Raw genomic sequence first — 55,947 nt, forward strand, 5'->3', positions numbered from 1 at the left:
TCAAATCAACTGTTCATCGCCGCCCAGACACGCGCGGGCGTCACGGGCATGTCGATGTGACCCACATCCTTGCCGCCCGACCGCATCGCATCCAGCACTGCATTGACCACCGCAGGCGGCGACCCGATCGCGCCCGCCTCGCCGCAGCCTTTCACGCCCAGGGGGTTGTGCGTGCAAGGGGTCTGGCAGGAATGATCCACCGTATAGAACGGCACGTCACTGGCGCGTGGCATCGCGTAATCCATGTAGGATGCGCTTAGCAGCTGGCCGTCGCTGTCATAGGTACAGTTTTCCATCAACGCCTGACCGATCCCCTGCGCAAGCCCGCCATGGACCTGACCGGTGACGATCATCGGGTTGACGATATTGCCAAAATCATCTGCCGCTGAAAACCGTTCGATGGTGACCTGACCGGTTTCCGGGTCCAGCTCGACTTCGCAGGCATAGGCACCGGATGGATAGGTAAAGTTGGACGGATCATAGAATGCCGTCTCTTCCAGACCCGGTTCGATGTCTTCCAGCGGATAGTTATGCGGCACATAAGCCGCCAGGGTCACATCCCCCCAGGCCACGGATTTATCCGTGCCCGCAACGCTGAACGCACCGTCCTTTAGTTCGATATCGCCCTCGGACGCTTCGAGCAGGTGGGACGCGATCTTCTTGGCCTTGGCAATGATCTTTTCGGTCGCCCGCACCATGGCCGATCCGCCTACGGCAAGCGAACGCGACCCGTAAGTGCCCATCCCCATCGGCGTATTGGCCGTGTCGCCATGCACGATCTCGATCATGTCCTCCGGGATGCCGATCATCTCGGCGATCACCTGCGGGAATGCCGTCTCATGACCCTGACCGTGGCTGTGCGAACCTGTCATGACCACCAGACCACCGGTTGCATTCACCCGCACCGTGGCGGATTCGTAGAGACCGGCGCGCGCTCCCAGTTGACCAACAAGGTTCGACGGCGCGATGCCGCAGGCCTCGATATAGCAGTTCACGCCGAAACCGCGCAGCTTGCCTTTGGCCTCGGATTCCTTGCGGCGCGCAGCAAAGCCCGCGATGTCGGAAATTTCTTCCAGCTTGTCCATCGTCGCCACGTAATCGCCGGTGTCATATTCCACCGCCACAGGGGTGGCGTAAGGGAATTCGGTGATAAAGTTCTGGCGGCGCAGGGCAATCGGATCAACGCCCAGTTCATGCGCGCATTTATCGACCAGCCGTTCCAGCTGATAGGTCGCTTCGGGGCGGCCCGCGCCACGGTAGGCATCGACGGGCACAGTGTTGGTGAACACGGCCTTTACGTTCACATAGATCAGCGGCGTCTTGTAGTTGCCCGCCATCAAGGTGCCGTGCAGCCATGTGGGAACCGATGGTGCAAAGGTCGATAGGTAGGCACCCATGTTCGCATAGGTGTCCGTGCGCAAAGCTGTAAAGTTGTTGTCCTTGTCCAGCGCCATCTGGATTTTGGTCACGTGGTCGCGGCCATGGGCATCCGACATGAAGGCTTCCGACCGGCTGGAGGTCCATTTGACCGGACGGTTGCAAGCCTTGGCAGCGAATGTGCAGAACGCTTCTTCCTGGTAGTGAAAGATTTTCGTGCCAAAACCGCCGCCCACATCGGGGGCGACAACGCGCAGTTTGTGTTCCGGAATGCCCAACACGAATGCCCCCATCAGCAGACGGATGACGTGCGGGTTTTGCGAGGTGGTATAAAGCGTGTGATCGCCGGTGCCACGGGCATAGTCGCCGACAGCCACGCGCGGCTCCATCGGGTTGGCAACCAGACGGTTGTTGACCAGTTCCAGCGTGGTGACATGGGCCGCTTCTTCGAATGCCTTATCGACAGCGCCCTTGTTTTCCTCGACGAAGCCCCAGTCATAGCACAGGTTCGATGTCAGATCGTCATGCAGCTTGGGTGCGCCTTCCTTGACGGCTTCCTTCATGTCGATGACGGCAGGCAGATCGGTGATATCCACTACGATCGCCTCGGCGGCGTCGTGCGCTTCCGAAAGCGATTCAGCCACGACCGCCGCAATCGGTTCGCCGACATGGCGCACCTTGCCGTGGGCCAGAACGGGGTGGCGCGGTTCTTGCATGACTTCGCCATGCTTGTCCGTGACCTGCCAGCCGCAAGGGATCGACCCCACCGCTTCGAAATCCGCGCCGGTGAAAATCTTGACGACGCCGGGCATGGCTTCGGCCGCCGAGGTATCAACCGAATTCAGGACCCCATGCGCGATATCCGAGCGCAGAAAGAACACATAGGCCTGCCCGTTCAGATTGATATCGTCGGTATAATTACCTTCACCGGTCAAAAACCGGATGTCTTCGCGCCGCTTGCTGCTGGCACCAATTCCGCCATCCTTTGGCATAGTATTTCCTCCCTATGGGGTGCGGCTTTGTCGCGCACCGTCGCATTTTCTGGTTTTATTCTGTTGGTGTGGCGCCACCCAGAACCGCAGGGATACGCCTTTTCGTCTTTTCGTCGCGGGGTCCCTGCGTCCGCCCGTGCCTCCTCGCACGGGCGGACGCACCCCTAGTTTTATTCAGCCGCCAGCGCGCTGACGTCCTGACCGGACGCTGCAAGGATCGCCTTGACGATGTTGTGGTAGCCGGTGCAGCGGCAGATGTTGCCGTCCAGATAATGACGCACTTCGGCCTCTGTCGGCTTGGGGTTTTCCTTGAGCAACGCGGATGCGGACATCACCATGCCGGGGGTGCAAAACCCGCATTGCAAGCCGTGGTGGTCCTGAAACGCTTGCTGGATTACATTCAGCGACCCGTCGGCATTGGCCACGGATTCGATCGTCATGACCTCGGCACCGTCAGCCTCGACCGCCAGCATCGTACAGGATTTAACCGCTTCGCCGTTCACATGCACCACGCATGCACCACATTGGCTGGTGTCACAGCCGATATGTGTGCCGGTCAATTTCAGATTGTCGCGCAGAAACGACGCCAGAAGCGTGCGGCCCTCGACGTCGCCAGACGCGGATTTGCCGTTCACGGTCATTTTGACCTGTGTCATAGAGTTCCTCCCTTAGGTATTCTTGATCTCGTTGAGAGGAGTTAAGCACGGCATCTGCCGCGTGAGAACCGAAATTTTGCGTGAACTCCGCAATTTGCATAATATTGCTTGAAAATTTACGCGCTGCCGCGCCCCGAAACTATCCCCGTCGGGGCTGCGGCCGTGTCGCGATTTCCTTGAGCAATCCGCCGACGCCCATGCCCGCGATATCACCGGGCGTGACCGCAATTCCGCAGACGATCCGCGACAACACCCAGTCCGCGCCGTTCAACGCAGGCGACCGCGCGCACCCCGGCAGGCCAATGACCTGTCGCGCGCCGAGGGTGCCCAGAAACAGCAGGTTGCCCGGGTCCACCGGCATGCCAAAGCGCGCCACCTGCCCCCCCGCTGCGCGCAATGCGGACGGGGCCACATCGTCGATATCCGACGTCGCCGAACCGGTCAGGATCAGGATCAAGGACGTGTCCGCCGCTGCGATCGCCTGACTTAGCGCCGACACGTCATGGCCCACCATCACCACATCTTTCAGGGTGACCCGCAGGGCGGCCAGCCTGTCTGCGATCGCCTTGCGGCCCTTGTCCCCTGCGCCGCCATCAATTTCGGTGATGATCAACGTGGCGTCCGGCAGCTGGGGGTCGGCCAGACGGATGCCCCCCCGGCCCGCGTCGCAGGCACGGATCAGGTCGCCCTCGTCCACCCCATACGAGATGATCTTGATCGTGGCGACCATACCGCCTGCGCGCATTTGTTGGAACGGCGGCACGGTGGCCAGCGTGATCATCGGATGCACCGCATTCACGGCCTCGAGCGCCGCCACATCCAGCACGGCGACCCCCGGCCCATCGGCCAGCAAATTAACCCGCCCCGTAAAGGCTTTGGTCTGGCTTAGATGCGGGTGATCCGCCAGTAGGGCCTGGGCCAACCGCGCAGCGGCGGTGTTTTCATCCACGTCCGTAGCGGCCAGACGCGCCACCGTCACCGCATCAATGCCAGCCGCGCGCAGTTGCGCCAGATGGTCGGCGTCCAGCACAACGCCCTTGCGCAGCCGCCCCTGTGGCAGGGCGACGGAATGCGCCAGCAGCGCGCCAAGCGCATCTGCCGTGGGAACCTTGCCGAATTTCACGGTTTCCTCAGGCTTTGAATCATTTGCGCCAAGATGGAAACCGCGATTTCGGGCGGACCCGCGGCCCCGATGTCCAACCCCACAGGGCCCGCGATACGGTCAATATCCGCATCCGTGAAGCCCGCTTCTTGCAACCGCGTCACCCGCGATGCGTGCGTGCGTTTCGACCCCAGGGCACCGATGTAGAACGCCTTTGATTTCAACGCGATGTGCAGCGCGGGGTCGTCCAGCTTGGGGTCATGGGTCAGCAGCACGACGGCGGTCCGGGTATCGACACCGAGCTGTTCCAGCGCGGCATCGGGCCAATCGTTGATCACGCGCGCGTCCGGAAACCGCGCCTGCGATCCGAAGGCTTCGCGCGGATCGATGACGACGACGTCAAACCCTGCCACCTGCGCCATCGGGACCAAGGCCTGCGCAATATGGACGGCCCCGACAATCACCAGACGCAACGGCGGATTGTGGATCGCGACGAAGGTATCGCCGTCTTCTTCGAAGCCGGAGCGGTCCATGCGAAAGCGGTTGTCATAGCCGTCCGTCACCAGACGTGCACCGCCGCCCGTCAGGCGGACTTGATAGCCCACAGGCTGGCGTGCCGCGCGGGCAGCGACCAGATCGCGCAGGATATCAAACGGCATGCCTTGATCGCCGACGGGTTCCACCAACACGCGGATCTTGCCACCACAGGCCAGCCCGACCGCAAAGGCGTCCCCGTCGCTGACCCCGTATTCAAGCAACCGCGATGTGCCCTCTTCGATCGCTTCAAGCGCCTCGACGACCACGGCCCCTTCGACGCAACCGCCCGAAACCGATCCCTGCATCTCACCGTCGCCCGAAATGGCCAGCTGTGCGCCCACACGGCGCGGGGCCGACCCCCATGTTTCCACTACGGTCGCAAGCGCCGCACCACGCCCCGCTTGCGCCCACGCATAGGCCCGTTCCGGAGCGTCTTCGAAAATATCCATGCCCAAAGCCTCCCAAACCTCTGTTGCCTTAATTTGTAATGCGTGGCACGCAAACGCTCAACGTGCAATCGCGTGACGACTTGTGATGACTTATCTTGCACGCGGACACACGGACCACTACATCTTGCTGGAATACACCCAAGACGGAGCCCGCCCCATGCCGATGCAAGCCCCCGATATCGAAGCGCTTTTGCGCGAAACCTTCCCGAACGCCACCATCGAAGTCCAAGGCAATGACGGCGTCCACATGGCTGCGATGGTCATTGACGAAAGCTTTCGGGGCAAAAACCGCGTTCAGCAACAGCGTGCCGTCTATGCCGCGCTCAAGGGCAAGATGGACGGACCCAGCGGCGAATTGCACGCGCTGGCGCTGACGACGAAAGCACCGGACTGACGCGATGGACCTGACGCTGGTGGCAATCCTAAGCGTGTTGGTGTTGATCGTGGCGGTGCTGCGCGGCCTTCAGGCCTTGCGACACACCCGCGGCACCGAACGCGGATCGCCCCCCGGCAAAGGCTATCACGAGATCGAGACAACCTATCACTCTGGCGGTGGCGGGGGCGGACACCAGACCACCTACCGCATTCCCCGCGACCCGCAAGAATACGCTAAACGCTTTATACCGAAGGACAAATCAAAATGACCGACGTTGCAACACAGATCAAAGAGACCATCACCACGAATGACGTGGTCCTGTTCATGAAAGGCACCAAGGCGATGCCGCAATGCGGGTTCTCGTCCCGCGTGGCAGGGGTGCTGAACTATATGGAAGTCGAATTCGCCGATGTGAACGTGCTCGCTGACGAAGCTCTGCGCCAGGGGATCAAGGATTTCTCCGACTGGCCCACCGTGCCACAGCTTTATGTCAAAGGCGAATTCGTCGGCGGCTGTGACATCATCACGGAAATGACCCTGTCGGGCGAACTGGATGCGCTGTTTGCCGAAAGCGGCGTGGCCTATGACAAAGACGCCGCTGACAAGATCCGCGAAGCCAACGGCTAAAGTCCGATTTAAGGCTGGCAGACCAAAGCGGCGTTCCTTTCAGGAGCGCCGTTTTTTCATGCGGAGGCTTTAGCGCGCGCCAGATCCGTCGCGCCCCTGTTCAGTGCACGAAATCGAGGGGCAAGGCATCGCGGCGAACGGGTCGCTTCAACGCCGATGCCTCTGTCAGAAGGCGGGACCGTTCAGGGTCGGAGCATGCACCATAGGCGACATAGGCCCTCAGCTCAGCCGCCATCGGCTCAAGCGGGGTTTCGAAGACCAGATAAACCTCGTTTTCGGCAGGATCGAAAAACGTGGCAGACGGGGTCAGTGTGCCGGTTCTTGTACTGATGACCGAAAACTGGCTGCCCCCTTTCAAGGGCATGATTTCAATCGGGCGGTCCACCGTTGTCCCGTTCATCGCCCATTTCCTTACGCCAGCGAGGTGAAAGATGAAAATGTTTTCAGAGGCTTCGACATGGCTGACAATCGGGTGGTCATTCGGTTCGTTCAGGCACGCAGCTGCGATCGCATGACCTGACGATGCACCAATCACCCGAAACCCCGCATTATCGGGATGCACTGCGTCGACGAGATCGACGTGATATTGCTCTGCCCCTTCAAAGGCAAAATCCAGCGCGGCGACGACCCGCCGCTGTGCCTGAAGTACGCTTTGCGTCGTATGGTCATTGCCCCCGATCCGCCGACCGATGAAATTGCAGATGACGAAGCAGCGGTAGGTTTGCCGCAGATAGTTAAAGAACTCTCTCAGCGATCTCTCATAGGTTTCGATATCAAGCGCGGCATCCTCGGCATCACGTTCGCCTTGTGACCAGAGGACGATGTCCGCCTCCGGGTGAAGGAACGTGGTCTGTTAAAGCTGGCGACCCGGCTGATGGGCGGCTTCGTCCCACCATGACCTGCGGCTTCGGTACCGCCGCAGCAATGACGTGGACGACGCAGAGGCTTGCAACACCTCGACGGGTACTTGAGTGCGGGCTTCGAAATGCCGGGTCAGTTGGTCAATACCGTCGGCTGTCGCCCCATTGTAGGAACAAGAGGACCGCTGCCCAAGCTTTGGCCCATGACGACGCCTTTTATGGGCGTTATTTTTTTCGACACCTGAACCGCCATTCTGTGACAAGATCAATGAAATCGTATTCATAGCGCAGATGAAGGTGCCACCCACTTTGAATGACCAAAATGTGCATGCAAACGCACAGAGCAAGCAAGCGCCGACTACAATAACGAAATCAAGGCATTTGAGCGGGACCCAAGCATCAAGTTTTATCACCAGCGTCAGATTTCGGGCGCACCTATCGTGTCATCGCGATTGGCCACAGCCCTGCGGAGACGACCAACCGACCTAAACATCTAACCTGCGGCTTTTTCCTCGACTTCTGCGGCAAGCGCTTCGGCGCGGGCAGCGATCTCGGCCATGCCATCCTGCACCGACGCAGGGATCACAGGAACTTCGACGCGGGTCGGTTCGACCACCACATTGCGCAGCCCGGCCAACTCCGCTTCACGCTCTGCCAGTTCGGCGCGCACTTCGGCGACTTGGTCTTCGACGCTGGCGGTCTTGTCAGCCAGCAGCAGACCGGCCATCAGCAGCATGCGCGCTTCGGGCATCCGGCCGACCTGGTCCGACAGGATCTGCGCCTCGTCGTCCAGCATCTTGGCGGCGGCATGCAGATAGCTTTCCTCGCCCTCCTGGCAAGCGACCTCGAACTGGCGACCGCCGATGGAAATGATAACTTCGGGCATCAGGCGTTCTCCTGCGCGGCTTCGACAAGGGGGGTGAGGGTCGCCAGGATCGCGGCCGTTTCGGCCCGCTCGACACTGCGGGCGGCGCGCAAGGCGGCAAGTTCGGCCTGCATCGCGGCATTGATCAAATCCGCATCGCCCACGCCTTCGGCATTGGCGGCCCGCAAGGCAGCGCAAGCGTCGGACAGCTGCGAATTGTGCTGGCGAACCCGTTGCAATTCAACATCCAGCGCAGAGATCCTTTCGTGGGTCGCGGCGGCTTGGCCGGCATGGCCATCAGCCTCGGCCAGTTTGGCCTGCGCCTGCGCCAATTCCGCCTTTGTCTGCTCCAGTTGTGCCTGCGTGTCGGCGGTCAGCGTTTCAATCTGGGACTTCAAGGCTTTGACACGCTCTTCCAACTGGGCGTTGGCCAGGCGTTCTTCTTCAAGCTCCTGGGACAGGTCGGGCACATCTTCCTTGGCGGCGGCCAGTTTTTCCAGACCGCGCGACGCGCGTTCCATCGCAGCCATGATGCGGCCTTGTACTTCTTCTATGTCACTCATCCACGGATCCTCGTTGAAACGTCTTTTCTCTACTGTGCCAACCATCGAATCGGTGGTCAACGTGGTTTGGGACAATCCTACCCAAACGGGAAGCGAATTACTGCCCCTTTAAGAACAACGCTTTGGCGGGGGCTTTTGATGTGGTCCGCGCCCCTGCCCCCGTTGCCCTTGATCTTTGCGGGGTGGCTGGTATTGATCGCGCGAACTCTTGCCCTGATATAAGGAAGCAGCCCCCGTGGATTTGAACGCCCTTGCGAAAGCCCACCCTGAGCATTGGTCCAAAGCGACCGCCATTCGCGCCCTGACGCTGGACGCCGTCGCCGCTGCCAATTCTGGCCATTCGGGCATGCCGATGGGCATGGCGGATGTGGCGACAGTTCTGTTTGAAAAGCACCTCAAGTTCGACGCGGCCAATCCCCTGTGGCCGGACCGCGACCGGTTCATCCTGTCGGCGGGCCACGGGTCGATGCTGATCTATTCGCTGCTGCATCTTGTGGGCGATGCGCAATTCCCTCTCGAAGAGATCAAGAACTTCCGCCAGATGGGCGCGCGCACTGCGGGTCATCCGGAAAACTTCCTTGCCGATGCGATTGAAACGACCACTGGCCCGCTGGGTCAGGGCATCGCCAATTCTGTCGGCTTTGCCATGGCCGAAGAAATCCAGCGCGCGCAATACGGCAAGAAGATCGTCGACCACTTCACCTATGTGATCGCCGGTGACGGCTGCCTGATGGAAGGCGTCAGCCAAGAGGCGATCGCCTTGGCCGGACGTCACAAGCTGGGCAAGCTGATTGTGATGTGGGACAACAACAACATCACCATCGACGGTCCGGTCAGCCTGTCCGACACCGTCGATCAGGTGGCGCGTTTCAAGGCCGCCGATTGGCATGTGATTGAAATCGACGGTCACAACCCCGATGAAATCGACGCGGCCCTGACCGAGGCACGCAAAAGCGACCTGCCCTCGATGATCGCGTGCAAGACCCACATCGCTCTGGGTCACGCGGCGCAGGACACGTCAAAGGGCCACGGTGCCTTGACCGACGCCGATCAGATGGCGGCGGCAAAAGCCGCCTATGGCTGGACGACCGGCCCATTCGAAGTCCCCGCAGATGTGAAATCCGCATGGGAAGCCATCGGATCGCGCGGCGCAGCAGACCGTAAGGCGTGGGAAGAGCGTTTCGATACCATGTCGCGCGCCAAACGCGAAGAATTCAACCGCGCGCTTGCCGGTGACGCGCCCAAAAAGCTGAGCGCGACCATCAAAGCCTTCAAAAAGCAGATGTCCGAAGCGGCACCAAAGCTTGCCACCCGCGCGAGCAGCGAAAAGACGCTTGAGGTGTTGAACCCGCTTTATGTGGAAACCGTGGGCGGGTCGGCAGACCTGACCGGGTCGAACAACACCAAGACGGCTGATCTGGGTGTGTTCGACATCGACAACCGCGGTGGGCGCTATGTCTATTGGGGCATCCGCGAACACGGCATGGCATCGGCGATGAACGGCATGGCGCTGCACGGCGGCATCCGTCCCTACGGCGGCACGTTCATGTGTTTTACCGACTACGCCCGCCCCGCAATGCGTCTGGCCGCGTTGATGCAGATCCCCACGGTCTTTGTCATGACCCATGACAGCATCGGTCTGGGCGAAGATGGCCCGACACACCAGCCTGTGGAGCACCTTGCCATTTCGCGCGCGACGCCGAACACCTATGTATTCCGCCCCGCCGATACGGTCGAAACCGCCGAAGCCTGGGAAATCGCGCTGACGTCCAAGAACACGCCATCGGTGCTGTCGCTGACCCGTCAGGGCCTGCCAACCGTGCGGCTTGAGCACAAGAACAAGAACCTTACCGAACAGGGTGCCTATGTGCTGGCCGACGCCGAAGGCAAACGTCAGGTGATCCTGATCGCTACGGGTTCCGAGGTCGAGATTGCCTTGAAAGCGCGTGATATCTTGCAAGAGCAAGGTATCGGCACCCGCGTCGTGTCCATGCCCTGCATGGAATTGTTCGCTGAACAGGACGAAGCCTATCGCCGCCGCGTGCTGCCCGCCGGCCCCGTGCGTGTCGGTGTCGAAGCAGCCGTGCGCCAAGGCTGGGACCGGTGGCTGACAGGGGAACGCGGCAAATGGAACAAAGCCGACTTCGTCGGTATGGACCGCTTCGGAGCCTCTGCCCCTGCGGAAGAGCTGTTTGAAAAGTTCGGCATTACGGCGCAGAACGTCGCCGACAAGGCCAAGGCGCTTTTGTAACAAAATTTGAGGGGGGCCCTGTGCCCCCCCCTTCTTATTCAGTCCGGATTTAACCCTTTAGTTGGAGTTAAGTAATTTTCTTGCCCAGAAAACAAAATCCTTGAAACTTTATTCAAATTGCTGAATGTTACCCTTTAACAGCCCTGAGTTGAGCCGTGAGAGCTCTGGAGGGGTCCTATCGGGCATGACGTTGAACGGGGATTGGCAGAACATGGGTGCAGCATATATTCTATACGGCATCGTGTGCGGAAGCCTTGGCGGCCTCACCTGTTTTGGCGCAGGCTACGGCATCCTTGCCGTGTTCATGGCCTATGCCGTTACCGGACAACTCGCGATGCTGCTTCTTGCGGCGATCTATGTGCGCAGCCAGACGCGCGGAACAACAACCATCCGCAACATCTGACCTTTTCACCTCGCCCCCGATCAGGCGGCGGTTTTCTTTGGTGCCGACCGGTTGAAGACAGCGCGCCAAAGCGGCGTGATGATCTTTTCCCCGATGGGGATCAGGACCAGCCCGAGCGCCAGACCAAAGATCCCATCCATTGCCGCCTTGGCAGTCCATTCGACGGCCCCTTCGTACGACGGTACCATGTGTCCGATATTGGCGGCATAATCGTGGATCAGATGGCCCAGCGTGCCAAAGCCCAGGACCTCCATCCCGTGAATGATGATTGATCCGCCAACCCACAGCATGGCCGCCGTGCCGACGATCGTCAGTGCCTTCAGGAAATAGGGCATGCCGCGTACGATGGCGCGGCCGACACTGCGGGTCGCGCCCAAGCTGGCATTTTTCGCCATATACAGTCCCAGATCGTCCATCTTTACGATCAGCGCGACCGATCCATAGACCGCAGCCGTGATGATTACGGCCGCTGCGGCCAATGCCCCTGCTTCCATCCAGGCGTTCGACACTTCTAGGTTGGACAGGACGATCGTCATGATCTCGGCAGACAGAATCAAGTCCGTCTTGATCGCCCCTGCCGCCTTTTGCTCTTCCAGATGCGCAGGGTCCTCGATGACCGCCCCTTTGCCCGGATGATCAACGTGGCCTGCCCCGCCGACACCCAAAGCATGGGCTATTTTCTCGGCTCCTTCGAAACACAGATAGGCACCGCCCAACATCAGCAAGGGCGGGATCGCCCAAGGCGCGAAATTCGACAGCAGCAATCCGGCAGGCAGAAGGTAAACCAGCTTGTTCTTGAGAGATCCTTTGGTAATCCGCCAGATGATCGGCAGTTCGCGATTTGCCTCGAAACCATGAACATATTTCGGCGTCACGGCAGCGTCGTCAATCACGGCACCTGCCGCTTTGGCGCTGGCCTTGGCCGCCTGGCCGAACACATCATCCACGCTGGCCGCCGCCACCTTGGCTATCGCAGCAACATCATCCAACAGGGCCAGCAAACCACTCATCAACACTCTCCATATTCATTTCGAGACAAAATAGCGCAGCCTGCGACGAAGGCAAAGCCAAAGCCGAGGTTACCGTTTCCGCTAACACAAACATTTAACGCTAACATCCCGAATTCAGGGGGTTTTAGACCTTTAACCTTTGATCGGCCTGCAGATATAGATCGCGCAACCCCGCCCGTATTCAGCCCTAAGGACGTATTTCATGACCATCAAAGTCGGTATCAACGGATTTGGCCGCATCGGCCGTTGTACTCTTTCGCATATCGCAGCCTCTAGCCGTGACGATATCGAGGTCGTGCGCATCAATGCCACCGGCCCGCTCGAGACTGCAGCGCATCTGATCAAATACGACTCCGTGCACGGGCGTTTCCCGAACGACGTCAAGGTAGGCAACGGGACGCTGGATCTGGGTCGTGGCCCGATGGAGGTCATGTCCACCTACGACATGAAGGAACTGAACTGGGACGGCTGTGATGTCGTTCTGGAATGCACCGGCAAATTCAACGATGGCAACAAGGCGAATGTGCACCTTGAGCGCGGCGCAAAGCGCGTATTGCTGTCGGCCCCCGGCAAGAATGTGGACCGCACCGTGGTCTACGGCGTGAACGAAGGCGATCTTGTCGCCTCTGACACGATGATTTCCAACGGGTCGTGCACCACCAACTGTCTGGCCCCGCTGGCCAAGGTGCTGCACGAGGCGTTCGGCATCGAATACGGCATCATGACCACGATCCACAGCTACACCGGCGACCAGCCCACCCTGGACCGCCGCCACGATGATCTCTACCGCGCGCGCGCAGCCGCAATGGCGTTGATCCCGACATCGACCGGCGCTGCCGCCGCCTTGGGAGAAGTTCTGCCCGCGCTCAAGGGCAAGCTGGACGGTACCGCGATGCGCGTCCCCACGCCTAATGTCAGCGCTGTCGACCTGACCTTCCGTGCGTCGCGCGACGTCACGGTGGAAGAGGTCAACGCCGCAATGCAGGCGGCTGCGAATGGTCCGATGGGTCGTGTTCTGGCCTATGACCCCGAACAGAAGGTGTCGATTGACTTCAACCACACGGAACACAGCTCGATCTTTGCGCCAGACCAGACCATGGTCGTGGCAAACCGGATGGTCCGCGTCTTGGCGTGGTATGATAATGAATGGGCGTTTTCCGTGCGCATGGCAGACGTTGCCGTTGCCATGGGCAAACTGGGCTAAGTCTTGCGGCAAAGGCGTTGCCCTGTCATATCAGGGGAACGCCGCCCAAGGACCCTGCCCCATGAACACCCCGATCGCCCTTGTCTTGGCCACCCTCATCGTCGGTGGGCTGGTGGTAGATACAATGATGAACGGCAGCGATCATCTGATATTCCTCAGCAAAAAGTTCCTTGATCTGCTGGAATGGGTCGCATTCTGGCGCTGATCGGAAACCGTTGTTTCGAATTGGAACAGCTTTTTCAAACTCCTGTCCCTGATTGGCCGTGCAACGGTTGACTCTTGCGCACACAGGTTCATGTTAGCGCAAACACGAACAGGAGGACGCCCCATGGCAACCAAACTCGCAATCAATGGCTTTGGCCGCATCGGTCGCAACGTGCTGCGTGCATTGATGGAACAGGGTGCAGACGATCTGCAAGTGGTCGCGATCAACGATCTGGCCCCGCTTGAAACCAACGCCCACCTGTTTGAATTTGACTCGGTGCATGGGCGCTATGGCCGTACCGTCACCCTGGGCGATGGCACCATGGACGTAGGCCAGGGCCCGATCCGCGTCACCGCCGAACGTGACCCTGCCGCCCTGCCTTGGGGCGACGTCGACATTGTGCTGGAATGCACCGGCATCTTTGTGAGCCGCGACGGTGCGGCCAAGCATCTTGCGAACGGGTCAAAGCGTGTGCTGATCTCGGCCCCTGGCAAAGATACCATGAAAACAATCGTCTACGGCGTGAACCACGATCTGATCGACGCCAATGATACGGTGCTGAGCAATGCATCCTGTACGACAAACTGCATGGCCCCGCTGACCAAAACGCTGAATGACGCCTTTGGCATCACCCACGGCCACATGACCACGATCCATGCCTATACGGGCGACCAGCCGACCCATGACACGGCACATAGCGACCTTTATCGCGCGCGCGCTGCTGCCTTGTCGATGATCCCGACCACGACCGGCGCGGCCAAGACCTTGGGCAAGGTTCTCCCCGAACTGGACGGTGTCATCGGCGGCACAGCCATTCGGGTCCCGACCCCAAACGTATCCTGCGTCGATCTGGTGATCGAGGTATCGCGCGAGGTTACCGCCGAAGACGTCAAGGCCGTATTGCAGACCGCCGCTGATGGCCCGCTCAAGGGGATCATGGGGATGGAAAGCCGCCCGCTGGTGTCGGTTGACCTGAACCACGATGCGCATTCCTGCGTGGTCGCGACGGATCAAACCTCGGTCCAGGGCGGCACGCAGGTGCGTGTTTTGGCCTGGTATGACAACGAATGGGGCTTTTCGAACCGGATGCTGGACACCTCGCGGGTGATAGCGAAGTTCCTCTAATCCTGACTTCCTGACGGACCTGGGGCGGTGACAGCAGCATTGGAAATATGCGCTGGCACCGCTTTATCCCCTCGCCTTACAGGCATCCTGTCGGGGTGGTGACTTTTTTCGCCAGGCTCACCCAAGACACCTGACGACGTACCGCCACCGTCACCGCAAGTCACCCCTCGCGATGCCAGCCTGCGCCGATATAGCTATTTCGCAAACCGCTTCAACAACTCGGCATTCACCGTGGGCGTCACGAATTTGCTGACGTCCCCGCCAAGACGGGCGATTTCTTTGACCAGCTTGCTGGCGATCGCCTGATGTTCCGCCTCCGCCATCAAGAACACCGTCTCGATGCTGTCATCAAGCTTCCGGTTCATTCCGACCATTTGATATTCATACTCGAAATCCGCCACGGCGCGCAGCCCGCGAATGATCATCTGCGCGCCAACATCACGGGCGCAGTTGATCAGCAGGTTCTCGAACGGGTGAACCACGACCTCGACGCCGGTCTCCTCTTGCAGCTTTGCACATTCAGAGGTGATCAGCGCCACGCGTTCAGTCAGTTCGAACAGCGGTCCCTTGTCCCGGTTGATCGCCACGCCAATGACCAGCTTGTCCACCAGCGTCGTCGCGCGCCGGATGATGTCAAGATGGCCCAATGTGATCGGGTCGAAGGTGCCGGGATAAAGGCCAACGCGCATAGGGCAGTCCAGTCGTTAATCAAAAACATTCAGCCGCAAGCAAGCATTTACCTGTGGGAAACGCAACGGTAATTTCGCAACGTCAATGACCCATGATCATCCCCTGAAGGGCATCTTTTTCCATCGAAAGCTCCATCAACTGCGCCTTGACCACATCCCCAAGCGAGATGAGCCCGACCAGTGCGCCATCGGCGAGAACCGGCATGTGGCGAAAACGCCCCTCGGTCATTTTGGTCAGGATCTCGTCCGACCGCGCGTCGGTGCCGCAGGTCACCAGCTCCTTCGTCATCAACGATTCCACGGTCATATTCAGACAGGCATCCCCCTGAACGCCAAGGGCGCGAACGATATCGCGCTCGGACAGGATTCCGTCAGGCGTCTTCCCGTCAGAGCAGATGACCAAGGTCCCGATCCGCTTTTCCGACAGCATCTTGGCGGCCTCGGAAATCAGCACCCCGGGCTTGACCGTGGTCACGCTGTCATCCGCCTTGGTTTTCAGGATTTGTGAAACAAGCATGGGACACCCTCCGTAATTTTATTACTCTTGAATCTAGGTTCTCTTTAATACTGTTGCGTGTCAAGTATTTGCCTCAAGGCGGATCACTTCTGCACGCACCCCCTGTGCCAGCGCATCGGCAAAGCGGCTCAACCTCAGATTACGTCGATCATCCGCATGCCGGATCAGATAAAACGCCCTCGAAAGAGACACTTGATCCGTTAAAATCCGCTTAACTCCGGGTGTTGTCGGCAACGAGAAATCATGAACGATCCCGACACCGCCACCTTGCCGGATCATATTGACCTGCACCGACACCGAATTTGATGCAAGCGGCACCCGCGTCATCCCCAGCTCGGCCAGATAATCCAACTCACGGTCGAAAATCATATCAGGGATATAGCCTACCAACCGGTGCGCCTGCAGATCGGCAATCCCCTCGATCGGGTCATGCGCCGCCAGATAGCTTTCAGCCGCCGCCAGATGCAGCTGATAATCTGCAATTTTCTGCACCACCAGCCGACCCGCCGTGGGCGCGCTCACCCCAATCGCCATATCCGCTTCGCGCCTTGACAGGTTGAACACCCGCGGCAAGGCGACAATCTGGATGTCCAGCCCCGGATGCTGCGCGACCAACCGTGCGCACACCTGTGGCAAAAGGTAATTCGCACAGCCGTCCGGCGCGCCAATCCTGATCTGTCCGCCCAAATGGTCCGTCGGCTCTGCCACTCCGGCTGTGGCCATCCGCATGGTCTGCTCTGCCGCTTCGGCACGCGCCAAAAGCTGCGTCCCCGCCTCGGTCAACGCATAGCCCGTGGGTGATTTTACAAAAAGCGTCGCGCCCAGGCCCTTCTCGACCCGCGCCATCCGCCGCCCCAATGTGGCAGGATCCAGCCGCACCAACTTACCCGCGCCCGACAGGCTCTGCTCGCGGGCGACCGCCAGAAACAGCCGTAGATCGTCCCAATTTCCCAACATAACGCCTCTTTCCGCTTCATTTTGCCAAATAAACTCCGGGGGAGTCCGTAAGGACGGGGGCTGGCCCCCATACCCGGCTGAGATCGCCCCCTACTTTGCAAAAACGCAAAACAGTTTTGAATTCATGCCCCTTTCACAATCATTTTTGCAAGCCTATCGTACGCCCAAACATAACCGGAGGATTCCCATGCAAGAGCTCACCCACTATCTGAACGGCGAACATGTCAAAGGCACGTCGGGCCGTTTCGCCGATGTCTTCAACCCCGCAACGGGCGAAGTTCAGGCCAAATGCCCGCTCGCGAACGAGGCCGAGATGGACCAGGCCGTGAAATACGCCATGGCCGCACAGCCCGCCTGGGCCGCCGTGAACCCGCAGCGCCGCGCGCGTGTGATGATGAAATTTGTCGACCTGCTGAACCGCGACATGGACAAGCTGGCCGAAGCGCTTTCGCGCGAACACGGCAAGACGCTCCCCGATGCCGCTGGCGACGTACAGCGCGGGCTTGAAGTCGTCGAATACTGCATCGGCGCGCCTGAATTGCTGAAAGGGGATTACACCGACAGCGCAGGCCCCGGCATCGACATGTACTCCATGCGTCAGCCTTTGGGGGTCTCCGCAGGCATCACGCCCTTCAACTTCCCTGCCATGATCCCGATGTGGATGTTCGCACCCGCCATCGTCTGCGGCAACGCGTTCATCCTCAAACCGTCCGAGCGTGATCCGTCCGTTCCGCTGATGCTTGCTGAACTGCTCGAAGAAGCGGGCCTGCCAAAAGGTATCATCCAGGTCGTCAACGGCGACAAGGAAGCGGTCGATGCGATCCTTCACCACCCCGTCATTCAATCGGTGGGCTTTGTCGGCTCCACCCCAATTGCCGAATATATCTATGGCACGGGCTGTGCGAATGGTAAGCGCGTCCAGTGCTTTGGCGGTGCCAAGAACCACATGATCATCATGCCGGACGCCGACCTCGACCAAGCGGCCGATGCGCTGATCGGTGCCGGTTACGGTGCTGCTGGCGAACGCTGCATGGCGATTTCCGTGGCCGTGCCTGTGGGTGACGAAACCGCAGACCGCTTGATCGAAAAGCTGGTCCCACGCATCGAAAAGCTGAAAGTCGGCCCCTACTCCTCGGGCAACGATGTGGATTACGGCCCTGTTGTCACCGCTGCGGCCAAGGCCAACATCGAACGTCTGGTTCAAACCGGCATCGATCAAGGCGCGACCTTGGTTGTCGACGGGCGTGACTTTAAACTGCAGGGCTACGAGGACGGTTTCTTTGTCGGGCCTCACCTGTTTGATAACGTCACCAAAGACATGGACATCTACAAGCACGAGATTTTCGGCCCCGTCTTGTCCACCGTGCGCGCCAAAACCTACGAAGAGGCTCTAGGCCTTGCGATGGATCACGAGATGGGCAACGGCACCGCGATCTTTACCCGCGACGGTGATGCAGCACGCGATTTCGCGAACCGCGTCAACGTGGGCATGATCGGCATCAACGTGCCAATCCCTGTGCCGTTGGCCTATCACACCTTTGGCGGCTGGAAGAAATCCGTCTTTGGTGACCTTAACCAGCATGGTCCCGATGCGTTCAAATTCTACACACGCACCAAAACCGTGACCTCGCGCTGGCCCTCGGGCATCAAGGAAGGTGGCGAGTTCAACTTCAAACCGATGGAATAACCCATCTTCTGCGGGGGTCACGGCCCCCGCAGACCGCTTGCGTCACCGGCAAGCCTCGTTATAATTAAACATGCGTTCATTTCGTCAGGTCTTGGGAGGGATCACCGCCATGGATTTCGCACTTTCCGAAGAACAAACCGCCATTTTCGATATGGCTTACGGCTTTGGCCAGGAACATATCGCCCCTTTCGCCCGCCAATGGGAAAAAGACGAAACCATCCCGAAGGACCTGTGGCCCAAAATTGCCGAGCTGGGGTTCGGCGGTCTCTATGTCTCTGAAGACGCGGGGGGATCAGGGCTGACACGGCTTGACGCGACCTTGGTGTTCGAGGCGCTGAGCATGGCCTGCCCGTCTGTCGCGGCCTTTCTGTCGATCCACAATATGTGCGCCAAGATGCTGGACAGCTTCGCAAGCGATGAGCTGAAGGCCCGGATCATGGACGACGTCCTGTCGATGAACACCGTGCTCAGCTATTGCCTGACCGAACCGGGATCGGGGTCGGACGCTGCGGCACTCAAGACGAAATGCGACCGGACCAACGACGGCTACATCCTGAACGGCACGAAATCCTTTATCTCGGGCGGCGGTTATTCCGACGCCTATGTCGCCATGGTGCGCACCTCGGACAACGGGTCGGCGGGCGTGTCCACCGTCTATGTCGAAGACGGCACGGATGGTCTGTCCTTCGGCGGGCTGGAGGATAAGATGGGCTGGCGCAGCCAACCAACCGCGCAGGTCCAGTTTGACAATTGCACCATCCCTGCCGGCAATCTGGTGGGTGAAGAAGGCAAAGGCTTTAAATATGCCATGATGGGGCTGGATGGTGGCCGGTTGAACATCGCCGCCTGTTCGCTGGGGGCTGCGCAGACCGCGCTGACCTCGACCCTTGATTACATGGGGGACCGCAAGGCATTCGGCCAGTCCATCGACCAGTTTCAGGGCCTGCAATGGCGGCTCGCGGATATGGAGATTGAACTGCAGGCCGCCCGCACCTTCCTGCGGCAGGCAGCCTGGAAGCTGGATAACGGCGCGCCGGATGCAACCAAGTTCTGCGCCATGGCCAAGAAATTCGTCACCGAAGCCGGTAGCAAGATCGTGGATCAATGCCTGCAGTTGCATGGCGGCTACGGTTACCTTGCGGATTATGGCATCGAAAAGCTGGTCCGCGATCTTCGGGTGCACCAGATCCTTGAAGGCACCAATGAGATCATGCGCGTCATCGTCGCCCGTGACATGCTGAAAAACAGATGAGCGATATTTCAATCCGCATCACCGGACGCGCGGGCCGGATCACCCTGACCCGTCCGCACGCGTTGAACGCAATGACCTATGACATGTGTCTGGCCATCGAAGATGCCTTTGACGCATGGCTGGACGATGACTCCGTTGACCTGATCATACTGGATGCGATCGGCGACCGTGCCTTTTGTTCCGGCGGAGACATTGCCGAACTCTATGCCACAGGGACCAAGGGCGACTATGGCTATGGGCGAAAATTCTGGGCAGACGAATACCGCCTCAACGCCAAGATCTTTGCCTACCCCAAGCCTGTCGTCTCGTTTTTGCAGGGCTTTACCATGGGCGGCGGTGTCGGGCTGGGCTGCCACGGGTCACACCGCGTGGTGGGGGAAAGCAGCCAGATCGCCATGCCGGAATGCGGCATCGGATTACTGCCTGACGTGGGCGGCACATTGTTGCTGGCGCTGGCTCCGGGGCGCGTTGGCGAATATCTGGGCACGACCGCCACGCACATGTCTGGTGAAGACGCGATTTTTGCGGGTTTCGCAGATCTTTACATCCCGCAGGCAGACTGGCCCGCGGCGATCGAAGCCCTTGAAACAACTGGAGATATCGGCACGCTCGACAAGGTAAAGACTACGCCGCCCCCGTCGACCCTTGCCGCACTCCAAGACCAGATCAACGCCGTCTTCGACGGAGAGGCGCTGATGGACGTGCTGAACGCCCTCAAAGCGGCTGACAGCCCATTTTCCCAGGAGTGCCTGAAAAAGATGGGCCGGATGAGCCCGCTTGCCATGGCGGCCACGATCGAAGTGATCCACCGCCTGCGCGGCCCGTCGCTGAGCATCGAAAAGGCGCTGGATCTGGAATACCGCTTTACCTTCCGCGCGATGGAGCATGGCGATTTTCTGGAAGGCATCCGGGCTGCGATTATCGACAAGGACCGCAACCCAAGCTGGCAATATGCGGATATGAACGTTCCCATCGCAGCGGTCGGAAAGATGCTGCAACCCTTGGGCAAAGATGCCCTTAAACTGGAGAAAATGACATGAGCACATTAAAAATCGGTTTCATCGGGTTGGGCAATATGGGCGCGCCGATGGCTGCCAATCTGGCCAAGGCCGGCCATAAGGTCACCGGCTTTGACGTGGCAGGCACAACGGCGGAGGGCGTTGGCGTCGCGATGGACATGCAGTCGGCTGTCGCAGGGATGGACGTGGTCATCACCATGCTTCCGAACGGGTCGATCCTGCGCCAGGTGGCGGCACAGGCGATCCCGCATATGGCGGCGGGGACCCTATTTATAGATTGCTCGACCGTAGATGTTGAAAGCGCGAAGAACACCTCGGAAGCCGCTGAAAACGCGGGGATAATGGCGATTGACGCGCCAGTGTCGGGCGGGATCGGCGGGGCGGCTGGTGGCACGTTGACATTCATGGCGGGCGGGACCGAGGCGGCGTTCGCCAAGGCAAAACCCCTTTTTGATATCATGGGTCAGAAGGCTGTCCATTGTGGCGATGCAGGCGCGGGTCAGGCTGCCAAAATATGCAACAACATGATCCTGGGCGTCACAATGATCGCCACCTGCGAGGCCTTTGCGCTGGCGGACAAGCTTGGCCTGGACCGTCAGAAGATGTTCGATGTGGTCAGCACCTCATCCGGCTATAGCTGGTCGATGAATGCCTATTGTCCTGCCCCCGGCGTTGGCCCGACATCGCCTGCCGATAACGACTATCGTCCCGGATTTGCCGCCGAGTTGATGCTGAAAGATCTGGGTTTGTCGCAACAGGCGGCAGAGATGGCCAATGCGGACACACCCATGGGCGAACTGGCCCGCGCACTTTATGCGCAGTTCGTCGAAGACGAGGACGGCTTGGGCAAAGATTTCTCGGCGATGCTGCCCCGGTTTGAGAAACGCAATCGCGGGTAAGTTTTTAAGGGCAAGGCCGGGGGTTTCACACCCCCGGACCCCCCTTGGAGTTTAGTTGGCAAAATGAAGGATGCCCCTATTCAGCGGCAACCTTGCGCGGGGCCAGCATAGGCTTGAGGTAGTGGCCCGTATGGCTTTCAGCCACTTCGGCAACCTGTTCCGGCGTCCCTGTAGCCACCACACGGCCCCCGCCATCGCCGCCTTCGGGGCCGATGTCGATAATGTGGTCCGCGGTCTTCACTACGTCCAGATTGTGTTCGATTACAATCACCGAGTTTCCCTGATCGACCAATTCATGCAGCACTTCCAACAGCTTGCGGACGTCTTCAAAATGAAGGCCCGTGGTCGGTTCATCCAGGATATAAAGCGTGCGGCCAGTGGACCTTTTGCTGAGTTCCTTCGACAGTTTCACACGTTGCGCCTCGCCGCCTGACAGGGTCGTCGCCTGTTGGCCCACTTTGATGTAGCCAAGGCCGACGCGCATCAGCGCATCCATCTTTTCGCGGATTGACGGCACGGCCTGAAAGAAGGTCTGCGCGTCTTCGACGGTCATGTCGAGCACATCGGCTATGGATTTGCCTTTGAACTTAACCTCAAGGGTTTCGCGGTTATACCGCTGGCCCTTGCAGGTTTCGCATTCCACGTAGACGTCCGGCAGGAAATGCATTTCAATCTTGATGACGCCATCGCCCTGACACGCCTCGCAGCGGCCGCCTTTGACGTTGAAGCTGAACCGCCCAGGCTTGTAACCGCGCGCCTTGGCTTCGGGGAGACCTGCGAACCAGTCGCGGATCGGCGTGAAGGCACCGGTATAGGTCGCCGGGTTCGAGCGAGGCGTTCGCCCGATGGGTCGTTGGTCGATGTCGATCACTTTGTCCAGATGCTCTAGCCCCTTGATCGTTTCGCAAGGTGCAGGTGTCTGGCGGGCCCCGTTCAGGTTCATGGAGGCCGTTTTGAACAAGGTCTCGATCGTCAAAGTCGACTTACCGCCGCCTGATACACCCGTGACGCAGACGAATTGCCCCAAGGGGAAGTCAACGGTGATGTCGTGCAAGTTGTTGCCCGAAGCTTTGACGACCTTGATCTTTTTCTTGTTGCCCTTGCGACGCTTGGCCGGCACCGAGATTTCGCGCTTGCCCGTCAAGTATTGCCCGGTCAGGGAGTTCGGATCGTTGGCGACGTGTTCGGGCGTGCCGTGGCTGACCACCTGCCCGCCGTGGACACCGGCCCCCGGACCAATATCAAAGACATAGTCGGCCTCGCGGATCGCTTCTTCGTCATGTTCCACCACGATCACGGTGTTGCCTTGGTCGCGCAGGTTTTTCAGGGTCAGCAGCAAACGGTCATTGTCGCGCTGGTGCAAACCGATGGAAGGTTCATCAAGCACATACAGAACGCCGGTAAGACCCGAGCCGATTTGTGAGGCCAAACGGATGCGCTGGCTTTCGCCGCCACTTAACGTGCCGCTTGAACGTGCGAGTGTAAGGTACTCTAATCCCACGTTATTCAGGAACCCAAGACGCTCGCGAATCTCCTTGAGAATGGCGCGGGCGATTTCGTTTTTCTGGACGCTGAGTTGGTCGGGAACCGCATTGCACCACTCGAAAGCTTCGCGGATCGACATCTGAACGACCTGACCGGCGTGCAGGCGCTGGTCCGGTGTACCGTCGACAGGGCCGATCTTGACGGCCAAGGCTTCGGGACGCAGACGGTAGCCGTTGCAGGTGCCGCAGGGGCGGTTGTTCTGATAACGCTCGAATTCTTCGCGGATCCAGTTGCTGTCAGTCTCGCGGTAGCGGCGTTCCATATTGGGGATCACCCCTTCGAACACACGGCTTACCTCGTAGACGCGGCCGCCTTCGTCATAGCGGAACTTGATCTCTTCCTTGCCGGAGCCGTACAGAAATACCTGTTGCACATTCTCTGGCAGGTCTTTCCACCTTGTGCTCTTGTTGAAGTCGTAATGTTTCGCGATGGCTTCAATCGTCTGAAGGAAATAGGGCGACTTGCCCTTGCGCCATGGGGCCAAAGCGCCGTCATAGATCTTGAGGTTCTGGTCCGGCACGACAAGCCGCTCGTCAAAGAACAGTTCCTTGCCCAGACCGTCACAAGACGGGCAGGCACCAAAAGGGGCGTTGAACGAGAACAGGCGGGGCTCGATCTCGGGAATGGTGAAACCACTGACCGGGCAGGCGAATTTCTCGCTGAAGGTATGGCGTTCGGGTTCGCCCTCTGCGGGGGCTGTTTCAAGAATGGCGATACCATCGGCCAGATCAAGCGCCGTGCGCAGACTGTCAGCCAGCCGGGTTTCCAGCCCTTCGCGGACGACAAGGCGGTCAACGACCACATCAATGTCATGGCGGAATTTCTTGTCCAGCGTCGGCGGTTCGTCCAACTCGTAGAACTCGCCATTCACCTTGACCCGCTGGAACCCCTGCTTGCGAAGATCAAGGAATTCCTTGCGGTATTCGCCTTTGCGGTCGCGCACGATGGGGGCCAACAGATAGGCGCGGGTCCCCTCCTCCATCGTCATGATGCGATCGACCATGTCCTGTACCTGCTGCGCCTCGATGGGCTTGCCGGTCGCGGGGGAATACGGCGTGCCGACACGGGCAAACAGCAGTCGCATGTAATCGTAAATCTCGGTCACGGTGCCAACGGTCGAGCGGGGGTTTTTCGACGTGGTCTTTTGTTCGATCGAGATTGCCGGAGACAGGCCGCTGATGTGATCCACATCGGGTTTCTGCATCATATCAAGGAATTGCCGGGCGTAGGCGCTTAGGCTTTCTACATAGCGGCGCTGCCCTTCGGCATAAATCGTATCAAATGCCAGCGAGGATTTTCCAGACCCCGACAGACCGGTGATCACCACCAGTTTGTCGCGTGGAATATCCACGTCGATGTTTTTCAAATTATGTTCGCGCGCGCCGCGCACTTCGATGTTTTTCAGTTCAGCCATCTGACACCCCCGTTAAGACTCTGTACATAGGGGCGCGTTCCGGATTCTCCAATGGAAAAATCAGAACACATCAGGAACATTTCATTCACTTGCGCAGGCCGCTTGAAATCCGCCGAAAATCAGGCGGGCCTGAATGGCGATCAGGTCTTCTTGGCCAAGGCCCAGGCGCAGATCGGCATATCCGGATCATTCGAGGTATCATCGGTTGCCGCGTCATATTCCGGCGGCCATTTTTCTTCCAAGTTGCGCAGGGCAGCGTTGCGGTTGCCCCATTGGCTGGCCTTGATCTGGTCTTCCTCGAACCCGCATTCGATCAGTAGGTTTTTCAGGCCCCGTGCAGACCATCGTGAATTATCCAAGGGGGCCGCGTGAAATGGCACGAAAAACGGGACGGCAACCCAGAAATGCCCGCCCTTCTTCAACATCCGGCGGACGTTCTTGGTTGCGGCATAGGGACGGTCCAGATGTTCCCACACCTGATTGGCCAGGATCAGATCGAATTTGCGCGGTCGATCCTGCGGCTTGTCCATAAAGGGACCGGCGCAGATGTCATATTCGGGATAGCGGAATTGTGTGTAGGATTTGAAATCAAACATCTCGCCCCATTTGCCCGATATTTCAGCAACATCAAGCTGCTGCGGGATGAGGTTCTGGATCATCCGGCGGGATGCCGGGCCCATGACGACGCGATTGAGACTTACCATGGTAAATTTATGGCAGCGGTGCGCCACTCCGTCCAGAACGGAATGGCGCGGGGGGTTTTTACATGTGGATGACTTTGCCGTAAGCGTCGAGAACGGCCTCGTGCATCATCTCTGACAGGGTCGGATGCGGGAAGACGGTGTTCATCAGATCTTCCTCGGTTGTCTCAAGCTGACGGCCCACGATATAGCCCTGGATCAGTTCGGTTACTTCGGCACCGACCATATGCGCGCCCAGCAATTCGCCGGTTTTCGCGTCGAACACCGTCTTGATCATGCCTTCGGGTTCTCCCAAAGCGATCGCCTTGCCGTTGCCGATGAATGGGAACCGGCCGACCTTGACATCAAACCCCAGTTCCTTGGCCTTGGCTTCGGTATAGCCGACGGACGCGATTTGCGGATGGCAATAGGTACAGCCGGCGATGGATTCCGGCTTCACCGGATGCGCGTGCTTGCCCGCGATCAATTCGGCGACCATGACACCCTCATGCGACGCCTTGTGCGCCAACCATGGGGCACCCGCGATGTCGCCGATGGCATAAAGCCCGTCTACGCCGGTGCGGCAATATTCATCAGTGACTACATGCGTCCGGTCGACTTTGACGCCCATTTCCTCAAGGCCCAGATCCTCGACGTTGCCGACGATGCCAACGGCGGAAATCACGGTGTCGTATTCGTGTTTCTCTGCCTTACCGCCCACTTCGATATGGGCAGTAACCTTGTCAGCCGCGCGATCCAGCTGTTTGACGACAGCCTTTTGCATGATCTTCATGCCCTGCTTTTCGAACTGCTTTTTCGCGAACTTGCTGATCTCTTCATCCTCGACGGGCAGGATCCGGTCCATTACCTCGACCACCGTCGTATCCGCGCCCAGGGTGTTGTAAAAGCTGGCGAATTCGATCCCGATGGCACCCGATCCGATGACCAACAGCTTTTTCGGCATGTGAGGGGGCTGCAAAGCGTCCTTGTACATCCAGACGCGTTTCCCGTCGGCCTCGAGCCCCGGCAGATTGCGTGCGCGGGCACCTGTGGCTAGCACAATGTTCTTGGCGGTCAGATCCTCGGTGCCCTTGTCGGTTTTGACCGAAACCTTGCCTTTGCCCGCGAGCTTGGCCGCGCCCATGAAGACCGTGACCTTGTTCTTTTTCATCAGATGGCCGATGCCGCCCGAAAGCTGCCCCGCAACCTTGCGCGAGCGTTTGACGACCGCGTCCAGATCATACCCGATGTTATCCGCCTTCAGGCCGAATTCGGCGGCACGGTGCATCAGGTGAAACACTTCAGAGGACCGCAGCAGCGCCTTGGTCGGGATACAGCCCCAGTTCAGGCAGATGCCCCCAAGATGTTCGCGTTCGACAATCGCGACAGAAAGCCCCAGCTGCGCGCCACGGATCGCGGCGACATAGCCACCCGGGCCGGCACCGATCACGATCAGATCAAAGGATTTAGCAGCCATAAAAGAACCTCTTGGTCGGGGGAATGCAAAATTAGTTTAGTGGTAAACTATATCCGCGTTCTCAGCAACCAAGAGAATTACGAGCCAGGCCCCGTCAGGCCGCTGCGGATTCGTCCTGAATCGCGCGGACTGTGCTGCCATAACCGCCGTTGGCCACATAGGTTTTTTCCATGGCTGTAAAACTGCGGTTCAACGCCTCGTTGCGGTAGGGAAAGCGGCCAAAATCACGGATCACCTGACGATGCGCGCGCGCGTGCAACAGGTTGCTGTCGCTTTTCGGCATCCGTTCACAGATCAGACGAATGCAGCGGTCCTGGTCGATCAGGTTTTCCGAATGCATCAACGGCAGATAAAAGAACTGCCGCGCGGGGGGATCGATCTTTAGATCCCAGCCTTTCTGGATCGACGATTTTGCGACCGCCAGTGCGGCACGGTCGGTCGAAAATGCCTGGCCCTGCCCCCGGAACATGTTGCGCGGAAACTGATCGGTCAGAATGAGATACGCCAAGGCCCCTGACGGATAGGTTAACCAAAGCGAGAATTTCCCTTCCTTGGCAGCCTGCCATGTCTCGAGAAACTGATCGCGGATGGTTTGATCAAAGGCATCATCCACGGCGTACCATTTCTCTTCGCCAGCCGTGTCCAGCCAGAATTTCAGGATATCCTCTGGGCCTTGCATGTCTCGCTCCTTCGCTTACCCATTCCTCAGATCTTCAGCTAACGCCGAATGATCCGAATTTAATACACAATTTTTGCAACAAAACGTCACAAACAACGCGCTCAGCTGGGGTTTTCCGCCGCATGGTCCACTTCAAAGGCGTGATCTTGTGCAATCTCGGCTGCAATCGTCGTCGCTGCGGGTGACATCGGCACGTAATTGCCGGTTTCATCCGCGGGAACAGCCGGACGCACGGTGGCGCGGTAGGTGGCGTAGACGGCCAGCACGATGAACAATACGGCAGTGAACAGATAAAAGCCCCCCGGCCCTAAGGCCGTGCCCATCATCCAACCGGTTATGACCGGCCCCAGGATCGCCCCCAAACCGTTGATGAACAGCATACCACCAGACGCGGCAGCCATGTCCTCATGCTCCAGAAAGTCATTCGTATGGGCAATCAGCAAGGAATACAGCGGGTTGGACATGCCCCCCACCACAAAGGCGGCGATCAGAAGGACGGGAAAGACATGGCCCATCATCATCCCCAAAATTGACCCCGCCGCCCCTATGATCGACGTGATGACGATCAGCAAGCGGCGGTCCATCCGGTCGGAAATCCAGCCGATCGGGTATTGCAACAGGACGGATCCGACAAAGAACGTCGCCACAAAGATCGAGATTTGCGCGACGGACAACCCCGCCTCGGCCCCGTAGACCGACGCCATGCCGAATTGCGCCGAAAACACGCCGCCCAGCAGGAACATGCCGACACACCCCAAGGGGGAAACGGTGACCAGCGCCCGCAGGCTCATGGGTTTGGTGGTGTCAAAAGCGGGTGTGGGGCTGATCGACAGCAGAATCGGAGTCACAGCAAGACTGACCAGCACCGACGGGATCACGAACAGGACGAACCCCGACGGGTCCGCCGTCAGCAACAGCGCCTGCGCGATGACGATGCCCATGGTCTGCACGATCATGTAGAGCGACAGCGCCTGACCGCGGTTTTCATTGGTCGCGGCATTGTTCAGCCAGCTTTCCGCCGTGACGTAAACGGCCGAAAAACAAAACCCGATCAGCACCCGGCCAATCGACCAGATCACGATATTTGGAAAAGTCGGATACAGGATCATCACCGCCGAGATCATCGACGCCACGGCGGCAAAGACCCGAACGTGCCCGACCCGCCGGATCATTCCCGGTGCCATGCGCGATCCGCCCAGAAAGCCGACAAAATAGGCCGACATGACGATGGACATCTCGAAGGTGGAAAAGGCTTCGATCCCGCCGCGAATACCCAGCAACGTGCCTTGCATGCCGTTGCCGATCATCAGCAGACACATACCAAGCAAGAGCGCCCATGCGCTGGAGAGAACCTGTAGCATTGTCCGAATCCTTTTTAACCGTTGCGTCCCTCCCTGATGGTATTCCAGAGGGGTGTCATCCCTATGAACGACCCTCAGGCAAGTTTTCGCGCCTCGGGGATCAAAAGCGACGCATCGCCGTAGGAAAAGAACCTGTAATTTGATGAAATCGCGTGGGCATAGAGTGTCTTGATCGCCTCTTGCCCCATCAGCGCGGCGACCAGCATCATCAGCGTCGATTTGGGCAGGTGGAAATTGGTCATCAGCGCATCGGCCACGTTAAAGGTAAAGCCCGGCGTGATGAAGATGTCCGTGTCGCCTTCCCACGCCTTGATCGTGCCGCCCCGTGCGGCGGTTTCAACCAGCCGCAGCGCCGTCGTGCCCACGGGGATGACCCGCCCGCCTGCAGCTTTGGTCGCCGCAATCTCGGCTGCCGCTTGCGCGCTGACCTTGCCCCATTCGCTGTGCATCTTGTGGTCGGCGATGTCATCGACCTTGACCGGCAGGAATGTCCCTGCGCCCACATGCAGCGTGACGTGGCTGAAGGTCACGCCCTTGTCAGCCAATGTTTGCAACAACGCATCATCGAAATGCAACGACGCGGTCGGGGCTGCGACTGCGCCAAGGTTGCGTGCGAAGACGGTTTGGTAGTCGGTCAGGTCCTGCGCGTCTGCGGGGCGTTTCGCGGCAATATAGGGTGGCAGCGGCATCGCCCCTGCGGCGTTCAGGGCGGCGTCGAAATCATCGCCCGCGCAGTTGAATTGCAAATGCCCCTGCCCGTCAGCGGTGCCAATCAGCGTCGCACGCAGATCGGGGCTAAAGACCACATCCTCGCCGACTTTCAGCTTTTTCAACGGTTTGATAAGCGCGGCCCATGTGCCGTCGCTGCGCGGTTCAAGCAACGTAATCTCGATCCGGGCCTGCACGGGGCCTTGGGCGCTGTCGCGGTGGCGGGCACCCGTCAACCGCGCAGGGATCACCCGCGTGTCATTCAGCACCAGCCGGTCACCCGCGCGCAGCCAGTCGGGCAGATCGGTCACCACCTTGTCATGCAACACGGGGCCATCCGCCACCAGCAAACGCGCCGACGTGCGCGGTACCGCAGGCCGTGTGGCAATCAGCGCCTCGGGCAGATCGAAATCAAAATCGCTTAGTTTCAAAGATGTCTCCATGCCCGCCGCTTAGCGCCCCTCGTATTGCTGAACAACCGGTTTTTGTGGCTCGGGTGCCGCTGGCAAGGTGGAACCGGTCACACCTTCGACAGTGGGCAGTTTCGGGGGCGGTGCCCGAAAAATCTCGCGCAGGAACCCCGGCGTCAGCGCGGACAGCGGGTTCACAGAAACCTCCGGATTTTGCGCGGTGCCCCCTAGGGTGTAGTTAAAGCCGACCAAACCTTCGCCTTTGCGGGTCATGAAACTGCCGATACCGTTCAACATATAGACTGGCGAAATCACCCCTTGCAGCGCCATCCGGCCGGTATCGGTAGCAAAGACGCCATCCATCGAAATGCCAAGGGACGCGCCGGTGGCACTGGCTTTGGTCAGTGTGATGCGGTTCGGGGTCATGCGAAAATCAGCCTCTACGGCATCGAAATAGATGCCGTCGCCGTTCAATTCATTCACCAGCCCCACGACGGACACCGCATTGATCAGCGCCGCAATCGACGGCGCGTCCTGAATCTGGACGTCCGTGATCGTGGCGCGCCCGTCAAATGCGCCGCCCGATCCCACCGGCAGCAAGGTCAGCGCCAACGCGCCGCCGCGCACCTGTTTTACCATGTTCGCCGACCGCAGCACGCCCCCCGCATCGCCCGAGGTCAACTGGATTGCGCTGCGCCCGTTTTGCGGCACCACACGGCCCGTAACCGCCGTGCCGCCGTTCAGCTTGGCCGTAAAGCTGCCGTCAAGGCCGTACGCCAATCCAAATGTGCCGCGCATGTCGGTCAGGGCGATCTTGTCCGTGATCTGCATCCGGTCCAACGCCAGTAACATCGGCGGGCCTGCGACCCCCGATGGCTTGGACTTGCCAAAGGCTGCGCGCCGCATGTCCAGTACACCGCCCCGCACCACCACCTGCACCTGTCTGCCCGGTCCCTGCCCCAGCAGATCGACCGGCATGTCCAGCCAGTCGCCCACGGTCAGGCGATCAAACCGCACCCTCTCAAGCGCGCCTTCCCCGTTCAACCTGACCGATCCCTTGGCCGTCAGCCCTGCGCCAGCCACCTCAAGCAGATCGACCTGAGGCACGGGGCCAAGGACACCCGCAACCTCAAGCTTGCCCGCCATGCCCTCGGGTTTCGTCCAGCCGATCTGCGGGACAGACAGGCGCACGCCGCGCAGGTCTGATGTGAGGGAAAACTGCGGCGTCTTGCCTTTGACCAGATCCAGCCCGAACCAAGCCCTCCCCGTGCCCGACATCGTACCGGGAGGCAGCGCGATCTTGAACGTATCCAACGTGCTCTGGTTCAGCACGATATCGGCGCGCACGCTGCTGGGTACGCCCGGTGTGCCAAGCGGTTGTTCCCATCCGCCGTCAAAGGCGACCCCGTCAACGGCACCTTTACCCTTGATGCTGATCCCGCTGTTCGAGGCGACGAGCGTAAGTTTGTCAGATGTCAGACTGCGCCCTTTTACAAGGACGTCACTGCGCACGTCCAGCAGATCGCCGCTGACGTTGAAAACCGTGCGCTTCGGGTCCCCGCCCTTTTTCATGTCAAATGCCAAGGTGCCCGACAGGTTCGCGGTGGCCTGCGCCAGATCGACGGGCTGGTTGACCTTGTCGATCAGGCTCAGCGGTGGCTGGTTGAGCAACGACAGTACCGCCGTGATCTGCGATGTCGTGTTCAGCCGCACGATGCCCGGTGGGCCGTCTTTCACGGTGACATCGGGCATGATGAAAGAGGACGGCCCGAGCGATATGGTCCCGCCTTCGGGTGCTTCAAGCTGGCCCGCGTCCACGCTGACGACAAAGCGGTTTCTGAGCAGGCTGGCATGCCCGCGCCCGCCCGTGATGTTGGGCATCGTGCGCAGAAACCGGACCTCGGCATCGGCAAAGTCGAAGGAAAGGTGGGTTTCCGGCGTGCCCCCCGGGCGCAAGCGGAACGCCACGCTGATATCGCTTAGCGCACCGTCATAGATGTTTTCCGATATCCAGGTGCGGGTCTTGATCTTGGCCTTTTCGGGCCAAAGTTCCAGTAGACGCGCAGGGTCTATCTTGTCCAACCCTGCGTCCAGCGCCACGTGCCAGCCGTCGGCCCCCGCCTTCAGATCGCCCGATACGTTCAGCGTGGTATCGCGATCGCTGATATCCATCCGGCCCAGCGTCAGATGAAACGGATTGAAGGCGATCTGCACATCGACATCCGCCCCCTCGATCGAGATGGGTTTGGCGTAGACATCCGCCGGATTCGCCTCGAGATTGCTCAACCGCATCTGGGCGACCAGATTGGCCAGCTTGCCGCTGTCGTCCACACCAAGCGACGCGGCCCCTTCGATCCGGCCCGAGACCCACTCGCTTTGCACGGATAGTTCGTCAAAGCGCAGCAGCTTTTCGTTCGGATCATAGCTGAAATAGCTGCGCAGCCCGTCAAACGGGATCGGGGCCGCCTTGGCGTTGGGCTGCACAACGCCCTGACCGATCTGCAACGTGGCATTCAACGGCTCGAATGCGCCGTCTTCGTTCAGGCTGCTACGTACCGACCCTGAAATGGGTGCGCGTAAGACCCGCAGCCATGCAAATGCCGGGTTCTGCGCCCCGATATCCTCTGCAGCGACCCCGTCGAACGTGACACCGAACTGCGACGCGGTATCGCCCAGTTTGCTGGTGTAATTGGCGCTCAGCGTCGCCACGTCCGCCCCGCCCCCCAGCAATGCCAGATCCGCCGATATGCCAAGGGTTTCACCCGACCGGGTCAGACGTAAACGCCCGCCATCCGCCGTCCAGGCACGTTCGGACCGCAGATCGGTATAGCTGAGCGTCAGCGCGCGCAGATCAATCGACCGCAACCGGCTGAGCGCGGGCGTCGCAAGCGCAGCATCAAGCTGGCCGATCAGTTCGGGCATGGTCGCCGCGCGACGTTCTGCCGGGGCCTGACCTGTGCTGGCGCTAAGGGCCACGCGGCCGTCCCGGTCGCGGCGCAATGTAGCGACGACGCCGGACAGCGCGATATCGCGGGGCTGCACCTTGCCGTCCAGCATCCCGCGTACCGAAAAACTGGCGCGCACTTCGCGGAACGCTGCCAGCTCGGCCCCGGCGGGATTGGTGATACGCACATCTTGCAAACGCACGCGTGGCCGCCAGCCTTCATCCACGATCAGCACCAGTTCATCGAAGACGATGCGCGCCTGTGGCAAATCCTGCGCCAAGCGCGCCTCTAGCTTCGCTTCGATCCAGTCGGGAATGACGATGGGACTGCGGATCATGTAGATCGCGGTCCCAGCCACCGCGCCGACCACCAGCACGATCCCGAGCAAGGACCATTTCACCGCCTGCCAAAGGCGTCTGCGGCGTTTAATGGGGGGGATGGCGGTACCGTCTGACATGATCGTGTGGGTTCAGCTCGCTGTTTGTCCGGTCGCGGGTCATGGTGCCCGCATTTTCGGGCATCCGGGGCTTTAAGTTCCGCCAAGCAAGGCTAGTATGTCAGCCCAACAGCTTGCATCAATACCAAAGAAAGTGACCCATGCTTGAGATTAGTCAACCCGCCCCCGATTTCACCCTGCCCGTCACTGGCGGAGACGCTGTGACCCTATCGGCCCTGCAAGGCAAGGCCGTCGTGCTTTATTTCTATCCGCGCGATGATACGCCGGGCTGCACCAAGGAATCTATCGGCTTTTCCGAACATCTGGACGCGTTCAAGGATGCCGGTGCGCTGGTGTTCGGCATCTCGCGCGATACCATGGCCAAACATGACAAGTTCACGGCCAAGCATGACCTGACCGTACCACTGCTGGCAGATGTCGACGGGACCGTCACCGAAAGCTATGGCGTCTGGGTTGAGAAAAACATGTATGGCAAGAAATCCATGGGGATTGAACGCGCCACCTATCTGATTGATGCACAAGGCAATATCGCGAATATCTGGCGCAAGGTAAAGGTCCCCGGCCATGTCGAAGAGGTGCTGGAAGCGGTGCGCGCGCTGTGATGCCCCTGGCCCAGATGGCCGAAGCCGTGTTGCGCACGGCAGACGGTCGCGCGAAAACCGCACTGTCGCATGAATTTGCAGCGCAGTGGCGTGCGGCGCGTGAAGACGACGCGCGCCCCGAGATCGGCCACGCCAACCCGCCCCTGCAGCCTGCGCGACCGGACCGGCCCGAACTACTGTCGCCGCGCGACGTGCCGCAGCGCAAGCCCGGCACCCCCGAGGGGCGCATCGCCCTTCTGCATGCCGTCGCGCATATCGAACTGAACGCGGTTGACCTGCATTGGGACATCATCGCTCGGTTCACCGACGTTAAGATGCCGATGGGTTTTTACGACGACTGGGTCAAGGCGGCGGATGAAGAATCCAAGCATTTCAATCTGATGTGCGACTGTCTTGAAGCATTGGACAGCCATTACGGGGCCTTGCCCGCCCATGCTGGAATGTGGCGCGCAGCCGAAGAAACGGCGGATGATTTCATGGGCCGTCTTGCCGTCGTCCCCATGGTGCTCGAGGCGCGCGGCCTGGATGTGACCCCCGGCATGATCAAGATCTTCAAGCAGGCCAAAGCCACCCAGGCCGTCGCAGCGCTTGAAACGATCTATGCCGAAGAGGTTGCCCATGTGGCCTATGGATCGAAATGGTTTCATTTTCTGTGCGGGCGTCATGATCTGGATCCCAAGGATGAATTTCACGGCCTTGTGCGCAAATACTTCCACGGCCTACTGAAACCGCCCTTCAACGAAGAAAAGCGGGCAGAGGCAGGGATACCGCCGGACTTCTATTGGCCATTGACCGAATCGGCGTGAATTTTGGCCATCAAGCCCTTGAATCGGCAATTTATTGCCAGAATCATACGGATTGTTTCAATTAACGCTCATAAAAGCCTAACAGACTTGCCCGATGGGGTGTCTCTGTCTAAGCACAACGGAACATTAGCGCCAAGGTTTGGGGACCAGAGCGCTGAGCAAGGGTTGGGACAAGGATAACACGCGTGCGCACGAGGTTGGCGATTAAAATTCACACCGTTCTGGAACGCTTTTTTCCTGAACGCCGGGTCTTTTTGAAATCTGATAGCGATACCCGCTTTATGCGGTTGCGCCCTTCGACCCAACTTGTCGCGTTTACCGGATCTGCCATCCTTATCGCCTGGGCCATCGTCGCCACCGCCATCATCCTGATGGACAGCATCGGATCGGGTAACTTCCGCGAGCAGGCGAAACGGGACCAAAACACCTATCAGGCGCGGCTGAGCGATCTTTCGGCTCAGCGCAACGGACGTGCCGAAGAAGCCATCGCCGCTCAGGAACGCTTTAACGCGGCGCTGAAGCAGATTTCGCTGATGCAGTCCGAATTGCTGGAATCCGAAACCCGCCGCCGCGAATTGGAGACCGGGATCGAAGTGATCCAGAACACCCTGCGCAGCACCATGCTGGACCGCGAGACAGCGCGCGAGCAGCTTGCCGCGCTTGAAGGTGCCGAGGGCAGCACGGCGGGTCGCAACCCTGCAGCGTCCTCTGCGCCGACGTCCATTCTGGCCGATGCCTTGGCGCGCACCGCAGCCGAGCGTGATCAGGTGATCATCGACGCACAGGATGCCTTAGTTCAAGCCGATGAACTGACACAGAAGCTCGCCGTCATGCAGGACCAGAACGACGCGATCTTTCGCCAGCTTGAAGAAGCGATGACCGTTTCCGTCGCGCCGCTTGACCGTATGTTCCGCAACGCGGGCATGCCCACCGACCGGATGCTGGAAACGGTGCGCCGCGGCTATACCGGCCAAGGTGGCCCGATGATGCCGCTGACCTTCTCGACCCGCGGCGAAGAGCCGTCTGCCGACACCATGCGCGCCAACCGCCTGCTGAACCAGATGGACCGGTTGAACCTGTACCGTCTGGCCGCGCAAAAGGCACCCTTTGCGAATCCCGTCAAGAACGCCTTTCGCTTTACCAGCCAGTTCGGCTTTCGCCGCGACCCGAAGACGGGTGGCCGGCGCATGCACAGCGGTGTGGATTTCGCCGCCAGCATCGGTACGCCGCTCTATGCGACGGCAGACGGTGTAGTGACCAGTGCGGGCTGGGGCTCAGGATATGGACGCCTGGTCAAGATACAGCATGAGTTCGGTGTTGAGACGCGTTATGCCCATATGTCAAAAATCCGTGTAAAAGTCGGCCAAAGGGTATCGCGCGGACAGCACATAGGTGATATGGGAGCATCAGGACGGGTAACCGGTGTCCACCTTCACTATGAAGTTCGCGTTGGTGGCAAGGCTGTAAATCCCATGATCTTTATCAAGGCTGCAAACGATGTTTTCTAAGAGCAAAATTAACGATCCCGCACCAAAGTCAGACGCTGACACCTCAGGCACGGCGGCTTCTTCGTCAGGCGCACCATCGGCTCCCAAGTCGAATGAATTCAAGGCAAGCGCGCCAAAGGCAAAGCCCCCTGCTTCGATCCTGTCGTCCGATTTGCACGTCACCGGCAACATGAAGACGACCGGTGACATTCAGGTTGAAGGCACAGTTGAAGGCGACATTCGGGCGCATCTGCTGACCATCGGCGAAACGGCAACCATCAAAGGCGAAGTCGTCGCAGATGACGTCGTGGTAAATGGTCGCATCGTGGGCCGCGTACGTGGGCTGAAGGTCCGTCTGACATCTACCGCTCGGGTCGAGGGTGACATCATCCACAAGACGATCGCGATCGAATCCGGCGCGCATTTCGAAGGCTCCGTTCAGCGTCAGGACGACCCGCTGAACCCCGGCGCGAAATCTGCCCCTGTCGCAAAATCGAACCCCGCGACGAAACCAATGGAATGATATTGGTTTGAGCGTACCAGTACGGTACGCCAGACATGAGAGGGCGTTACAGGAAACTGTGACGCCCGTTTTTCGTTCTTGCACCTATTCGGATGCGACATTTCCTGATCCGCGCAGGCGGCGATTGATGGGTTTTCGGCTTCTGGTGGGTGATTTTCAGCTTCGACAGAACGCGTGCTCTATCTGGGCTCTTGCGGTTATCCAGGACTGCGGTCCTCGGCGGAGGTTAAATGACCGCCTGCGCTCATTGCAGCTTTGACAAAGTGACCCAGTCGGCTTTCGCCATGCGCCGTACATCCTAATATCTCGATATCAAGATCCGTAGGCTGCTGACCAAAGCGGTCGGTAGACGGCTTAGGCGAGCGTGACTGCACAGCCAGACAATTGAAGCAGCGGCGGATCGGCGGGGGAAGGTCTAAAGAAGACATGGGGCAGACCTTTCAGCCCGCCCCATGTAAAATTGATTATTCAGTCACAGTCACAGTCAGCATCTGATCAGGCGTGCCTTCGACTGCGCCATTCGGACCGGTGCCCAGCTTGATCGCGTCCAGCACTTCCAGACCTTCGGTCACCTTGCCAACAACGGTATATTGCCCGTTCAGGAAGTGACCTTCATCGAACATGATGAAAAACTGGCTGTTGGCCGAATCCGGGCTTTGGCTGCGCGCCATGCCGACGACGCCCCGGTCAAACGGCAGGTCCGAGAATTCAGCCGGCAGATCACCCATGTCCGACCCGCCTGAACCGGCGCGCCGCGTGTCGCCACCAGCCTTGCCGAATTCAACGTCACCGGTCTGCGCCATGAAGCCTTCGATCACGCGGTGGAAAACCACCCCGTCATAGGCCCCTGCTTCTGCCAATGCCGCGATACGCTCTGCGTGCAGCGGGGCGACGTCTTCAAGCAGATCAATCTTGATCACGCCTTTGGCCTCGCCATCGACTGTAATCTCAAGACCCGATGCGAAAGCTGCGCTGCCAAGCAGCACGGCCAGTGCAGAGGCTGCGAAAAGCTTAGGCATCTGCGGCCACCTTGACGCTGATCATGCGATCAGGGTTCGGCGCAGGTTCGCCGCGTGTGATGGCGTCGACATGTTCCATACCTGAAATGACCTGACCGTAGACAGTGTATTGGCCGTTCAGGAAATCATTGTCCTTGAAGTTGATGAAGAACTGGCTGTTCGCGCTGTCCGGATTGGCAGAGCGTGCCGCACCGATGCTGCCGCGCGCATGGGGCACTTTGGAAAATTCAGCCGGAACATTCGGCAGGTCCGACCCACCTGTGCCAGCGGCACGCAGGTTGAAGTTGTTTTCCATGTTGCCGTGTTCCACGTCGCCTGTCTGCGCCATGAAACCTTCGATCACACGGTGGAAGGCAACGTTGTCATATTTGCCCGCACGGGCCAGTTCCTTCATCCGCTCGACATGCTTGGGCGCGATGTCGGGCAGCAGTTGGATGGTGACGGTCCCGCCAGCCAGTTCCATCAGGATCGTGTTTTCGGGGTCTTTGATCTCGGCCATGCCGCTCTCCTAAATTCAGATATCGTTGGCAGTTAAGTAGGGCCTGTTAGCGCAATTGCCAAGCAGGTCCATTGACCCCGGACGCGATAACGGCAAAACAACGCGGGAACGCGTTGGACCACGAGGGATGATATGGGCTGGAAAACACTTGATGACATGGATTTGCACGGCAAACGGGTGCTGGTGAGGGTCGATATCAATGTTCCCGTCGAAAAGGGCCGCGTGACGGATGATACGCGAATCCAGCGGATCGTACCGACGGTGCAGGATATCCTTGCCAAGGGCGGCAGACCGGTGTTGCTGGCGCATTTCGGACGGCCCAAGGGAAAACGCGTGCAGGACCTGAGCCTGCTGGTGGTGAAACCCGCGCTTGAGGCTGCGTTGAACCGCAAGGTGGTACTGGCCGAGACCCTCGAAGCCGTCGAGACGGGTACGGAAGAGATCACCAAGGCGGATGTCTTGCTGCTGGAAAACATCCGCTTTTATCCCGGCGAGGAAAAAAATGATCCCGGCTTCGCGCAGCGGCTTGCGGCCCTGGGGGATGTTTATTGCAATGATGCGTTTTCTGCAGCGCACCGCGCTCATGCGTCGACCGAAGCACTGGCGCGGCTGCTGCCCTGCTGTGCGGGCCGGTTAATGCAGGCCGAACTCTCGGCGCTCGAGGCAGCCTTGTCCAAGCCTGAGCGTCCTGTCGGGGCCGTGGTGGGCGGGGCGAAGGTATCGACCAAGATCGAGCTGCTGGAAAACCTCGTGAACAGGCTCGACCTTCTGGTGATCGGTGGCGGCATGGCCAATACATTTCTGGGGGCGATGGGCGCTGATCTGGGTTCATCCCTGTCGGAGCCTGATTTTTTCGAGACCGCCAAGGACATCATGCTTCAGGCCGATAAGGCCGGGTGCCGTGTGCTGTTGCCTGTGGACGGGCTGGTCGCGCGCGAATTCAAGGCTGCTGCGCCGCATGAGGTGGTCGAACTGGGCCCCGACACGACACTTGCTGCGGACCAGATGGTGCTTGATGCAGGCCCTGCAACCGTTGCCCTGGTCGAAGCCGCCTTTGCCGGGTTGAAAACGCTGATCTGGAACGGTCCGATGGGCGCGTTTGAAATCCCTCCCTTCGATACGGCAACGGTTGCCGCTGCGCAGGCAGCAGCACAGATGACGCGCGATGGTGCTTTGATATCTGTCGCCGGTGGCGGGGACACGGTGTCGGCCCTGAACCAGGCAGGCGCGGCCGAGGATTTCACCTACATCTCAACAGCAGGTGGGGCTTTCCTTGAGTGGATGGAAGGCAAGACTTTGCCGGGTGTGGCCGCCTTGGGGGGCTAGCCGTTTTCTTCAAGAAAACGGTACGGAACTTTCGAAAGTTCCGGCGTGCGCTGCCCCCTTGGAAATCGTTTGAATGGCCAAACTAGGGATTCCCTTGGCGAATCAGGTGTGGCATAGTGATGTCACGTCCACCAAGAGACGACATGAGGCAGATACAGATGAACCGCAGCAGCAGACCCGCCTTTGGCACCCTTTTGTTTTTCGCAATTGCCTTCGCGCTGAGCCTGTATTTCGCATTTGCCGCGATCCAGGGAAATTTCGGCCTGTTCCGGCGTGCTGAAATTGTCGCCGAAGCGCAAGACCTGCGGCTGCAACTGACAAGCGTAAAGGCCGACGTCCTGCGCATGGAAAACTTGACCGCGCGTTTGTCAGATGATTACCTTGATCTTGATCTGCTGGACGAGCAGACACGCAAGGTACTGGGCATGATCCGCTCGGACGAAATCGTTATTCGCTGATACGGCCAAACCGCATCTGCTAAAATGGTTTTCACTTTCCAGCTGCCAATTCAGACCTTCACCAAAAGCCTCTCGCCATCAGGCCCCGAATCCGATAAGAGATAGTTTAACGCTAAACTATATTGCGCGGACGCGGGACAACTGTACGGAGGATTTGCCCCATGGCAGCCAAGAAACCGACCAAGAAAACCAATGCCAGTGCTGAAGAGCTGAAGGCCTACTACAAGGACATGCTGCTGATCCGGCGGTTCGAAGAAAAGGCAGGCCAGCTGTACGGCATGGGGCTGATCGGTGGCTTTTGCCACCTCTATATCGGTCAGGAAGCCGTCGTTGTCGGCCTTGAGGCCACCGCAAAGGAAGGCGACAGCCGCATCACCACGTACCGCGACCACGGCCACATGCTGGCCTGTGGCATGAACCCCGATGGGGTCATGGCAGAACTGACCGGTCGCGAGGGCGGGTATTCGCGTGGCAAGGGTGGCTCCATGCACATGTTCTCGAAAGAGAAAAAGTTTTACGGCGGCCACGGCATCGTGGGCGCGAATGTGCCCCTGGGGGCGGGCGTTGCCTTTGCCGACAAGTACAAGGGCAATGACAACGTCACCTTTACCTATTTCGGAGACGGTGCCGCGAACCAGGGTCAGGTCTACGAGACCTTCAACATGGCGGCACTTTGGAAGCTGCCCGTGATCTTCGTGATCGAGAACAACCAATACGCCATGGGCACCTCTCAGCAACGCTCGACCTCGAGCGCCGAGATTTGGGAACGCGGCAAGGCGTTCGGAATTCCCGGCGAAGCGGTCGATGGGATGGATGTGCTGGCGGTCAAGGATGCAGGCGAACGCGCCGTCAAACACGCACGCAGCGGCGATGGGCCCTATATCCTTGAGATCAAGACATACCGCTACCGTGGCCATTCGATGTCGGACCCGGCCAAGTACCGCACCCGCGAAGAGGTGCAGAAGATGCGCGACGAGCGTGACCCCATCGAACAGGTCCGCAACATTCTGCTCGAGAGTAAATACGCCACCGAAGACGATCTGAAAGCCATCGACAAAGAGATCAAGAAGGTCGTCAACGACAGCGCCGAATTCGCCAAGAACAGCCCCGAGCCCGCACCAGAAGAGCTTTGGACAGATATCTACGCAACAGAAGTCCCGCAGGAGGCATAAAAAATGGCAACCGAAATACTTATGCCCGCCCTGAGCCCGACCATGGAAGAAGGCACGCTGGCCAAATGGATGGTGAAAGAGGGCGATACCGTGTCTTCTGGCGACATCATGTGCGAGATCGAAACCGACAAGGCCACGATGGAATTCGAGGCCGTTGACGAAGGGGTGATCGGCAAGATCCTGATCCAGGAAGGCACCGAAGGCGTCAAAGTGAACACCGCGATTGCCGTGCTGCTGGAAGAAGGGGAAGACGCCTCTGCCGCGGATAATGTATCGTCTGATGCACCTGACGCGGCCCCTGCCCCGAAAGCAGCGGAAAGCAAACCCGCCGAGGCCAAAGCACCTACCGCCCCCGAAACGGACACGACCCCTGACTGGCCCGAAGGCACCAAGCTGAAACAGCAGACCGTGCGCGAAGCCTTGCGCGACGGTATGGCCGAGGAAATGCGCCGCGACGAGAACGTGTTCCTGATGGGCGAGGAAGTTGCAGAATACCAGGGCGCTTACAAAATCTCGCAAGGGTTGCTGGACGAGTTCGGTGCGAAGCGTGTGATCGACACACCGATCACAGAACATGGTTTTGCCGGGATCGGTGTCGGTGCTGCCTTTGGCGGGCTGCGTCCTATCGTGGAATTCATGACCTGGAACTTTGCCATGCAGGCGATCGACCACATCCTGAACTCTGCCGCAAAGACGCTGTACATGTCCGGTGGACAGATGGGTGCCCCCATGGTGTTCAGGGGCCCCAACGGCGCAGCGGCCCGTGTCGGCGCGCAGCACAGCCAGGATTACGCGGCGTGGTACATGCAAATTCCCGGCCTGAAAGTCGCGATGCCCTATTCTGCGTCTGACGCAAAGGGTTTGATGAAATCGGCGATCCGTGATCCGAACCCTGTCGTGTTCCTTGAGAACGAGATCATGTATGGCAAGACCTTCGATGTGCCGGACATCGAAGATTACACGGTGCCGTTTGGCAAGGCCCGGATCTGGCGCGAAGGGTCCGATGTGACCATCGTCAGCTTTGGCATCGGCATGACCTATGCCCTGGAAGCCGCCGAGAAACTGGCCGCCGAAGGCATCGACGCCGAAGTCCTTGACCTGCGCACCTTGCGCCCGATGGACACCGCCAGCATCATCAAATCGGTGATGAAGACGAACCGCTGCGTCACGGTGGAGGAAGGCTGGCCGCAAGGCTCTGTCGGCAACTACATCACAAGTGTGATCATGCAAGAAGCGTTCGACTATCTGGACGCGCCGGTGATCAACTGCACAGGCAAGGACGTTCCGATGCCCTATGCAGCGAACCTTGAAAAGCTGGCGTTGCTGACCACGGATGACGTGATCGAAGCTGTCAAAAAAGTCACTTACAAATAAGGAGCGGACGACATGCCCATAGAAATCCTGATGCCCGCCCTCAGCCCCACCATGGAAGAAGGCACATTGGCCAAATGGTTGGTCAAGGAGGGCGATACCGTGTCCTCCGGCGATGTGATGTGCGAGATTGAAACCGACAAGGCCACGATGGAATTCGAGGCAACTGACGAAGGCGTAATTGGCAAGATTCTGATTGCCGACGGTACTGAAGGCGTGAAAGTGAACACCCCGATTGCAGTCCTGTTGGAAGAGGGTGAAAGCGCGGATGACATCGGCGCGGCTTCTGCCCCTGCCGAAACTGCCCCGACACCTGCGCCGCAGGAGGAAGCCCCAGTGGCTGCCTCCGCATCACCAGATACACCTGCCGCGCCCAAATCCGCTGATGGGAAACGCATATTCGCCACCCCGCTGGCGCGGCGGATCGCTGCGGACAAAGGGTTGGACCTGTCCCAGATCAAAGGGTCGGGCCCCCATGGCCGGATCATCAAGGCCGATGTCGAAGGTCTGTCCGAATCCGAAGCACCCAAAGCAGCGGCAGCAGCGGCCCCGACAGCAACAGAAGCAGCGGCAAAACCTGCCCTCGCCGCAGGGCCATCCGCCGATGCCGTGATGAAGATGTACGAGGGCCGCGAGTTTGAGGAAATTTCCCTCAACGGCATGCGCAAGACCATCGCGTCACGTCTGACCGAGGCCAAGCAATCGATCCCGCACTTCTACCTGCGGCGAGATATCCAGCTTGATGCGCTGATGAAATTTCGAGGCGATCTGAACAAACAACTTGAAGCGCGTGGCGTCAAGCTGTCGGTCAATGACTTTATCATCAAGGCTTGCGCCCTTGCCTTGCAGGCCGTGCCTGATGCCAATGCGGTTTGGGCCGGTGATCGCATTCTCAAGCTGAAACCTTCGGATGTTGCCGTGGCTGTGGCAATCGATGGCGGCCTCTTCACTCCAGTGCTGAAAGATTCCGAAATGAAGTCGCTTTCGGCTCTTTCAGCCGAGATGAAAGATCTCGCCACCCGCGCCCGCGACCGCAAACTTGCGCCACATGAGTATCAGGGCGGCAGTTTCGCGATTTCCAACCTTGGTATGTTCGGCATCGATAACTTCGACGCGGTCATCAACCCGCCTCATGGCGCGATTCTGGCGGTTGGTGCTGGCGTCAAGAAGCCAGTCGTTGGCAAAGACGGTGAACTTGCCGTGGCGACGGTGATGTCCGTGACCCTCTCGGTCGACCACCGCGTTATCGACGGCGCTCTCGGCGCGCAGCTTCTCACGGCAATCAAGGACAACTTGGAAAACCCCATCACGATGCTCGCCTAGCATTTTTCCAAATGGACTAAAATCCTCGGGGGGGCTGGGGGGCAGAAGGCCTTTCAATCTTCTGGGACCACAAAAGATAAGAGCCGCTATGTGATTAAAAAATAAGGCCGGGATCAGATGATCCCGGCTTTATACATTATAACGAAATCGTCGAAAACCTCAGTCGCCCTGCGGCCCCAACATGTGGTCCATCAAAACAGATGGCTGTTCACAACCGGCCTCACCGACGACCCGAGCAGGGATACCGGCAACAGTCTTGCAAGGCGGAACCGCTTGCAGAACGACCGATCCCGCAGCGATACGGCTGCAATGGCCGATCGTGATATTGCCCAACACCTTGGCCCCCGCACCGATCAGAACGCCATCTTCGATCTTGGGATGACGGTCCTGTTCTTCCTTGCCCGTCCCGCCAAGGGTCACAGAATGCAGCATTGACACGTTATCCCCGACCACAGCCGTTTCACCGATCACCACGGAATGAGCATGGTCAATCATGATCCCCTTGCCGATCTTGGCCGCTGGATGAATGTCGACGCCGAAAATCTCGCTTACCCGCATCTGTACGAAATAGGCTAGATCGCGCTGCCCTTTCATCCAAAGATGATGCCCAACGCGGTACGCCTGAACGGCCTGATACCCCTTGAAATACAGGATCGGTTGCAGAAGGCGGTGGCAGGCTGGATCCCGTTCGAAAATTGCGACCAGATCTGCGCGCGCGGCCTTTATCAGGCTGGGATCATTGGCATAAGCCTCCTGAACCATTTCACGCAACACCATCATCGACATCTCGTTTGACGATAACTTGGCTGCAATCCGGTAGGACAACGCCTTTTCTATCGACTTGTGGTGCAGGATACAGGTGTGAATGAATCCCCCCATCAGCGGTTCATCTTGCACTGCTTTTTGGGCGTCGATCAGAATTTGATCCCAAACCGGATCAACTGAGGCGATATTTCTGCGGGGCTCTGCCATGACAACATCCTTCTTTGAAATCACAATATAGCAAAATGATGCAAAGAGCCAAACCCAAAGCTGCGGTCATCACAAATCTTCATGATTTCGATATGGACGTCCCCAAAACAAAGCCGGGTCCCTGTCAGGGATCGACCATCAGGCGTGCTGCTGGCCCCGCCCCATAGCTTGCAGATACCTGTGCCACCGTGAACGCAAATGCACCCGATAGCCCGTCCACGCTCTGCGCGGCAGCTTCATAGGACCAGTTCGGTGCCGTGGTGACAGCCTCGCGGATGACCTGACCGTTTTGCAGGACACGGACCAGATATTGCTCGGTCTCCTCGCCCAAGGGTACATCAAGACCGTCCCAGCCGTCGCCGTCAATTCGTGTGCGCCGGATCCATGTCAGATCGATCCCGTTACCGCCTTGGACCGCACGAAGATGACAAGGGCTGAACGGGCGCAAGCCATTGCCGTCAAACGCCACTTCGCGATGAATGTACGACGGATCATCGACGGGCCGTTGTGCTGGACCGATGCGGTAATGCTGAACGATGCGGCGTAAATTCGGACTTAGGGACAATTGCTGCGGGACCGAATTCAGCAAGACAAACTGTGATCCCAACGGCCATGCCGGTGGCATCAACGCGTCAGATCCCGCCTGCCCCCGCAACCGCTTGGTCAGCCAATAGGTGTTCGGTGCGACCAATTCTGCGCCTTCAAATTGAAACACCTCCCAGTTGTCTGATGTCCCGTCGCCAATCGCGGCCAGGTTCGCCCCGCTTAGCAAGGCAGCCTCGTCGACGCTTTCTAATGCGCCGCTGATCAGCTTGACTTGAAGCCCCCCATTGTGGTCAAACAGCCCCGGTCGCGCGGCGGAAAGGTCAGTTTGCGTTACCCCAACAGTCGCGCGGACGGGCAGAACGGTATTCAGCTGATAATTCGCATCCGTGCCAGATTGATAGACTGCCACGGACCCCGGCCAAGGTTGCGCAGTATTCGCGATATAGGGTGCATGTGGCGTTTCGTCCCCGCGCAGCAACGGCAGATCAAGGAACAGTGAGGTCACGGGCACGGGTGCCGCAAAGGGTTTAAGTACCGCCAATTCATCATCAAACGGGGCCGGATCATAAACCTCGGGTTCGATTCGGACCGCTTCGATCAGCTGCATTTCGCCCTGTTCGACCCGGTCAATCCGGTACAGCGCATCGGCCTCGGCCCCGTCAGCGGGCAGTTCGATCACATCGCCCGCCCCAATCGCCATCATCGAAGGCGGCAATGCCAGACGCAGGCTCTCGCGGGAAACACGGGCTTCGGTTAGCCAGCGTTCGACCACTTGACGGCCTTCCGCACGGGTCAACGCCATGTTCATCTCGGATGCAGAAACCGAATGGGTCGCGTCATCGGCCAGAATTGAATCTTCTGCTATGGTATCGAAATTACCATCCGCCTGAACAAACCGCAGCCGCACGCGGCCCGCTATTTCGGCTTGCGCCTCGCGGGATTGTTCGGTGATGCCGTCAAGTTCACTGCTTACAGCCAGTAAATCAGGGTCAAGGCGCACTGCATTCAACCCGTCACGCATAACGAAGTTCAACGTGCCATCGCGTTCCACGGCATCAAAGCCATAGCGCAGCATCAGAGGCTGCAAGGACGCCCGCGCATCGCTGACCTGGTCCACCGCATAGCCGCGCACGTAACCATAAAGCCGCGAGGTGTCATAGTCCTTGAGCCCGGCCCGCCGGCAAATTTCGCCCACCAGTGACGACAAGGGCTGGGAAGAGCTGCGCCCGTTCAACCAATGGCCACGCACATAATCTTGTCCGTCGCTCCAAAGTTCGAGATTGTTCGGGAAATACGGATAGGGGCGCGTGTCCCACGCCCAGACATAGGCGCGTGACATATCAATCATCGGGCCCTCATATTCAGGCGAGATCGGATTGTTCGCCGGATCGGACCAGTAGTCGACGAAGGCGCGCAGATATTGCATCTGCATCAGATCATCCCGCGCTCCGGTCGAAAACCGCGGCAAGCTGCTCTCCGAACTTTTCAAATCGAGAAACTTGTTCGGCTGATTGGTGCCCTTGTCGATGGCGGCACAGCCGTATTCAGTAAACCGAATGGGCTTTGATCCGGGGACCCAACTGCTGGGGTTCTCTTGGCGGACGCCACCGATCCGGTCGTGGTGAACGTTGGCCCACCAGTTGCGGATATCCTTGAAGCGGTAAATCCACGGTTCATTCGCGTCGCCATCGGTGATCGGCGTGCGGATCTGCGCGGCACGGGCTTCTGAGGAATGGTAGTACCAGTCATATCCTTCACCGCCCTCAATGTTGGATTTCAGGTAGTCGAGATTATAGATCGCATCCCACGTCCTTGCGTCCAGGTGGTCTTCTTCCTCGCGCCAATCGGACAGGGGCATGTAGTTGTCGATCCCAATGAAATCGATGTTGTCATCCGCCCAGAGCGGATCAAGGTGAAAATATCGGTCACCTGTGCCGTCTTCAGGCTGGTAACCGAAATATTCGGACCAATCTGCGGCATAGCTGATTTTCGTTTGCGCACCTAACAACAGGCGCGCCTGCGCGGCCAACGCACGGAAGTGTTCGACGGCGACAAAAACCCCGCCTGCCCCACGGATCTGGGTCAGGCCCCGCATCTCGGTACCGATGCAAAAGGCCTCTACCCCGCCAGCGGCAGCACAAAGGGCCGCGTAATGCAGGATAAACCGCGACAGCGTCCATTCATCGTGACCGGAATAGGTCACCTGCCCCCGTGCCACCGTAAAATCTGCCGCCGTCACTGTGCCAAAGAACGCGGCAACCTGCGCATCTGCTACCGCCGTGCCGTCCGGACTGCCGGCTCTGGTCGGTGCTTCGGATAGGGTAATCCGTCCGCGCCACGGTAACTTGGCTTGAGTTTCGGCGTCGCTATAAGGGTCTGGTAATGTGTTGCCGTCTAGCTGATCCATCAGAATGAAAGGGTAAAACATTACCGCTTTGCCCGCGGCGTTCATTGCATGAATGGCTTCAATCACGGATGCGTCCGCCGGGGTGCCGCCATAAACAGGTCTCCCGCCGTCCTGCGCCATCAATGCTGCTGCACTGCGGGACAGTGTCGATACCGACCATGGCATGTTCTCGCCCTCAATCGTTGCGCTTTCGACCTTGGGACGTACCGTGCAATTGCCACAGCGCAGATCGTCCCCGAACCATGACACCACGAGGGAAGCGGCCTCGAGCTTTGGCAGATCATCGGTCAGAGTGTCCAGCGACACCAGAAAATCGCTTTTGCCCGCTGGGGTCGAGACATTCGCGCTCCATCGTCTTCCGGCACCATCGGCATAGTGCACAGAGGTCGTCGCCAGCGCATATTCACCCGTCCCGGGGATCAATGCCACGCCCTTGACGCCGTGGGTTACGCTGAAGTCCCCTTGCGGGGCAGCAGCTTCTTCGGGCCGCATGACTTCAAAGGAAAACTGCGGCACGCGGTTGCCGAATTGGCCCAACGGCAGGTTTTCCATCACCACATAAGCGGTGCCGCGATAGGCGGGCACCTTATCCGCACCCTCAACTGCGGCAATCGTCGGATCGGGCAATTGATCGCGGGTACCGTGATAGACACTGAGGTTCAAATCTCTTGGCACAATTTCCTCGCCGTCTGCCCATATGCGGCTGATGCCGGTGATTTCCCCCTCGCACAGCGCAATCGCAAGGCTGACAGAATAGCTGTATTCAGTTGTTTGCGGTTTGGATGGGGTACCCTTGCCGCCGCCGGTCACGGTTGTGGTTTCGGCAAAGTCCGACGCCCAAATCACCTGCCCGCCCAGACGCATCCGCCCATAAAGTCGGGTGATGGCTTCGCCCTCACCGCTGTTGGTCAGACGAAAGCGGTCAACGCGTCCCGTTTCCACCGCCTGAGCCCCTTGGCCCAGCAGCCGTTGGTCAATCGCCCGACCCAGCGTTGCGCCAACCGCTCGGCCCACCGCAACCGAAGAAAGCCCCGCCAGCGTGCCGCCAACGGAGCCACCAATCGCTGCCCCTGCTGCTGAAAGTAATATCGTCGCCATCAGGTTGCCCCCATCTAATAGTCAGTCGAAAATTCAAATCGAGCCACCATCCGACGCTGCCATGGGGCGCTGAACGGGCTTTCCGTTACACCGTGGCCGCTATAGGCGTGGATGAAGCGTGCATTCGTGCCCGGATCGGACATCAGCCCCAGATGCTTGGCCACTGCCCCGCTCCGCATCCGAAAAAGCAACACATCGCCCACCGCCGCATCGTCTCGGGCCTTGGTGCGCAAATGTCGCAAGGCCGCGCGCCACAGGCGTTCTTCGCCCTGGGGTTCCGACCAGTCCATCGAATAGGCCGGGATCGCCTCAGGCTCTGGCCCAAGAACCTCGCGCCAGACACCACGCAACAGGCCCAGACAATCGCAGCCTGCCCCTTTGGTAGCACTTTGATGCACGTAGGGCGTGCCAATCCAGCCGCGCGCCGCCGCCACGATCAGATCGCCTTGGGTCATCATCGCAGGGATCCACCGTTGTTGGCGCTGGTGGATTTGGGTACCGCCATCATCCAGTCTTCGTTCGGCAGATCAGGAAACCCTTGGAAATTCAGCAGATTGTTGAACTTGAGCCGACAGGTCTCCATGCGTTTGTCGCACCCCGCCACCAACCGAACCTGCGTGCACGTTCCGATGGCACCGCGGATCGGTTCCCACAGCTCAATCTCGCGCAAGCCGTCAATGCGGCGATCATGTTTGATCATGCCCCACAGACCTGCCGCAGGTCCGTCCAAAACCTCAAGACGCCCGCGGACGAACCAGCCATCATCGTAGCCTGGCAAATCCTGCCACTGAAACACACGGCCATCCTGATGCTGTTCGACATCGGTCGTTTCGGCATAACCTGCCGCGCCCAGGTCAAAGCCGCAGGCGATATCGCCCAAAACCGCGGAACATGGTTTTTGATAGATGCGACCCAAAGGACGGTTCAACGCCTCTGTTAGTCCTCGCAACTCGGCCTGAAACGCGCCACCGGCGCGACGGAGTTCACCGATTGATCCTCGAAACAGCACGCAGCGCTGTGTCACATCGGCCCAATTGACGCGCCAGCAAAGTACCTCGGCCCCATCATAGCGCCCCTGCTCAATCTCGTCTTCTCGGATCGCCGCGTGGCTCAGCGCGCCCATGGCTTCGGTGTTGTCCACCGACAGCCCAGTGCTTTGCGACAGCGCGCGCGCACTCAGCCCGCTATCGGCACGAAACTGCATCCCGTCAAAAGACAGCGGCATATCGTGATCGGTAAAGGTCAGTTCAACCCCGTCGCGCCGGCGGATCGCCCAAGCGTGACACATGGTTGTCAGACCCGTCGTTGCATGCGCGATCAGCGCCTCATTCATTTCAGCCATCAGACACGCACCTCGATCACTGGCACATTTGGCACTTGGCCCGCCTGAAAACTCGCGACACTCACGAGGATCCGGTCGGTGTCAAAACGCACCGGCACGTCAAACTCATAGCCAGCAGACACCACCATGTCCCGGTCAGGGGCATTGCCAAAACGGACGATACCCGTCGCCGTGTCGATTTCATAATCAACAGCCTCTTGCAGTTCATCCTGCTCGACACCGACACGCACGCTGCCCTGCACCGGCTTGGTAATCGGGCGGAAATAACTGTGCCCCCCCGATGCATAGGTCTTGATCAACTGGAAATCAGTCTGCACCCCATCGCCAAAGCCGATCACCTGATCGTCAAAGGCAACCGTGATCGACGACCCGCAGGATTTGAAATCAGCCCAGTCCTTCCAGCGAAACCCGTACATCTGGCCATAACGGGCCTCGAAGAACGCCGTGAGCGCCTGCACGTCATCGATTGACCGCATGCCAAGCCCGGCATCAAAGACGCGGCGCGAATGGGCCCACGGCGTGTTGCGTTCTTCAAACCCGTTGGCAAGGGTGACCACGTCGGTGCGCCGCTGCGGCCCACCGACCGACCCAAAGCTGAGGCTGGGTGGAAATCTGACATCGTGAAAATTCATATCTCTGCTCCTTTAGCGGTTGCGGTTGCCACTGCTTAGCGCGCGGGACATTTGCGCTGCGATCTGGCTTTGACTGCGCTGAAAACCCTGCACATCAGGGGTGGAGATATTCATGACCACAGTAGTCCCGCCGCTGCCGCCACCTTTGACGCCCAGCTTGCCATCGGGGCCGCGTGCCAGGGGCATGATCGCCTCCGGTCCTGCCTCGCCCATCACGCCCATGCCGCCGCGCATCCCGAACCCCGTCGCACTGCTGACGATGCCGCCTTGGGCGAAGGGCATGACCTTGCCTTGCGAAAACGGCGCGCCATTGGCAAAGGGCAGAATACCCTGGACCAGTGATCCGACCCCTTGGCTGATCAGACCGCCAAGGTGATCGGTTACAGGCTTCATCGCCGCGTTATAGGTCGTGTTCACCATCGACCGCGCCACCGTTGAAAGCGCATCCGACAGCTTGAGCCCATCAAACGCAACGCCGTTAAAGGCGCGGCGCAACCCGCGGCTCAGCCCTTTCTCCAGCGTCGCTACGTCTTTGCCCGTGCCCGACAAGGCCGTGCGCATCCGGCGTAGTTCACTGTCAAAACCGGACACCAAGCCGCTGGTTTCGGCCAACGTGCCGTTCAGCCGTTCGGCACCCTCCCCAAGGTTGTCGAATGTATCGTCCGTCATCACATGTCCCTTTCCGAACTATCAGGATAGGCCGCCATCAGCGCCGCCAATCCATCGCTCAGCAGCGGTGCCTGCGCTGCGGTCGTGCCCAACATCAGCTGCAGCTCGGCTGGGGTCAGCGCCCAGAACTCCGCTGGCGTCAGTCCCAGCCCCTTGAGCCCCGCCCGCATCAAAGCGGGCCAATCGAGCCCCTTGACCGCTGTCACGCAGGCACCACAAAAGCACGCGCCAGCAGTTCCGCCGCAGCCTTCGCCGCCCCCATCGGGCCGCCGTCGATGGTGGCATTGCCCAATGACGTTTCGGTCACATCCATTCCACCAGCCCGCAAACCCGCCACCAGAAGCCGCAAGACATCACGGCTGGAAAAGCTGTTGCTCTCGAAGCGTTCGACCAGCGACAGCAACGACGGCTCGTCCAACGCGTCCTCAAGCTCGGCCAATGCGCCCAGCGTCAGGCGCGCCACATACCGTTGACCATCGATGATCAGGGCGACGTCTCCTCTCCAAGGATTGGCCATACGCTTAGATCCCTGCTGTTGGATCGACGGTCACATCGGGTGTGAAGATCAACTGCCCGGCAGATTGCAAGCTCAGTTCATAGGTCGCCTCGCCGTTCAACGATCCGCCATATTCAATCGAGGACACCTGAAAAGGACCCTCAATGATCCCAAAGCTGGGGATCACGATCTGGAAATCCGGCGTCAGCCCGTCAAAGAACAACTGGCGTGCGCGTTCGTCCGTTCCCGCATCGCGGAACACGCCGGAACCACTGATCGCGGCCGATCGCACGCCGGCACCCGCCAGCAACTCGCGCCAGCCGCCATCACTGTCCAAGGATGTCACCTCGACCGGCTCTGCGTTGAAACTGATGCGCGTGGCGCGCAGACCCGCGATGGTTTCGAACTGACCGTCGCTCGTCATGTCCACTTTGACCAAAAGGTCTTTACCTGCTTGAACAGCCATATCTCGTCTCCTGGTTTATTGAATGGGATGAAGGTCTTAGCCGTCCTGCACCCGTGCGCGGAACTGCATGTCAATCTGGCGCGCCTGCGCTGCACTAATGAATTTCGCCGAAGCCCGCTCGAACTGAAGACTTACCAGACGCCCCCGGCTCAGGGTCAGATCCCTGTTGTGCAGCGCGTCACTGATCGCACCGGCGACGCCCTTGGCATCGGCATATCCAGGCGCGGTGCTGACAATAGCGACGCTGAACACATGGATCGCACCCGCGCCTGTTCCGTCCGACGCATCGCGCACTTCTTCTTCGCCCAAACGAACATAAAGCGGCGGCACGTCACCTACGGGAATGGCGTCAAAGATCGCATCATCGATCAACCCGGCCAAGGCTGCATCCGATGAAAGCGCCGCAAAAACCGCAAGTTGCAGCGGTGCTGAAACAGCATAGCTCATACCACGACCTCCTCTTGGGCCAGACAGACCAGATAACGTGCATCCTGATCCTGCTCAGACACAGTCTGGATCTTGAAGACCCGCGTCCCTTCGCGAAACCGCTGCTGGGGTTCGGGGCGTTCGGGGCTGCCAAAAGGGGCAGCACGCACGGTGATGGCAAAGCCCATGCGGCTGATCGGAACGCTGGCCTGCGCCGCCTCGCGCCCACCGCGCGCCTGCACGTCGGCCCAGACCGTGCCCAAAGCCACCCAGGTCTCGCGATAGCCCCCGGCCCCGTCCACCAGCCGCGTCGGTGCCTCAAGCACAAGACGACGGTTTAACTGAAGCACCGTCATCGGCTTGCTCCGACGCCGATACGCAGGTTGCGGTAGCGTTCAATAAGACTGCTGACGCCAAAGGGCATGCAGCCATCGCTCAGGTTTGTTTCGTGGCGGAATTCGTAATAGTGGGCTGCCAGCAAAAACACGGCTTGCTTCAGATCCGCAGGAACCTCCGCCCATGTCGCGCCGAACCCCGCCTCAAGAGCGATCACCACGGACCCGGCAGTCGGAATGGTGGGCAGCAAAGTGCTGGTCGGGCGCAGGGTGGGCCGCTGCATGTCGCGCTCAAGCCAATACCGTTCAGGGTCGATCACCGTCTCGACCCCGTCGCGCGCGATGATGGTGACGCTACTGACCATCTGCACCGGAGCAACCGGCAAGCCCTGGCCTTCGGGGGTGCGCCACGCCATCAGGGACCAGCTGAAATTACGCCGGATCAGCGCCTTGCCCGTGCGCGCCTCGATAGCCGCCAAGGCGGCCCGCAGGAAGCTGACCAATACCTCGTCTTGCAGCGTATCCGTATCAAATCCGGTGCCCAATCGCAGATGCCCCTTGAAGGCGTCCACGGGAAGTGCGGCATCCGGCACGCTTGTCTCTTCGATCAACATCATGGAACGTCTCCAATTATTCCGTTCTTCCCTGTCCCCCTAAGGGACCCGGGCGCGCACCCGGCTGCATTGCTCGGTCGGAGGGAGCAGCTAGGACAATGCACCCACACCATCGGCACGCGCCCGGACCGGGGCCAAGTCGCCCCGGCCCCGTCTTCGACCCCGCTTTACGCGATGCCGAATTTCAGAAGCTTGATCGCAGCAAAGTCGCTCACGTCGCCGCCCACGCGCTTGGTGGCATAGAAGAGGACATGGGGTTTGGCGCTGAACGGATCACGCAGAACGCGCAAATCCGGGCGCTCCGCCACGGTGTAGCCAGATGCGAAATCACCGAACGCGACCGAGAATGAATCCGTTGCATTGTCAGGCATGTCTTCGGCCACCAGCACCGGATAGCCCATCAAACGCGCAGGTTCGCCCTGTGCCAGACCGTCCGACCACAGGAAACGCCCGTCCATGTCCTTGAGCTTGCGCACATGACCTGCGGTTTTCGAGTTCATCACGAAGCTTGCCTGCGCACGGTATTGGGCACCCAGGGCATAGACCAGATCAACGACAGAATCCGCGGTAACCTCACCATCGACACCCGTCGGTACATATCCAAGGTTGCCCCAGGTCCAGACGTCATTGTCAATCTTGTCGTGGGCCAACAGACCTTTGGGCTTGTCGATACCATCGCCGCTGATGAACGCCGCCGCCTCGGCCCGCGAGAATTTATCGGCGATGCGCCCCGCCAGCCAGCCTTCGATGTCAAAGGCGGAATCGTCCAGCAAACGCTGTGACGCTTTCGGCAAAGCGCTCAGTTCGTGCAGCTGGATGGTGATGCGGTCGATCTGCGGCGTGCCGGTTTCGGCCACCGCATTGGTTTCGGTCGCCCAACCGGCGGCCATATCCGCATGGTCGACCAAAACATCATAAGACGTGGCTTCGACCTGAACGACCGATGCAATGGCACGGATCGACGCGGTGGCATTCAGCACCGATTTCACCCGGTCTGACGTCTGCGGATCCACCAGATAGCCGCCATCGGAATTCACCGCCGAAGACAATGCCTTGCTTTCCATCTCAAGCCCACGCAGGCCATCATCATCTCCGTTGCGGATATAGGCGTTCATCGCCTTTTGATGTGGCGCAGCCGCGTCAACAGCCCCCCCCCAACGGAGTACGCGCAGGCAAAGTCATTTTACGGTCCAACATAGTCATTCGCTCTTCTGTTTGTTGCAACTTGGTCTTCATTTCGGCCTGAAAGCCTTTGAAATCATGCACAAAGCCTGTCACGGCCTGGCGGACTTCCTCTGCGGCAGACGCAGGCGCGCCCCGCGTCTTGGTCTCAATCTGGTCCATCCACATACCCTTGGTTAAAGTTGAAATTCCCCACGCAGGGCTTTCACCGCGTCAACTCCTGGCGCGCCTCTTCGAACGCAGCTGCCATGTCGCGCAGTACGTCTCCCACAGCGGAAAAATCGCTTTTCGCGGCAACCCGCGCCGTGGGTAGCATTGGAAAGGTCACAAGCGAGACTTCCCAAAGATCAAGTTCGGTCAGCAGGCGCTGGCCTGCGTGATTCTTGGCCGCGCGCACCGTTCGGTAGCCGATGCTCAGCCCGTCGATCGCGCCCGCCGCAATCAGCGCCGCTGCCTCACGGCCCTTGGCGACGCTGTCCAGAATACGCCCCTTGACCCACAGGCCACGGGCATCCTCGCGGACCTCGTCCCACACGCCGATGGGTTGGCTTGGGTCGTGCTGCCAAAGCATTTTGATCCGGCGATCGGCCTTTGCACCTGCAATCAACGACGCCCCATAAGCGCCTTTCGCAACCACGTCCCCGCCTTGATCGACACTGCCAAACAGGCTGGCATACCCGCTGATCTCGGTTCCCCCCTCGACGGTGATGCCCTCACCGAACCTCGCGAACTTATGCTCCAGCCCAGTACCAAGATCGGGCAAGGCTCCCTCGGTCCCCGACCGCAGGCCGGGGTGTATCATGTCAGTATCCACGATAGTCTCCTTTGAAATTCAGATCGTCAGGGTTGCACCACCAGAAAGGATTGCACCCCTTGCG

At 59.4% G+C, this 55,947-nt stretch carries 56 protein-coding genes and 1 pseudogene (1 of these 57 running past the window's edge); 22 read left to right on the forward strand and 35 right to left on the reverse strand.

The genetic code is table 11. From position 1 onward, the window contains the following. Positions 1-5 precede the first annotated feature (5 nt). The 4 genes from RGAI101_RS04575 to RGAI101_RS04590 all read right to left on the reverse strand — a co-directional run bounded on the left by RGAI101_RS04575 (position 6) and on the right by RGAI101_RS04590 (position 5,113). The gene (locus RGAI101_RS04575) at positions 6-2,369 is read right to left on the reverse strand and encodes a xanthine dehydrogenase family protein molybdopterin-binding subunit (RefSeq protein ID WP_008225553.1); all 2,364 of its coding nucleotides are present in this window, start codon (positions 2,367-2,369) and stop codon (positions 6-8) included. A gap of 170 nt (positions 2,370-2,539) precedes the next feature. After that, positions 2,540-3,025 carry a (2Fe-2S)-binding protein gene (locus RGAI101_RS04580; protein ID WP_008225993.1) on the reverse strand — a complete coding sequence of 162 codons (486 nt, stop codon included), beginning with the start codon at positions 3,023-3,025 and terminating at the stop codon, positions 2,540-2,542. 139 nt (positions 3,026-3,164) lie between these two features. Beyond that, positions 3,165-4,148: a molybdopterin-binding protein gene (locus tag RGAI101_RS04585; RefSeq protein WP_008225573.1), complete on the reverse strand. Its 984-nt coding sequence runs from the start codon at positions 4,146-4,148 to the stop codon at positions 3,165-3,167. After that, entirely contained in the window at positions 4,145-5,113 is a 969-nt protein-coding gene (locus RGAI101_RS04590) for an XdhC family protein (protein ID WP_008228216.1), read from the reverse strand. Before RGAI101_RS04590 ends, RGAI101_RS04585 begins: the two co-directional genes overlap by 4 nt. Before the next feature lie 157 nt (positions 5,114-5,270). Here RGAI101_RS04590 and RGAI101_RS04595 point away from each other — a divergent pair, with 157 nt between their 5' ends. The 3 genes from RGAI101_RS04595 to grxD are packed head-to-tail and all read left to right on the forward strand — an operon-like array spanning position 5,271 to position 6,116. Then, positions 5,271-5,507, forward strand: coding sequence for a BolA/IbaG family iron-sulfur metabolism protein (locus RGAI101_RS04595; RefSeq protein ID WP_037229034.1), 237 nt, complete (start codon positions 5,271-5,273; stop codon positions 5,505-5,507). Between the two features lie 4 nt (positions 5,508-5,511). Continuing rightward, a complete protein-coding gene (locus RGAI101_RS04600) occupies positions 5,512-5,757 on the forward strand; it encodes a hypothetical protein (RefSeq protein WP_008228019.1) in 246 nt (81 codons plus the stop codon). Then, positions 5,754-6,116, forward strand: a complete 363-nt coding sequence (gene grxD, locus RGAI101_RS04605) for a Grx4 family monothiol glutaredoxin (protein ID WP_008225200.1) — start codon at positions 5,754-5,756, stop codon at positions 6,114-6,116. The genes RGAI101_RS04600 and grxD overlap by 4 nt, the downstream gene beginning before the upstream one ends. A gap of 100 nt (positions 6,117-6,216) precedes the next feature. Here the strand turns inward: grxD and RGAI101_RS04610 are convergent, their stop codons facing one another. Continuing rightward, positions 6,217-6,651: a hypothetical protein gene (locus tag RGAI101_RS04610; protein ID WP_157044630.1), complete on the reverse strand. Its 435-nt coding sequence runs from the start codon at positions 6,649-6,651 to the stop codon at positions 6,217-6,219. A 21-nt stretch (positions 6,652-6,672) separates the two neighbouring features. Between RGAI101_RS04610 and RGAI101_RS04615 the strand changes: the two genes are divergently transcribed. After that, positions 6,673-6,927: a hypothetical protein gene (locus RGAI101_RS04615; RefSeq protein ID WP_037227400.1), complete on the forward strand. Its 255-nt coding sequence runs from the start codon at positions 6,673-6,675 to the stop codon at positions 6,925-6,927. Between the two features lie 542 nt (positions 6,928-7,469). Here the strand turns inward: RGAI101_RS04615 and RGAI101_RS04620 are convergent. Together RGAI101_RS04620 and RGAI101_RS04625 are read right to left on the reverse strand one after the other, a co-directional pair. Further along, a complete protein-coding gene (locus RGAI101_RS04620; RefSeq protein WP_008225157.1) occupies positions 7,470-7,862 on the reverse strand; it encodes a cell division protein ZapA in 393 nt (130 codons plus the stop codon). Then, positions 7,862-8,404 (reverse strand): hypothetical protein, encoded by a 543-nt coding sequence (locus tag RGAI101_RS04625; protein WP_008226679.1) that lies wholly within the window; start codon positions 8,402-8,404, stop codon positions 7,862-7,864. Before RGAI101_RS04625 ends, RGAI101_RS04620 begins: the two co-directional genes overlap by 1 nt. Before the next feature lie 235 nt (positions 8,405-8,639). Here RGAI101_RS04625 and tkt point away from each other — a divergent pair, with 235 nt between their 5' ends. Together tkt and RGAI101_RS04635 are read left to right on the forward strand one after the other, a co-directional pair. Beyond that, positions 8,640-10,655 carry a transketolase gene (tkt, locus tag RGAI101_RS04630; RefSeq protein ID WP_008227238.1) on the forward strand — a complete coding sequence of 672 codons (2,016 nt, stop codon included), beginning with the start codon at positions 8,640-8,642 and terminating at the stop codon, positions 10,653-10,655. A gap of 184 nt (positions 10,656-10,839) precedes the next feature. After that, positions 10,840-11,058, forward strand: coding sequence for a hypothetical protein (locus tag RGAI101_RS04635; protein ID WP_008225600.1), 219 nt, complete (start codon positions 10,840-10,842; stop codon positions 11,056-11,058). A gap of 20 nt (positions 11,059-11,078) precedes the next feature. On the opposite strand, the gene RGAI101_RS04640 is transcribed toward RGAI101_RS04635, so the two are convergent. Next, the gene (locus RGAI101_RS04640) at positions 11,079-12,068 is read right to left on the reverse strand and encodes a DUF808 domain-containing protein (protein WP_008229333.1); all 990 of its coding nucleotides are present in this window, start codon (positions 12,066-12,068) and stop codon (positions 11,079-11,081) included. A gap of 202 nt (positions 12,069-12,270) precedes the next feature. Between RGAI101_RS04640 and gap (RGAI101_RS04645) the strand changes: the two genes are divergently transcribed. From gap (RGAI101_RS04645) to gap (RGAI101_RS04655), 3 genes are all read left to right on the forward strand, one after another. Continuing rightward, positions 12,271-13,272, forward strand: a complete 1,002-nt coding sequence (gap, locus tag RGAI101_RS04645) for a type I glyceraldehyde-3-phosphate dehydrogenase (protein WP_008225918.1) — start codon at positions 12,271-12,273, stop codon at positions 13,270-13,272. Between the two features lie 61 nt (positions 13,273-13,333). Then, entirely contained in the window at positions 13,334-13,477 is a 144-nt protein-coding gene (locus tag RGAI101_RS22100; protein ID WP_008225414.1) for a hypothetical protein, read from the forward strand. Between the two features lie 123 nt (positions 13,478-13,600). Continuing rightward, positions 13,601-14,602, forward strand: a complete 1,002-nt coding sequence (gene gap, locus RGAI101_RS04655; protein WP_008228902.1) for a type I glyceraldehyde-3-phosphate dehydrogenase — start codon at positions 13,601-13,603, stop codon at positions 14,600-14,602. 194 nt (positions 14,603-14,796) lie between these two features. Here the strand turns inward: gap (RGAI101_RS04655) and coaD are convergent, their stop codons facing one another. The 3 genes from coaD to RGAI101_RS04670 all read right to left on the reverse strand — a co-directional run bounded on the left by coaD (position 14,797) and on the right by RGAI101_RS04670 (position 16,765). After that, positions 14,797-15,291 (reverse strand): pantetheine-phosphate adenylyltransferase, encoded by a 495-nt coding sequence (coaD, locus tag RGAI101_RS04660; RefSeq protein WP_008225701.1) that lies wholly within the window; start codon positions 15,289-15,291, stop codon positions 14,797-14,799. An 82-nt stretch (positions 15,292-15,373) separates the two neighbouring features. Then, complete coding sequence (locus tag RGAI101_RS04665; protein ID WP_008227648.1) at positions 15,374-15,808, reverse strand: CBS domain-containing protein; 435 nt, start codon at positions 15,806-15,808, stop codon at positions 15,374-15,376. Positions 15,809-15,868: 60 nt separating this feature from the next. After that, entirely contained in the window at positions 15,869-16,765 is an 897-nt protein-coding gene (locus tag RGAI101_RS04670; protein ID WP_008227403.1) for a LysR family transcriptional regulator, read from the reverse strand. Between the two features lie 187 nt (positions 16,766-16,952). On the opposite strand from RGAI101_RS04670, the gene RGAI101_RS04675 reads away from it, so the two are divergent. The 4 genes from RGAI101_RS04675 (at position 16,953) to mmsB (ending at position 21,622) form a co-directional block, all read left to right on the forward strand. Next, a complete protein-coding gene (locus RGAI101_RS04675; protein ID WP_008225022.1) occupies positions 16,953-18,452 on the forward strand; it encodes a CoA-acylating methylmalonate-semialdehyde dehydrogenase in 1,500 nt (499 codons plus the stop codon). A 109-nt stretch (positions 18,453-18,561) separates the two neighbouring features. Further along, entirely contained in the window at positions 18,562-19,704 is a 1,143-nt protein-coding gene (locus tag RGAI101_RS04680; RefSeq protein ID WP_037227403.1) for an acyl-CoA dehydrogenase family protein, read from the forward strand. After that, positions 19,701-20,744: an enoyl-CoA hydratase/isomerase family protein gene (locus tag RGAI101_RS04685; protein WP_008226996.1), complete on the forward strand. Its 1,044-nt coding sequence runs from the start codon at positions 19,701-19,703 to the stop codon at positions 20,742-20,744. The genes RGAI101_RS04680 and RGAI101_RS04685 overlap by 4 nt, the downstream gene beginning before the upstream one ends. Then, positions 20,741-21,622, forward strand: a complete 882-nt coding sequence (gene mmsB / locus RGAI101_RS04690; protein ID WP_008225751.1) for a 3-hydroxyisobutyrate dehydrogenase — start codon at positions 20,741-20,743, stop codon at positions 21,620-21,622. Before RGAI101_RS04685 ends, mmsB begins: the two co-directional genes overlap by 4 nt. Positions 21,623-21,698: 76 nt before the next feature. Here mmsB and uvrA read toward each other — a convergent pair whose 3' ends face one another. The 7 genes from uvrA to RGAI101_RS04725 form a co-directional block, all read right to left on the reverse strand. Further along, positions 21,699-24,581 carry an excinuclease ABC subunit UvrA gene (gene uvrA / locus RGAI101_RS04695; RefSeq protein ID WP_008226749.1) on the reverse strand — a complete coding sequence of 961 codons (2,883 nt, stop codon included), beginning with the start codon at positions 24,579-24,581 and terminating at the stop codon, positions 21,699-21,701. A gap of 140 nt (positions 24,582-24,721) precedes the next feature. Next, complete coding sequence (locus RGAI101_RS04700) at positions 24,722-25,285, reverse strand: class I SAM-dependent methyltransferase (RefSeq protein ID WP_037227405.1); 564 nt, start codon at positions 25,283-25,285, stop codon at positions 24,722-24,724. A 58-nt stretch (positions 25,286-25,343) separates the two neighbouring features. Continuing rightward, positions 25,344-26,738 (reverse strand): dihydrolipoyl dehydrogenase, encoded by a 1,395-nt coding sequence (gene lpdA / locus RGAI101_RS04705; protein ID WP_008226532.1) that lies wholly within the window; start codon positions 26,736-26,738, stop codon positions 25,344-25,346. Positions 26,739-26,832: 94 nt separating this feature from the next. Then, the gene (locus RGAI101_RS04710; RefSeq protein WP_008225250.1) at positions 26,833-27,417 is read right to left on the reverse strand and encodes a DUF924 family protein; all 585 of its coding nucleotides are present in this window, start codon (positions 27,415-27,417) and stop codon (positions 26,833-26,835) included. A gap of 101 nt (positions 27,418-27,518) precedes the next feature. Next, positions 27,519-28,778 carry an MFS transporter gene (locus RGAI101_RS04715; RefSeq protein ID WP_037227407.1) on the reverse strand — a complete coding sequence of 420 codons (1,260 nt, stop codon included), beginning with the start codon at positions 28,776-28,778 and terminating at the stop codon, positions 27,519-27,521. Between the two features lie 74 nt (positions 28,779-28,852). Beyond that, entirely contained in the window at positions 28,853-29,917 is a 1,065-nt protein-coding gene (gene queA / locus RGAI101_RS04720; RefSeq protein WP_037229036.1) for a tRNA preQ1(34) S-adenosylmethionine ribosyltransferase-isomerase QueA, read from the reverse strand. Positions 29,918-29,938: 21 nt separating this feature from the next. After that, on the reverse strand, positions 29,939-33,298 hold the full coding sequence (locus RGAI101_RS04725) for a DUF3971 domain-containing protein (protein WP_037227409.1): 3,360 nt from the start codon (positions 33,296-33,298) through the stop codon (positions 29,939-29,941). 140 nt (positions 33,299-33,438) lie between these two features. Here RGAI101_RS04725 and RGAI101_RS04730 point away from each other — a divergent pair, with 140 nt between their 5' ends. The 4 genes from RGAI101_RS04730 (at position 33,439) to RGAI101_RS04745 (ending at position 36,716) form a co-directional block, all read left to right on the forward strand. Continuing rightward, positions 33,439-33,900 carry a peroxiredoxin gene (locus RGAI101_RS04730; RefSeq protein ID WP_008227250.1) on the forward strand — a complete coding sequence of 154 codons (462 nt, stop codon included), beginning with the start codon at positions 33,439-33,441 and terminating at the stop codon, positions 33,898-33,900. Beyond that, entirely contained in the window at positions 33,900-34,706 is an 807-nt protein-coding gene (locus RGAI101_RS04735; RefSeq protein ID WP_008227945.1) for a ferritin-like domain-containing protein, read from the forward strand. The genes RGAI101_RS04730 and RGAI101_RS04735 overlap by 1 nt, the downstream gene beginning before the upstream one ends. Positions 34,707-34,891: 185 nt before the next feature. Then, complete coding sequence (locus tag RGAI101_RS04740; RefSeq protein WP_037227412.1) at positions 34,892-36,214, forward strand: M23 family metallopeptidase; 1,323 nt, start codon at positions 34,892-34,894, stop codon at positions 36,212-36,214. Next, complete coding sequence (locus RGAI101_RS04745) at positions 36,204-36,716, forward strand: bactofilin family protein (RefSeq protein ID WP_008229223.1); 513 nt, start codon at positions 36,204-36,206, stop codon at positions 36,714-36,716. The genes RGAI101_RS04740 and RGAI101_RS04745 overlap by 11 nt, the downstream gene beginning before the upstream one ends. A 464-nt stretch (positions 36,717-37,180) precedes the next feature. Here RGAI101_RS04745 and RGAI101_RS04750 read toward each other — a convergent pair whose 3' ends face one another. Continuing rightward, a complete protein-coding gene (locus RGAI101_RS04750) occupies positions 37,181-37,735 on the reverse strand; it encodes a peptidylprolyl isomerase (RefSeq protein WP_008227263.1) in 555 nt (184 codons plus the stop codon). Then, positions 37,728-38,234 (reverse strand): peptidylprolyl isomerase, encoded by a 507-nt coding sequence (locus tag RGAI101_RS04755; protein WP_008226255.1) that lies wholly within the window; start codon positions 38,232-38,234, stop codon positions 37,728-37,730. The genes RGAI101_RS04750 and RGAI101_RS04755 overlap by 8 nt, the downstream gene beginning before the upstream one ends. A gap of 132 nt (positions 38,235-38,366) precedes the next feature. Here RGAI101_RS04755 and RGAI101_RS04760 point away from each other — a divergent pair, with 132 nt between their 5' ends. From RGAI101_RS04760 to RGAI101_RS04780, 5 genes are all read left to right on the forward strand, one after another. Beyond that, positions 38,367-39,560, forward strand: a complete 1,194-nt coding sequence (locus RGAI101_RS04760) for a phosphoglycerate kinase (RefSeq protein WP_008225999.1) — start codon at positions 38,367-38,369, stop codon at positions 39,558-39,560. A gap of 158 nt (positions 39,561-39,718) precedes the next feature. Next, complete coding sequence (locus tag RGAI101_RS04765; protein ID WP_008226026.1) at positions 39,719-40,018, forward strand: FtsB family cell division protein; 300 nt, start codon at positions 39,719-39,721, stop codon at positions 40,016-40,018. A gap of 161 nt (positions 40,019-40,179) precedes the next feature. Next, the gene (gene pdhA, locus RGAI101_RS04770; protein ID WP_008228053.1) at positions 40,180-41,190 is read left to right on the forward strand and encodes a pyruvate dehydrogenase (acetyl-transferring) E1 component subunit alpha; all 1,011 of its coding nucleotides are present in this window, start codon (positions 40,180-40,182) and stop codon (positions 41,188-41,190) included. Positions 41,191-41,193: 3 nt separating this feature from the next. Continuing rightward, positions 41,194-42,564 (forward strand): pyruvate dehydrogenase complex E1 component subunit beta, encoded by a 1,371-nt coding sequence (locus RGAI101_RS04775; RefSeq protein ID WP_008228321.1) that lies wholly within the window; start codon positions 41,194-41,196, stop codon positions 42,562-42,564. Between the two features lie 12 nt (positions 42,565-42,576). Continuing rightward, the gene (locus tag RGAI101_RS04780) at positions 42,577-43,884 is read left to right on the forward strand and encodes a pyruvate dehydrogenase complex dihydrolipoamide acetyltransferase (protein ID WP_008226082.1); all 1,308 of its coding nucleotides are present in this window, start codon (positions 42,577-42,579) and stop codon (positions 43,882-43,884) included. 159 nt (positions 43,885-44,043) lie between these two features. Here RGAI101_RS04780 and cysE read toward each other — a convergent pair whose 3' ends face one another. The 15 genes and pseudogenes from cysE to RGAI101_RS04850 all read right to left on the reverse strand — a co-directional run. Continuing rightward, a complete protein-coding gene (gene cysE / locus RGAI101_RS04785; RefSeq protein WP_037227420.1) occupies positions 44,044-44,856 on the reverse strand; it encodes a serine O-acetyltransferase in 813 nt (270 codons plus the stop codon). A 124-nt stretch (positions 44,857-44,980) separates the two neighbouring features. After that, entirely contained in the window at positions 44,981-48,907 is a 3,927-nt protein-coding gene (locus tag RGAI101_RS04790) for a baseplate multidomain protein megatron (RefSeq protein ID WP_008226904.1), read from the reverse strand. Positions 48,908-48,921: 14 nt separating this feature from the next. Then, positions 48,922-49,365: an NlpC/P60 family protein gene (locus tag RGAI101_RS04795; RefSeq protein ID WP_008225677.1), complete on the reverse strand. Its 444-nt coding sequence runs from the start codon at positions 49,363-49,365 to the stop codon at positions 48,922-48,924. Further along, positions 49,362-50,249: a DUF2163 domain-containing protein gene (locus RGAI101_RS04800; RefSeq protein WP_037227422.1), complete on the reverse strand. Its 888-nt coding sequence runs from the start codon at positions 50,247-50,249 to the stop codon at positions 49,362-49,364. Before RGAI101_RS04800 ends, RGAI101_RS04795 begins: the two co-directional genes overlap by 4 nt. Then, the gene (locus tag RGAI101_RS04805) at positions 50,249-50,881 is read right to left on the reverse strand and encodes a DUF2460 domain-containing protein (RefSeq protein ID WP_008228638.1); all 633 of its coding nucleotides are present in this window, start codon (positions 50,879-50,881) and stop codon (positions 50,249-50,251) included. Before RGAI101_RS04805 ends, RGAI101_RS04800 begins: the two co-directional genes overlap by 1 nt. A 12-nt stretch (positions 50,882-50,893) precedes the next feature. Beyond that, on the reverse strand, positions 50,894-51,550 hold the full coding sequence (locus RGAI101_RS04810) for a phage tail tape measure protein (protein ID WP_008226704.1): 657 nt from the start codon (positions 51,548-51,550) through the stop codon (positions 50,894-50,896). Further along, on the reverse strand, positions 51,550-51,756 hold the full coding sequence (locus tag RGAI101_RS21490) for a rcc01693 family protein (protein WP_083792004.1): 207 nt from the start codon (positions 51,754-51,756) through the stop codon (positions 51,550-51,552). The genes RGAI101_RS04810 and RGAI101_RS21490 overlap by 1 nt, the downstream gene beginning before the upstream one ends. Further along, positions 51,753-52,067, reverse strand: coding sequence for a gene transfer agent family protein (locus RGAI101_RS04815; RefSeq protein WP_037227424.1), 315 nt, complete (start codon positions 52,065-52,067; stop codon positions 51,753-51,755). The genes RGAI101_RS21490 and RGAI101_RS04815 overlap by 4 nt, the downstream gene beginning before the upstream one ends. A 4-nt stretch (positions 52,068-52,071) precedes the next feature. Then, positions 52,072-52,512, reverse strand: a complete 441-nt coding sequence (locus RGAI101_RS04820) for a phage major tail protein, TP901-1 family (RefSeq protein WP_008226489.1) — start codon at positions 52,510-52,512, stop codon at positions 52,072-52,074. Between the two features lie 36 nt (positions 52,513-52,548). After that, positions 52,549-52,959: a DUF3168 domain-containing protein gene (locus RGAI101_RS04825; protein WP_008226916.1), complete on the reverse strand. Its 411-nt coding sequence runs from the start codon at positions 52,957-52,959 to the stop codon at positions 52,549-52,551. Then, the gene (locus RGAI101_RS04830; RefSeq protein WP_037227427.1) at positions 52,956-53,294 is read right to left on the reverse strand and encodes a head-tail adaptor protein; all 339 of its coding nucleotides are present in this window, start codon (positions 53,292-53,294) and stop codon (positions 52,956-52,958) included. Before RGAI101_RS04830 ends, RGAI101_RS04825 begins: the two co-directional genes overlap by 4 nt. Next, positions 53,291-53,890: a head-tail connector protein gene (locus RGAI101_RS04835; protein ID WP_037227429.1), complete on the reverse strand. Its 600-nt coding sequence runs from the start codon at positions 53,888-53,890 to the stop codon at positions 53,291-53,293. The genes RGAI101_RS04830 and RGAI101_RS04835 overlap by 4 nt, the downstream gene beginning before the upstream one ends. A 164-nt stretch (positions 53,891-54,054) precedes the next feature. Continuing rightward, positions 54,055-55,231, reverse strand: a pseudogene (locus tag RGAI101_RS04840) (phage major capsid protein). A gap of 43 nt (positions 55,232-55,274) precedes the next feature. Then, entirely contained in the window at positions 55,275-55,871 is a 597-nt protein-coding gene (locus RGAI101_RS04845; protein ID WP_050763242.1) for an HK97 family phage prohead protease, read from the reverse strand. Between the two features lie 38 nt (positions 55,872-55,909). Further along, a protein-coding gene (locus RGAI101_RS04850) for a GTA head formation protein, RCAP_rcc01685 family (RefSeq protein ID WP_008228298.1) crosses the window boundary here: on the reverse strand, positions 55,910-55,947 show its end. Its footprint extends 187 nt past the window's final position; 38 of the gene's 225 nt are visible here — the last part of the coding sequence; its start codon lies beyond the right edge, outside the window — the gene reads right to left on this strand; the stop codon is at positions 55,910-55,912.

The sequence above is a fragment of the Roseobacter sp. GAI101 genome (assembly GCF_000156335.1).
Lineage (GTDB): Bacteria > Pseudomonadota > Alphaproteobacteria > Rhodobacterales > Rhodobacteraceae > Sulfitobacter.

Bases quoted from the DNA above. Each gene is read 5' to 3' on its own strand.
- RGAI101_RS04575 (WP_008225553.1), bottom strand. From the start codon at position 2,369: ATGCCAAAGGATGGCGGAATTGGTGCCAGCAGCAAGCGGCGCGAAGAC.
- RGAI101_RS04580 (WP_008225993.1), bottom strand. From the start codon at position 3,025: ATGACACAGGTCAAAATGACCGTGAACGGCAAATCCGCGTCTGGCGAC.
- RGAI101_RS04590 (WP_008228216.1), bottom strand. From the start codon at position 5,113: ATGGATATTTTCGAAGACGCTCCGGAACGGGCCTATGCGTGGGCGCAA.
- RGAI101_RS04595 (WP_037229034.1), top strand. From the start codon at position 5,271: ATGCCGATGCAAGCCCCCGATATCGAAGCGCTTTTGCGCGAAACCTTC.
- RGAI101_RS04600 (WP_008228019.1), top strand. From the start codon at position 5,512: ATGGACCTGACGCTGGTGGCAATCCTAAGCGTGTTGGTGTTGATCGTG.
- grxD (WP_008225200.1), top strand. From the start codon at position 5,754: ATGACCGACGTTGCAACACAGATCAAAGAGACCATCACCACGAATGAC.
- RGAI101_RS04615 (WP_037227400.1), top strand. From the start codon at position 6,673: ATGCACTGCGTCGACGAGATCGACGTGATATTGCTCTGCCCCTTCAAA.
- RGAI101_RS04620 (WP_008225157.1), bottom strand. From the start codon at position 7,862: ATGCCCGAAGTTATCATTTCCATCGGCGGTCGCCAGTTCGAGGTCGCT.
- RGAI101_RS04625 (WP_008226679.1), bottom strand. From the start codon at position 8,404: ATGAGTGACATAGAAGAAGTACAAGGCCGCATCATGGCTGCGATGGAA.
- RGAI101_RS04635 (WP_008225600.1), top strand. From the start codon at position 10,840: ATGACGTTGAACGGGGATTGGCAGAACATGGGTGCAGCATATATTCTA.
- RGAI101_RS04640 (WP_008229333.1), bottom strand. From the start codon at position 12,068: ATGAGTGGTTTGCTGGCCCTGTTGGATGATGTTGCTGCGATAGCCAAG.
- gap (WP_008225918.1), top strand. From the start codon at position 12,271: ATGACCATCAAAGTCGGTATCAACGGATTTGGCCGCATCGGCCGTTGT.
- RGAI101_RS22100 (WP_008225414.1), top strand. From the start codon at position 13,334: ATGAACACCCCGATCGCCCTTGTCTTGGCCACCCTCATCGTCGGTGGG.
- gap (WP_008228902.1), top strand. From the start codon at position 13,601: ATGGCAACCAAACTCGCAATCAATGGCTTTGGCCGCATCGGTCGCAAC.
- coaD (WP_008225701.1), bottom strand. From the start codon at position 15,291: ATGCGCGTTGGCCTTTATCCCGGCACCTTCGACCCGATCACATTGGGC.
- RGAI101_RS04665 (WP_008227648.1), bottom strand. From the start codon at position 15,808: ATGCTTGTTTCACAAATCCTGAAAACCAAGGCGGATGACAGCGTGACC.
- RGAI101_RS04670 (WP_008227403.1), bottom strand. From the start codon at position 16,765: ATGTTGGGAAATTGGGACGATCTACGGCTGTTTCTGGCGGTCGCCCGC.
- RGAI101_RS04675 (WP_008225022.1), top strand. From the start codon at position 16,953: ATGCAAGAGCTCACCCACTATCTGAACGGCGAACATGTCAAAGGCACG.
- RGAI101_RS04680 (WP_037227403.1), top strand. From the start codon at position 18,562: ATGGATTTCGCACTTTCCGAAGAACAAACCGCCATTTTCGATATGGCT.
- RGAI101_RS04685 (WP_008226996.1), top strand. From the start codon at position 19,701: ATGAGCGATATTTCAATCCGCATCACCGGACGCGCGGGCCGGATCACC.
- mmsB (WP_008225751.1), top strand. From the start codon at position 20,741: ATGAGCACATTAAAAATCGGTTTCATCGGGTTGGGCAATATGGGCGCG.
- uvrA (WP_008226749.1), bottom strand. From the start codon at position 24,581: ATGGCTGAACTGAAAAACATCGAAGTGCGCGGCGCGCGCGAACATAAT.
- RGAI101_RS04700 (WP_037227405.1), bottom strand. From the start codon at position 25,285: ATGGTAAGTCTCAATCGCGTCGTCATGGGCCCGGCATCCCGCCGGATG.
- lpdA (WP_008226532.1), bottom strand. From the start codon at position 26,738: ATGGCTGCTAAATCCTTTGATCTGATCGTGATCGGTGCCGGCCCGGGT.
- RGAI101_RS04710 (WP_008225250.1), bottom strand. From the start codon at position 27,417: ATGCAAGGCCCAGAGGATATCCTGAAATTCTGGCTGGACACGGCTGGC.
- RGAI101_RS04715 (WP_037227407.1), bottom strand. From the start codon at position 28,778: ATGCTACAGGTTCTCTCCAGCGCATGGGCGCTCTTGCTTGGTATGTGT.
- RGAI101_RS04725 (WP_037227409.1), bottom strand. From the start codon at position 33,298: ATGTCAGACGGTACCGCCATCCCCCCCATTAAACGCCGCAGACGCCTT.
- RGAI101_RS04730 (WP_008227250.1), top strand. From the start codon at position 33,439: ATGCTTGAGATTAGTCAACCCGCCCCCGATTTCACCCTGCCCGTCACT.
- RGAI101_RS04735 (WP_008227945.1), top strand. From the start codon at position 33,900: ATGCCCCTGGCCCAGATGGCCGAAGCCGTGTTGCGCACGGCAGACGGT.
- RGAI101_RS04745 (WP_008229223.1), top strand. From the start codon at position 36,204: ATGTTTTCTAAGAGCAAAATTAACGATCCCGCACCAAAGTCAGACGCT.
- RGAI101_RS04750 (WP_008227263.1), bottom strand. From the start codon at position 37,735: ATGCCTAAGCTTTTCGCAGCCTCTGCACTGGCCGTGCTGCTTGGCAGC.
- RGAI101_RS04755 (WP_008226255.1), bottom strand. From the start codon at position 38,234: ATGGCCGAGATCAAAGACCCCGAAAACACGATCCTGATGGAACTGGCT.
- RGAI101_RS04760 (WP_008225999.1), top strand. From the start codon at position 38,367: ATGGGCTGGAAAACACTTGATGACATGGATTTGCACGGCAAACGGGTG.
- RGAI101_RS04765 (WP_008226026.1), top strand. From the start codon at position 39,719: ATGAACCGCAGCAGCAGACCCGCCTTTGGCACCCTTTTGTTTTTCGCA.
- pdhA (WP_008228053.1), top strand. From the start codon at position 40,180: ATGGCAGCCAAGAAACCGACCAAGAAAACCAATGCCAGTGCTGAAGAG.
- RGAI101_RS04775 (WP_008228321.1), top strand. From the start codon at position 41,194: ATGGCAACCGAAATACTTATGCCCGCCCTGAGCCCGACCATGGAAGAA.
- RGAI101_RS04780 (WP_008226082.1), top strand. From the start codon at position 42,577: ATGCCCATAGAAATCCTGATGCCCGCCCTCAGCCCCACCATGGAAGAA.
- cysE (WP_037227420.1), bottom strand. From the start codon at position 44,856: ATGGCAGAGCCCCGCAGAAATATCGCCTCAGTTGATCCGGTTTGGGAT.
- RGAI101_RS04790 (WP_008226904.1), bottom strand. From the start codon at position 48,907: ATGGCGACGATATTACTTTCAGCAGCAGGGGCAGCGATTGGTGGCTCC.
- RGAI101_RS04795 (WP_008225677.1), bottom strand. From the start codon at position 49,365: ATGATGACCCAAGGCGATCTGATCGTGGCGGCGGCGCGCGGCTGGATT.
- RGAI101_RS04800 (WP_037227422.1), bottom strand. From the start codon at position 50,249: ATGGCTGAAATGAATGAGGCGCTGATCGCGCATGCAACGACGGGTCTG.
- RGAI101_RS04805 (WP_008228638.1), bottom strand. From the start codon at position 50,881: ATGAATTTTCACGATGTCAGATTTCCACCCAGCCTCAGCTTTGGGTCG.
- RGAI101_RS04810 (WP_008226704.1), bottom strand. From the start codon at position 51,550: ATGACGGACGATACATTCGACAACCTTGGGGAGGGTGCCGAACGGCTG.
- RGAI101_RS04815 (WP_037227424.1), bottom strand. From the start codon at position 52,067: ATGGCCAATCCTTGGAGAGGAGACGTCGCCCTGATCATCGATGGTCAA.
- RGAI101_RS04820 (WP_008226489.1), bottom strand. From the start codon at position 52,512: ATGGCTGTTCAAGCAGGTAAAGACCTTTTGGTCAAAGTGGACATGACG.
- RGAI101_RS04825 (WP_008226916.1), bottom strand. From the start codon at position 52,959: ATGAGCTATGCTGTTTCAGCACCGCTGCAACTTGCGGTTTTTGCGGCG.
- RGAI101_RS04830 (WP_037227427.1), bottom strand. From the start codon at position 53,294: ATGACGGTGCTTCAGTTAAACCGTCGTCTTGTGCTTGAGGCACCGACG.
- RGAI101_RS04835 (WP_037227429.1), bottom strand. From the start codon at position 53,890: ATGATGTTGATCGAAGAGACAAGCGTGCCGGATGCCGCACTTCCCGTG.
- RGAI101_RS04845 (WP_050763242.1), bottom strand. From the start codon at position 55,871: ATGATACACCCCGGCCTGCGGTCGGGGACCGAGGGAGCCTTGCCCGAT.